Raw genomic sequence first — 57,510 nt, forward strand, 5'->3', positions numbered from 1 at the left:
TGCTGGCGAGACACGTCCGCCTCGGTGCAGTGAGTCGCCACCCGCACGATACGCGCGCCCGCCTGGTAGGCGTTGTCCAGGTCATGGGTGCTGCCAATACCGGGCAGCAGCAGGGTGGCGATTTGGGCATGGCTGATCACTTCGGCTACCGCCTCGATCCACTCCAGGTCGGTGTGGGCACCAAAGCCGTAGTTGAAGCTGGAGCCCTGCAGGCCGTCGCCGTGAGCCACTTCGATGGAGTCCACCTTGGCCGCGTCGAGTGCGCGGGCTATGTCCTGCACGTTCTTAATCGAGTACTGGTGGCGGATGGCGTGGCTACCGTCGCGCAGGGTCACGTCGGAGATGTAGAGTTTCTTGCCGGGATTGAAGGTCATGGCGGTGCTCCTTAGGCACTGAGCAGCGACTGGGCCATACGCTCGGCGGTGGCCAGCGCAGCGGAAGTCATGATGTCGAGGTTACCGGCGTAGGCCGGCAGGTAGTGGCCGGCACCTTCAATTTCGAGGAACACCGTGGTCTTCAGCCCGGAGAGGTTGCCCAGGCCGGGAATGTTCAGCGGTGCCGATTCGGGGATCACATCGAACTGCACCTGCTGCTTGAGACGGTAGCCCGGTACATAGGCCTGCACCGCATGCACCATCTCCTCCACCGAGGCGGCCACCTTATCCTGGTCGGCGAGGTCGGACAGCACGTAGACGGTGTCGCGCATGATCAGCGGCGGCTCGGCCGGGTTCATAATGATGATCGCCTTGCCCTTGCGCGCACCGCCGATCACTTCGATGGCCTTGGAAGTGGTCTCGGTGAACTCGTCGATGTTGGCGCGGGTGCCGGGACCGGCGGACTTGCTGCTGATCGAGGCGACGATCTCGGCGTAATGCACCTTGGCTACGCGGGAGACGGCGGCGACCATGGGAATGGTCGCCTGGCCGCCGCAGGTAACCATGTTGACGTTGGTCTCGTGCAGATTGGCTTCGAGGTTGACCACCGGCACACAGTAGGGGCCAATGGCCGCCGGGGTCAGGTCGATGATGCGCAGGTCAGGCTCGAGGCCACGCAGGAACACGTCGTTCTTGATGTGAGCCGAGGCGCTGGTGGCATCGAAGACGAAGTCGATATCCTGGAACACCGGCAAACGGGTCAGACCCTCAACGCCTTCATGGGTGGTGGCCACGCCCATGCGCGCTGCGCGGGCCAGGCCGTCCGAGTTGGGGTCGATACCGACCATGGCACCCATTTCCAGATGATTGCCATTGCGCAGGATCTTGATCATCAGGTCGGTGCCGATGTTGCCGGAACCGATGATGGCGACTTTGAGTTTCTTGCTCATGGAAAAATCCTCAGACAAAGCGCACGGAAGCGCTGCCGATGCCGCCGATATCGACGCGCATCACATCGCCGGACTTGACCGGCTCCAATGGCACCAGAGATCCGGAGAGGATCACTTCACCGGCTTTCAGGGGAATACCGAAACGGCCCAGGGTGTTGGCCAGCCAGGCCACGCAATTGACCGGCGAGCCCAGCGCCGCCGCACCGGCACCGGTGCTGATGACATGGCCGTTCTTCTCCACCACCATGCCGCAGGTGACCAGATCGACCTGGCGTGGCGAGACCGCCCGGTCGCCAAGAACGAACAGACCGCAGGAAGCGTTATCCGCCACGGTGTCCTCGATCTTAATTTTCCAGTCGCGGATGCGCGAATCGACGATCTCGAAACAGGGCATCACACACTCGGTGGCGGCCAGCACGTCGGCGTTGGTCACCCCAGGGCCCATCAGGTCTTTCTTGAGGATAAAGGCGATCTCGCCCTCGGCCTTGGGCTGCATCAGCAGCTTGCTGATTGGCATGGCTTCGCCGCTGTAGAACACCATGGCATCGGTCAGGTAACCGAAGTCGGGCTGGTGTACGTTAAGCATGTTCTGCACCGCCTTGCTGGTCACACCAATCTTCTTGCCGATGATCTTCTCGCCAGCGGCCAGGCGGTGTTCGAGCATGCGCAGGGAAATCTGGTAGGCATCCTCGATAGACAAATCATGGCGGCTGGTCAGCGGTGCCACGGCCTCGCGGTTGAGCATGGCCTGGTACAGTTCGTCGCCGAGCTGCTGAATCAATTCTTGGTTCATGTGTGCTGTTCCTGTTGGGTGGACGCGATGATTTCGCGACCGATTTCCGGGCTGTTCCGGGGGGTGTTCATTAGCACCTCACAACTTCACGCAGATGTTTTTCACTTCGGTGTAGAACTCCAGCGAATCCACCCCGCCTTCACGGTCGATGCCCGACTGCTTGCTACCGCCAAAAGCGGTACGCAGGTCGCGCAGGAACCAGCTGTTGACCCAGACGACACCAGCCTCGACCTGCCCGGCGACGCAGCGCGCGCGAGCTGTTGTCGGTTCAGATAGCAGACGCCAGACCGTAGGGCAGGCTGTTGGCCAACTCGATCGTTTCTTCCTCGGTATCGAACGGGCGGATGTGGCAACACGGACCGAAAATCTCCTCTGTGACCAACGCCGAATCGTCCGCCAGGTCAGTCCAGATGGTCGGTTGCACCCACGCCCCACAACCGCTGCTATCGAACCGTCGTTCTCCGTTTCAGATTTGGCGGTGGCTACACATTCAAAAAGCCTTACAGATACGCTACGCAAAAAAGCCAATATCGTGCCAAGTGGCTAGCCCCTCCCGCAGGGAAACATAAGCCAATGTTCTATAAGACCTTTTACTCAGAATTACACGAAAATGAATAAAGGAGCGCTCTTCAGTGCTCGCTATAAGGCGTTAAAGCAGGTGAGAAATGGGGGGTGAATTCATAATTTTATGAAACCCAGATCAGTGGCTCTACTCCAGCCTCATCAAATTCTGAAGCTGATATATGCTGCTATCGACCGACGTCTTGTAAGGGCAAGTGTCCTCCGGCAAAACTAGGGAGCCTCCCAGGCTTGTCTGGCAAGGAGGATATTCAGTTGTTCGAGCAGATTCTCGGCAGCTCGCACTGGATTGCGATGACGTTGCGCAGCCATTGAGTAGCTGGATCACGATGAAGTCGAGCGTGCCAAAACAGATCGATAGAAAGTCTTGGTAGCGGCACCGGGTGTTCCGAGTAACCTAAAGCAAGAGGAAAGAGATTAGGCTGGATCAGGACCTCGGGTACCGTGGCGATCAGATCGGAGCTTTTCAATAGGTATTCCAAGCTAGCGTACTGTGGAATACGCAGCTTAGCTTTTCTTTTTATCCCCTGCTTCTCAATGATTTCATCGACCTTGGAGTACTCCGCTCCGGCAGTCGTGACACTCAAAAAACGAAGACAGCCAAAACGATGAATACTAGAGCATTACACGCCGAGTTGACGCGACTGATACGGAATAAACTCTAAGGAGACACGTCCAAGATGGTCTTCCAATTACTATGATGGCCGATGCTGCCAAGAGGAACTCGCAGCATCGGCCATGTCTCAATCAGACAAGTGATTGTTTGGAACCTACTTTTACCTTAACTAGCCGCACTCAATTTAGAGCTCTTCTTTACCAACGCAGTTGCCGGCAACAGAAACCTCGCAAGAGCGGGCAAGAGAATCAACGCGCCAACCATATTCACCACGAACATGAATGCGAGCAGTATTCCCATATCGGCCTGGAACTTGATCGGCGAAAAGCCCCAAGTAGCGACTGCCAAGCCCAGAGTAACACCAGTGAGCACAACCACTTTTCCGGTGAATAGCAGTGCATGATAGTAAGCCTCCGACAGGCTCATGCCCTGCCTCAGACGAGCCATCGTCACTGTTAGCACGTACAGGGCATAGTCGATGCCAATGCCAACTCCAAGCGCAATTACTGGCAGCGTGGCGACCTTGACACCAATACCGAGCGCCACCATCAGTGCTTCACAAAGCATCGAAGTCAACAGTAGGGGCAAGATCGCACAGACGACGGCACGCCAAGATCCAAAGGTCACAAAAGCGAGCCCTACAACGGCAGCATAAACGAGCAACAACATTCGCCCATTGGCTTGTCGGACCACAATATTAGTGGCTGCCTCGATGCCCGAGTTTCCTGCCGCCTGGATGAACTTAACTGTTTCCGTATCGTTACGGAGCGCAAAATCCTCTATTTTTGCGACTACCCGTTGCAAGGTCTCGGCTTTGTGATCCTCGAGATAGATATAGACCGAAAGCATATCGCACGCTTGACTATACAGTTCACGCGGCGTACGCATTAAAACGGCGTTGATCATCCCTTGGGAACGCGGAACATCAAACCAGGCGAAACTTCCCTCGTTCATCCCGACAGTTGCACGGCGCGAAAATGCAGCAAGTGAGTTGGTGGCGGACACACCCTGCAACTGCTGCAATTCCCACTCCAGCACATCCACCTTCTGCAAAGTGGAGTATGCCGAACACTCTCCTGGTGCCGTTTTCACCATTGCGACGAAGATATCACTGCTTGCCGAATAATTAGCTTTCATAAACGCGCTATCACGGTTATATCGCGAATCCTGGCGCAACTCCGCGGCCCCCCCATCCAGGTCACCGATCTGCAGACTGAAACTGACATAAAACGCGGTCAGTCCCACTACAAAGCCAGCACAAATTGCACGCAGCGCCCATTTACGCCGGGTAAAGTGATCGAGAAAAGCCCAGAGAGGATGTTTCTTGTGTTCCGGATCGGAAAGATCCATCAACTCGGCCCTGAGGCTGCGCTTCGCCGCACTCAGACTGACACCGGTAAAAGAAAGAAGGATGGGTAACAGGAGCAGATTGGTGAAGATGAGCGCAGCCATCCCCAGACTTGCAGTGATCGCAAGATCCTGGATGACGGGAATATCGATCACCATCAACACCGCAAACCCGACGCTATCCGCCATCAAGGCTGTTAAACCCGCTAAGATCAATCGGCGAAAGGTATAGCGAGCCGCGATCCATTTATGTGTGCCACGGCCAATATCTTGCATAATGCCGTTCATCTTCTGCGCACCGTGGCTGATACCAATGGCGAAGACCAGAAATGGCACGAGGACAGAGTACGGATCGAGTTCGTAGCCCAGAGAGGTCAACGCACCCAGCAGCCAAACCACAGCAATCAGAGAACACGAGACGACTAGAGTTGTACTACGCCAGCATCGAGTATAAGCGAACAAGACAATCGTACAAATCACGACTGCCAACGCAAAAAAAGAGATAACCTGGTACAGGCCACTAATTAGATCACCGACAATCTTTGCAAAACCGGTAATGTATATGTGGGTCGTATCGCTCTCATACTTCGCTCTTAGCGCCTCCAGTTTCTCCGAAAACGCATGGTAGTCCAAGCGCCCTCCCGAAATCGTATCCCGCTCAAGAAGCGGCAAAAGTATGATACTCGAACGAAAGTCAGCTGCCACCAACGCGCCAATCTCGCCGGAGCGCTCAATATTGGTACGCAGCCTCTCCATTGATGCAGGCGAGCCATCATACCCCTCGTCAATTACTGCCCCCCCTTCAAACCCATCTTCCGTGACCCCCATCCAGCGGGTAGAAGGGGTCCAAATGGATTTCATGTACGGTCGTTCAACACCAGGGAGTAGGAACAGATCATCATTAAGTTTCCGAACCGTCTCAAGATAGTCGGCATCAAAAATTGTCCCATCGGTATTTTCAACCGCAATCCGAACGACATTGCCTAATCCAGCCAGATCGGACCTGTGTGCAAGATAGTTTGAAATGTATGGGTGGTTAGTTGGAATCATCCGCTCGAAACTCGCTCCGAGTTCAAGGCGAGTCGCCTGCCAACCAAGCAGAACTGTTAGCACACCGCAAAAAATCAGCAACACAAGACGATTATTAAATAAAAATTGCTCTAAAAAAGATCCCGATCTCGCATCAAAATCACTTATATTCTGGATTACCGGATGCTCGCTCATGTTATGCATAACCGTCATTGCGCCAACTCCTCGCTGGGTTCCATTTCGGTAATACGGGAAACTCCGCGCAAACCGCTATGTACGATTACACCATCAGTAGCCAAAGCTAGGCCTGTAACAGGTACCAAATTGTTCGTAGGCACCTGCAGGAAAGTCCGTCCGCCGTCCTTACTGCGGAAGACCTGACCTCTTTCGTTCGCCAATAGAAATGTGTCGCCGGCCACATAAACACTAGCACTTATTGTGGCCTCGGGCATTTCGATACAGGTCCAATTTCCCCCACCGTCATCGCTTCTGTAAAGCCGCCCTTTCAGACCGTATATGAGCATGACCGACGGCGATGCAGTTATACCGAATATCGTGGCGTTACTCGGCGACTTGATCCTTGAAAAGCTCTTTCCCCCATCACTAGACTGTAAAAGAAGCCCCTGCTCTCCCGCCAGGTACAACTTTCCTTGGACGGCCACCGCGCTATAAACGTGGAAACCATCCGAGTCTTGCATGCTCCCCATTAATGAGTTCCAGGTTTTGCCACCATCCGAAGTGGAGAAAGCCAACCCATATGCTCCGAAAATCATTCCATTCCGGATATCATAAAAAAGAACCGCCAAGAATGGCTTATCAGCGCCTTCAGCAACCAAGCGCTCAGCGTCGCTGATACGCCGTTGCGACTCGTCGGAGTTGTTTGCACTCCTGCGTGCGGCCTCCAACTCAATCTGCGCGGCCGCGATCCCGTCGAGCTGCTTCACCCACGTCTCACCACCATCGGAAGTATGGATAACTACACCACTATGACCGACAGCCCATCCATTCTTTGAATCGATGAATGTCACTTGTGTTAGTGTTGTCGAAACAGGAACATATCCCTGACGCCATGATTTACCTTGATCATCAGATAACAATACAACTCCACGCTCACCAACTGAAACAATTCTGGTTCCAGCATTTACGACAGCTAGCTGTACGACCGGATGCACCCCGATTACCTTTGGGGCAGGCTGTTCAAGAAGACTGTCCGCCCAGCCACTGCTGGCGTGCAATATAGAGGATGCAAAGGCTATGGCCAAAATAGCACCTCTTCCCCATACAATACGTGATAGAAATGACATCATCGAAAGTTTCCAGAGAAGTTCGCATAGTAAAATGATGGTGTGTGTAGACCTCAAACCAAAGCTCCCCGATAGAAAATCCACCTATCGGGAATACTTTGCTAATCTCATTATTTACCGGGCAGTATCGCTGGCCATGGCGTTGGGGCTGAAGTAGCCCGTCTTACGCGGAGGGATAATCTTAAGAGTATCTACGTACTGAAGTGCCGCGAGCGTATTTGCCTCTAGATTGTAAACAGCGGTGAAGTTTGTTGCGAGCATCTCTGCCTCAGGAACGATCATGTTCATGACCTGAGACGTTCTCCACAGCTTGCCCTCGGCATCATAGCCATCCACCAAGAGAATTGCCCAACTATCCTCATCGATGTAAAAGCGACGCTTCGGAACAGCATGTCGCTTACCCGATGCAAGAGTGGCCTCCACCTCCCAAACACGGTGCAGTTCCCAGCGCACGTGGTCAGGATTCGTGTGAAAGGGTACAAAAGCCTTTTCATCGCCAGCTGCAAAAAACCGATTATTATTGTAGGGTATATACATCTCGTGCTTGCCAACGAGCTTCCAGTCGTACCGATCTAGACGGCTACGCAGACCGTAGATTTCGTCGAAGTAGTTTGCCCCCGATGCCATGAAGTCAGGAGTGTCATAGCTGAGTGTTGGTGCTCGGCGGACACGACGCTGTCCAACAAGGTATTGCCACGCTTGTGGCTCCTTATCCATATCCAAAGTCTCATGCACGAGCACCCGCTCGCCCGCCTTGAAGCTAGGAGCAGTGATGTTAAATCGATAAAACTGATAAACATCATTGTACTGCTCAGCACTACCATCTTTCACGTAATAGTTAGACTGCTCATTAATCACCGCCTTTGAGGCCATGGATCGCTTCCCGTCCGGGGTCCCAACAAAAACACGAAAATCAACATCTACAGACGCAGGATGGGGCCTGACGAGATGATTCCACATCACTTCGTTGCCATTACGTGGAATCGGAAACGGCACTGCCCCCCATGCCCCGGTGAAGCTGAGGCCGTCGGGGGTCAGCTTGGCCTGAGTAGCCGCTTTGAACGTATTGTCATAGACCCACACGGGAGCCCCTGCAGTACGATGTGTCGGATAAACATCTACACGATAACTCGGATACTTTTTCAACAGCGCGACAACCCCATCGGACAACTTATCCGCATACTGACCCACGTTCTTCTCTGTGATGCTTACAATCGGCTTTTCTTCAGAGAAGGGATCAGGATACTTACCACTGCCAGATCCTGGAATTGGAGTAACGTACCCCCCCCGCCACTCAGGAATAGAGCCATCCGAATTCCCTGCTCTCTCAGCCCCAAGAGGAGTCAGGTTGCCTTTAAGTTGCTCTGCCTCTCGTGGAGAAACCGCCGCCAAAGCGACCACTGGAATCAGTATTGAAAATACTGCGACGATTACAATATTTTTAGTCATCATACTCACCACCTTATTATTAAAAAGTACGCTGAACCGAGAAGGCAATAAAATCGCGATCATTGTGATATTGATCATAGGATGCATAGGGCCCAACAGAATTCTTGGAAGTAGCAGCACCAGAACTTCCATAATAATGCGTATAGTTAAGCCCAACCCGCCAGCTATGATCGATTGTTGCATTCGCACCGATGCTAAAATCGCCCCCGTGCTCGGGACTGAGATTCACTACCGCAGACCGTCCGCTTATGCCATAACCGATGCCAATTGGTATCTCCAAGTCAACGGATGGAAGGACTTGAAAATACTGCATCTGCAGCACCGTACGCATCGCCAATGCATCACGTGTATGAGTCGTATTTTGCGACTCGAAGAATGTCTGCGACGGTTTGTGAGTAACGCTCAGGAGGCGGTTGAAGGCAAGTTCGGATGCAATGCTGGCCGCATCCCATAGGCGATTAGCTGGATGAACCGATATAGCCGAAAGATTGACATGCAGGGAGTTACCACGTGCATAAGGGGCATTTCCATCATTATCAGCATTGGGTACGGAGGTATTCAGGATTACATCACCTGGAATAACCAATGGCACATTTCGTCGGGTCGAGATTTCAGCTGCAACGTTAACGTCATTGAACACAGTCGACGCACTTGCACCGTAAACCCTAATATTCTTGGCGTACATGAGGTTGTAGGTGCCGCCCCCCAGAACGCCTTCACCGGCAGCGATAGACGGAATATTTAATACAGGGATTGGTGACTTGTCGTCGTATTGGGCCGCATAGATCCCGTAGTCCACATCACCATGCTGGATTTTCACTTGCATACCCCACTGACCGTTATCATCACCGTGGTAGGTTTTTCCCCGTGTTGCGAAAGGTGACCCATCCGGCGCCATAGCTGCAAATGGATGAATGAGTAAATCACCACCTGGTCCGACAAAATCCACAGGACTGAAATAACTGCCAACTCCAGGAAGCCGGCTTTCTTTCCATTGAAACTGCAGATAGGAACCAATACTTACGTTATCAGATAGGGATAAGGTACCGGATACTTGATTAACAGGAATGGCAATTTCCTTAAACTGCACATTTGGTAGGGAAAGTGCTTTCACAGCGTCCACAGGCGTTTGCGCGGCAGCAATACCATTTACCCCGAGAAAAAGCGACTCGCCATATATTAGCGTATGCCGACCTGCGCGTAGTGTGAGCGTTTGGTCGCCAATTTCGCGTTTTCCGTATACGAAAGCATCCGCAATTTCTGCATCTTCGCCCATAACCCTCTTGGACGCGCTCGGAAGCCTGTTATTAGCCCCCCCCGCCGCCGCAGCAACCGTGTTTGGCAAGTTTCCATCTTTGGGGAAGTCGTTACGACCATCCGCATAAACATCGTCATACCAGCCAGCACCCGATACACGGAAACCGACATCCTCATAGGCAACGTCCAACTCGGAAAGAATATCAAATCGATTATTGATCAGTCCTTTCTTGATCCCAAGATCACCGAAGTCCGTTCCAGGCTGAGCGCCACGCTGATTAGCGATTTTTGGATCTGCATCCCTTATCCGCCAGGCCGCCGTATATTTAATGGTGTTGTCCCAGCGAATCCTAAAGTCGCCATCGTTTTCCACTTCAAATGCGTGGGCGGTGCCAAATGGAATGGCAGCGCCAATTATAAGAGTGGCGATTGCGGCGGAGAGCCCCTCGATTTTTAGCGATGCTGCGCAAGGCCACTGACGGCATGCGTGACTGACCTGATAATTGCCATTAGACATATATATCTCTTTTATTCTATTTATGAGATGTGAAGCGTGAAGCACAAGAAAATCCCCGACCCACAGCCGGGGCTTTCATCCTCTATGTGACAGATTCAGTTACGAAAGAAATCAATCACCAGCCGATTAAAGGCATCGGCATGTTCCCATTGGGCCCAATGACCACAACGTGAAAACACATGCAACTGTGCATCAGGCATGAAGTTGATAAGTTTCAGACCATTGTCCAGCGGTACAAAACGATCGTCCCGCCCCCATGTGACCAAAGTTTTATTGGGGATCTTGTGCACCTGATCGACTACATCCCATGCAGTTACCGGAGTCACCTTAGAACTCGCAACAAAATTCTTAAGATGTTCAGGACGAGAACGTATGTTATTCCAGCGATCTTGCCGCAACTCCTCCGTAATAGCAGAGGGGTCGAATACGAATACATTCAACATCTCAGCAAAGTTGGCCGGCGTTGGATCACTGTATAGTCGAAACATATGCCTGAGGCCTTCCTGAGGATTCGGCTGAAGCAGGCTCTTACCCATCCCCGCAGGCCCCATCAGAACCAACCGATCAAGTCGGTCCGGGAATTCGAGCGCAAAATTCAGTGCCGTAGCTCCACCCATGGAATTACCCACTAAGTGAGCTTTCTCGATGGACAAGCCATCCATGAGCCCCTTGACCGCACGAGCATTCAACAAGCCCCGCTGAGTATCGGTAACGACTTCGTCCGTTTTATTGAAGCCGGGACAATCAAGCAAGATCACTCGAAAACCAGCATCAGCCAGAGGCTCGATATTCTTGTAGTAATTGCTCCATCCGCTCGCACCAGGGCCACCACCATGCAGCATGATCACGGCTTCGCCTTGCCCGGCCTCGTTGTAATGAAGACGAAAATTACTCAGCCCTGGTTCGTCAATGACTAGGTAGTTGCTAGTTCCAGCTTCAGTGTATTTTGGCATAGGTCCATCCATTCAATGAGCCTGCCGGCCCTAAATTTAACTGCCCCTCATATATCGAGGGTATTTAGTTTCCGCTCCTACGTGGGGAGCGGTAATTAGCATCCGTTGCAGCACCATGCACACAGGCCAATAAAGATAAGCGAGCAAATATTTTCACCTACTGAGGAGCCAAACCTTTAGAACTATGCGGCCTAAAGGTCAGAGTCCGTTTCGCTCAGAGCAGCAACCCGCTATCGAAAAACCTTACAGATGCGCGACGTACAAGCATCAATGCCAATATCGCGCCAAGTAATCAGGATCACGCCCAAGCATAAACATAAGCTATTGTTTTATATTGCTTTTTTAAAAAAAAAAGAGTAAAGAGGTAAGAGCGAGCGCTCCCAGGAGCTTGAGATCAGGTGCTAACGTAGACAAGGAATGCAGCAATATTCATAATTTTATGAATCCAAGATCAGTGCCATTGATTCCATATCATCTAATTCTGAAGCCAGGCCTACATGTCATCCACTGCAGCGCCTCAAGAGCGACCAACTGAGGTACCACCTTCAGAGCACTCACCCCGGCTGTGCTGATGCGGCCAAAGGCCTCACGGCACAAGCGCCTAGACAAACTGTCTGGAGGCGCGACTGACAATGCATAGACCACCTATCCGGCATACCAAGAAGCCATCGAAGGCTTTGAGCAACACACCATCAAGACGGTACGACGGGTTTATGGAGCGCTTTCGGATCAACAGCGCATTTTGTTCGCGCAGGTGCTCGATCTGCCCGTCCTTGGCGGTTATTTCCTTGTCCTTCGAAGACATCTGCTCATGCAGCGACAGCAGAAGCTGCTTCAGCAAAATAGGGTCGTCTGGAAAGGTTTCGGGCACGGAAATCATGCCGTGGATTATTCCGGCCCAGGTCACGAAACGCGGCGTCAAAACCTGGTGGGCGGTTGCGCCAGAGGTCATCCATCCAGCAGCCAGTTCAGTTTCTGAACCTTTAGTACGATGGACTTCCTCTTGATCGTCTGGTGATGTTTTGAACCGCTCATCAAGGCGCTTGAGCCACAAACAGAAGCCGTCGCGCTCCCACTACAAAAGTTTCACCCGGTTACGTGACTTGTTGAGACAGACGAACAGTACCGGGTCGAACACAGCTACTTTGATGTCCAGCTCGACCAGGGCGACCAGGCCGTCGATGCATTTCCGAAAATCCACCGGCTTTTGGGGTAGAGGTAGACTTTTTCGACTTTTGCGTCGGGGCGCATCATAACGGCTGGCTCCAGAAAGAAATTGGTGCACAGCATTGGCTGGCCTGGGGATTATTTGTAGATGAGGTTTAGGAGCGCTTACGTACGGCGGATGTCCCCCTGCCTCCAGATTTTTCAGTATCCAAATGACAAACGCCCCAAACTAAGTCGGGGCGTTTGTTGTTTGCTTTACCGGGATTCAATAGAGGGGTTCACACAACCGATTATGCCCGCCCAAGGATGTTCCTCATCGCCACGATCAGCTGCTCAAGACTTTTCTGAGATGCGTCTTTCGCGCGAAACGCGATAAACATGTCCGGCCGTACGAGCAATGCGCCACTTTCGTCTATCTCGGATATATTGGCGTACTCACCATAGGTATCCACGAACGCCTGGCCCGGGCCGATTACGCATACCTTTAGATCAATCCCAAGAGACTGCGAAACCCGTTCGGCCTCGTGCTTCCAGGCAATTCCGGAAAGCCCTGTCAACAGGGTGAAGCGGCCTTTCCCACACAAGTCCAGGGTAGAGATCCGCCGCTGATTCTCGGTAAGCCAAACATGCGGTAAATGCGCACCAGGGCGTGTACTCGACTGATAGAAAAACTCTTTATCACGAACAAACCCCGGATCAGGCGTGCCGTCGGGGAACACCGCGCGGGAAACATAGCGTTGATTCAGCTCGACACCGTGCCCGCCGCCAAGCCCGATGATGGTCGCATCCATGGCCTTACGAAGTGCAGCGCGCCGCTTCGCCCCCTCCTCACTTGCATCCTTGAGACGCACCAGAGCTTCCGCCATTTCCGCCTCTGTCGGAACCGGTGGAAGACAGAGCGCCTCGAAAACAGGAGGAAATGTGGAAAGACTCTTATAGGCTCGCTCGACGATCTGTTTCGCCACGGGCGACCGTTCCGCGTCGTAAGAGTCCAACAATGTCGGCGCAGCCTTGCCTTTGAGCACCAGAGCAATCTTCCAGGATAGATTGTAAGCATCCTGGACGGACGTATTGAGCCCAAGCCCCCCCATCGGCGTATGACGATGAACGGCATCGCCCATGCAGAAGACTCGCCCGGCGGTGTTGCGCACGGCATATTGCTGATTGATCGTCCAGGTTGAAATAGGGCCAACCTCAACCGGAATTTCATCCGTACCGATTATCTCATGGATAATTTTTTTGGCTTCTTCCTTGGTGATCTCGGGCGTGCCTTTTGACTTTTCATACCCCCAAACACACATCCACTTATTCCAGGGCCGAATCATTCGCAGTGCTGCGACGCCGACACCATTGATCCCGCTGCCAGCGCGGAACATCCAGTACATGTCGCCTTTACGATGTTCACACAGCGATGATAAATCAGCGCTGAACTCAATGTTTATCGACCCGGAATCACCGATGCCCATCTGCCCTTCAAACGGCAAACCGGCGTTTTGCGCAACTAACGAGCGAGCCCCATCCGCACCAATGATATATTTCGCACGCACCTCATACTCGACGCCACTTACGTGATCAAACAGTCGCGCGGTTACACCGTCTTGGTCTTCAAAATGACCCAGGTATTCCGTCAGGAAGCGGACGTCCGCACCGCGCAGAGCAGCCTCACTTACCAACAGCGGCTCAAAATACAACTGCGGCAAATCACAGTATCTTGTTGGGCTGGCCAGTTCGTGTTCTGCGTGCGCCTGAGGATGAGATGCCCACGCTGGAATTCGTCCAAACTCCTCGCCTGCTAAACTGGCGGCATAAACATGCTCACCCATATATTCCTTTGGCACCGAAAGCGACTTCGCCGACTCTTCCAAGCCAAGATCACGCAGAATTTCCATCGTGCGCTGATTAGTAATGTGCGACCTAGGACCTGTTGAAGTGGAGCGCCGTCTATTAATCATCAGACTGCGGACACCCAGACCCGCCAACAGAGCAGCCGACATAGCACCGGCCGGACCAGCACCCACGATAAGAACATCAGTTTCCGCAGAATTCGACATAACGATTTTCCTGTTGTTTTTATTTAATTTTGACAATCATAAGTTGCAAAAATAATTAAAGCACCGACGATAACCCGCTTAAGGAGATTGGGCCGACATGCAAATAATCAACTTTTACTTATGACCACGAATCAATATTCAGACCGAACCAGACTCAAGCCTGCGAGTTATCCACAAACAACTCATACCTTTCGCAGAAAACCTAGATCAGCCAACAAACTGCAGTTAAGCGATTTCTAGACTGAATGAAAGAACATACGTGTCAGAATGAGGCCCGTTGGCAGCACGCGCTGTTCGTCCAGTTGGATTTCTCCCTAGCCCCGGGGGGGATGCCTATGTCCCCAATCGCTTAACTGGCTATAACGCCTGACCTCCCAGGTGGCATCATCAATAACCAACCCGCCGAAGCCAAACTCCAGGAGGAAGCCAGAAGGTGTTTTTGCGTAAAACGAGAACATTCCATCATTGGGATGATGGCCAAACTCCATTTCAATTGGAACTCCCGCTGCGACACAACGATCATAGGCAAGCCCGACATCATTCATGTTGGCAAACTCAACCATGATGTGATGGATGATCTTGGAAACAGGGAACGGAACTTCTGCCGTTGCAACCGAATGATGGCGTCCCGTGGCAGAATGGAAGAACTTCACCTCCATTTCTTTGCCAAGCACCACTTCACCACTGATGTAGTCACTGAGTTTTACCCCAAGGATGCACTCGTAAAAATCAGTGGTGGCCCCACCGGACTTATCCACCGCGACAAAGTGACCAACGCCCAGCCGTCCCGTCACAAAAGGCCCGCACAAGACCTTCGAGCGAAATACATCCGACAGCGCTGCGCGCCGGGCACCAAAATAAAACTCATGGAACATGCCATTATCATCACTGCATGAGAATACGCATTCGACCCTGCGCACACTTGCCAACTCGGCCGAGGCGTCACGCACTTCTACACCGTGCTCTCGTAAACCTGCAACATAACCCAACAGGGCCTCTTCCGTGTCGAACTCCCAGCCAGCGGCGATCATGTCATCGGCATTATTCGACTGCAGCAGAATACGCTGTTCAAAGCTATCCATTCGCAGGCCAAGACTGACACCCGCTTCACGAGCGCCAACCTGCAGACCAACAACATCTACAGCGAACCGCTCCCACGCATCGAGATCACTCACCCCTAAAACGATATATCCGAGATTTGAAATCATTGTTATCACATCTCCGCTCTCATATAGCTTTAATAGGCAGCAATGTCGAAGAAACCTCACAGCTGCCTTGCAGGGCTCTTAGCCAATACCGTGCCAAGTTGACTAAGCGGCCTCTCACAGGGAAAGACAACATACTGTTTTATAAGGATTTTCATTCTAAAAAGCGCCCGAAAGCCTAGTTCCGGACGGCAGTACCCTCCCTCGGAGGCCGCCAGGAGGTGCCGAAATGCACTTGCCAGAGAGGGCAAGCTTCACCATATTATGAAACCCCATCGCAACCATTTAATAAATTTATTAAATATACGAGAGCCCTATCTATTCCTACCTAACCTGAGCTATCACCATGAAATCTAAAATAAAATTCGTGAAGACCGCACCATCATTACCGACTGTCGCTCCCTGAAATCCATCTTTTGGGTCCAGTCTCACCCCTTCCCCCTGCGAAGGAGGCATCTGGCTAGGCGACAGCCGATCCATGCACCCAGCAAGCAGTGAGACTGAAGGGCATATGGGCTCGTCAGCAGATGCCAGAATGCACCTACTCAGGCGGGCAGGATTCACCATATTCTGAACCCCATCAGCACAAATTAATAAAATTATTAAAACCTACGAGAACCTTATCCATTCCTACCTGACCTGAGCCATCACCATGAAATCTAATAAAAATAGTAACAGTGAAGACCGCTCCATCGTTGCCGACCTTGCACTTCCCGAAGTACATGCTTTAGTTTCCAAACTGCACTTTTCTCCCAACGAAGGGCGTATCTGGCTGGACGAAAGCCGATGCGTGCTCCTACAAATGGAAACACTGAAAGACATATACAAGGACTTACAGGCCTATTCTGGCCCAGACTACTCGCGGGAATTTCTGACTCGTATCGGATTCACCACCGGTCAACGCGATGCAGAAATGATTGTAAAAAAGGAAGGTTTATCCTCTATTGAAAAGCAGATTTACGCAGGTGGTGTCTTGCACGCTTTGCAAGGATTTGTAACATCGATGCAAATTGGATCGTCGGCACTAAATGCGTTCGATATGAAGAACACGGACTATCGTGCAGAAGCCTACTGGCAGAACTCCATCGAAGCTGAAATTCATTTAGCTATGAACGGTGTCAGCTCAAATGCGGTGTGTTGGTTTTCCGTTGCGTATTGTTCAGGGTATCTAAGCACATGCGCTGGAAAACCTATCGTCGTGGAAGAGCTCGAATGCCAAGCGATGGGACACCCTCATTGCCGCATCCAAGCGAAGCCCGCCGAAATGTGGGCACCCAATCAGTCGGAGCAATCTCAGATCGCCACGCACCCTATTCCCGATGATGATCAGGGAGGCGAGCTCGTCATTGGTTCATCGGCAGTGTTCAAGGTGCTCCGTCATAAAACAGCTTGTGTGGCGGAGACCGATGCGACAGTTCTTTTACTTGGAGAAAGCGGGAGCGGCAAGAGTCTTATTGCCCGTGAGATCCACCGTTTGAGCAGCCGCGCTGGCCAGGCCTTCGTTGAAGTGAACTGTGCCGCTATACCAGATCAATTAATCGAGTCGGAGCTGTTTGGCGTCGAGCGCGGAGCCTTTACAGGTGCTACCACTACGCGAGAGGGACGTTTCGAGGCAGCTCATCAAGGGACTCTCTTCCTTGACGAAATTGCCACTCTAAGCATGACCGCTCAAAGTAAACTTCTCCGTGTACTTCAGAATGGTGAACTAGAACGTCTCGGCAGCAATCGGACAATCCACACCAGTGTCCGACTGATTGCCGCAACGAATGTTGATCTGAGAAAAGCCGTCCAAGATGGCCACTTTCGACAGGATCTTTACTATCGACTGAACGTCTTTCCCATCCAAATTCCCCCTCTGCGGGAACGCCGCGATGACATTCAACTCATTACCAGAGCACTCATTTCCCGATTTTCTAAGCGCCACGCACGTAAGTTAAAAGGCATATCATATGCCGCCATGCAGGTACTTATTCACCATGACTGGCCGGGCAACATTCGAGAGCTGGAGAATGTGATCGAGAGAGCCATAATCATGGCTCAAGACGTCGACTTTTTGGACACTCACCATTTAACGACGATTGAAGGCACCCTCACCACACAAGACTTCCTAAGCCTCAACCAGAAAGGTGATCTAACCTTGAGTAGTGAGCTGATGCGGAACGCGGCTGAGAATGCTAACCCTAAAGCTCTCTCATTAGATGAAATTGCCGAGCAGATGGTACATCAAGGGCCTGTTAACTTGGACCAAGTGCAAGACGCCATCACCCGAGCAGCCGTCAAGCATAGCGGTGGCAATATTTCCCGGGCGGCTGCCCTTCTTGGGATAACTCGAGCTCGACTTGATTACCGCGTCAAAAAGGTCACATAGCTATTCATACGAGTCAGAGTTGAGGACGGTACGAAACAAATCAAGCATTCGTAACCGTCCTGCTCAATGCCTTACTTGGCACCCATTTGTTCGACCGCAAAAAACGTTTACTGCGCCAAGTGACGCTTTACGTCCCTGCCCCTCTCACGTGCGAAAGTGCCCTACCGCGTCGTTGAGATGCTCGCCGACCTCCTGTAGCTCTTGACTGGCGTGCTGCAGCTCAGTAAGGGCGCGTGCGCCATCCTCAACTACGTCGCGCACCCGCTCCATACTCCGACCAACTTGCTCGGCCACGGCGCTCTGCTGTTCGGCGGCAGTGGCGATCTGCTGGTTCATCGCCTCAATGCTGGAAAGTAAGCTCTCCATCAACCCTCCCTCTGGAGGGGTTTTGCGTTTTACAGTGCGTCGTTGGCTGGCAGTTCCACGGCAGCAGCGCCTCGTAGTCCTCAACGCTGTTGGCCAGCTGCAGGCGCTCGACGACATAGCGCAGCCAGGCGTAGGGCAACTGGCCATTGGTCTTGGGGGGGGTCGACCAGGCTGTAGAGCTGGGCGCTAGCAGTCGCTCCTTTCGGCGTGTCGCTGAACAGCCAGTTCTTACGACCGGTAACAAAGGGCCCGGATGGGCCGCTCGGCTGCATTGTTATCGATCGGCAGATGGCCGGCCTCGATGTAGCGTTCAAGTCCGCTCCAGTTGCTCGCAAGGTAGTTCACTGCTTTGCCCAGGGCTTTCTGCGCCGTGACCTGCGGCTGGGTTTTCTTCAGCTAGGTCTTGAGCTGATCGAGGAGCGGTGGGCTGTGCTGCTGGCGGCCCCGGTAGCGCTGTTCATCGCTGACATCCTTGAGTTCGCGCTCGACGCCGTAGAGCTTGTTGATCATCATCCCCAACGCGATATCAGCACGCCCGGTTTGCCCTTGAGTTGCACCTTTTGCGTTTCGACGAACTTGCGCCGCGCATGCGCCTTATGCGGAGTACTGGATAAGTCTCATTATTCAGAGAGTGGTTTTGGCCGGTTCTGAAGGGCCACCGTACCTGTCTGCGGCTTATCCGCCTCGTTCTCGACCCGGTGGTCGAGTGGGCGAACTCCACATAATCTCGATTGACGGCTCAGGAGTGGCCGGCTTGTCGGAGAGCGGCAGTGCAACTGCCATTGCGAACCCAGGAGCGGGCTTGTCGGAACGCCTCACCGCCCGGATGACGAACGAAGCCCGTGCCAGGCAGCACGCAGGCAGCATCACCGGCAAGCGCGCTACCGCGGATCATCGATCCGAGTGTCGTTCCGCGACGGCCGGCATGAGCAACCTCAGGACGAACCGCTCCACCTCCTGCCCGACCAGCCCGTGCTCCCCAGGCCGCCCCAGCATAAGGGCCTCGCTGAGGGCGCCGAAGATGAACGTGCCCACCGCCCTGCCCTGCACGCCGCTGTCACCGCGGCCTGCGGACTGCTCGACGACCATGGATACATGCCGACCGATACGCTGCTGCATGCCTTGCAGGCGCAGCAGCACCCGCTCGCTCACGCCGCGCAGCTCGCGCGCCTGCAGCAGGATTAACGCGCTCCTGCGCAGGCGCGGCTCGAACAGGGTGCGCTGGACGCCCTGCCCGAGCGCGCCGGCCATCTCCGCGATGCTCGGCAGGCGCTCCACCTCGGTCTTGTCGACCGGGAGCACGTCCCAGGGGAACCAGGCGCGGTCGACGACGGCCTCCAGCAGTTCGGACTTGCCCTTGAAGTGCCAGTAGATCGAGCCCCGGCTGAGGCCGGCGGCGTCGGCGATCGCCTCTAGTTTCGCGGCGGCGAAGCCCTGATCGCTGAACACGCACTCGGCGGCATCCAGCAGGCGTTGCCGTGTCCGCTCCATCTGGATCTTGGTCCGTCTCATCGCAAGGCACTCCGTGGCGGCATCATTCGCTTCCCCCCCCAAGGGCCTTGTACAGCGCGATCAGGTTTTGGCTGCGCGCCAGGCGCGTGTCGACCAGTTCCTGCTGCGAGGCGTACAGGTTGCGCTGGGCGTCCAGGCTGTTCAGGTAGGTGTCCACGCCGGTCTCGTAGCGTAGCCGGGCCAGGTCGTGGCTACGGGCATTGGCCTTGACCAGCAGTTCCTGGGCGGTGACCTGGCTGTCCAGCTTGCCGCGCGCGACCAGGCCGTCAGCCACTTCGCGGAATGCCTGCTGGATGGCCTTCTGGTAATTGGCCACCTCGATCAAGGTCTGCACCTTGGCCACGTCGAGGTTGGCCTGGTTGCGCCCCCAGTTGAAGATCGGCACGTTGATCGAGGGCACGAAGCTCCAGGCGCCCTGCCCACCGGCGAACAGGTCGCCCAGCTGTCCGCTGGCCGAACCGGCCGAGGCGGTCATGCTGATGTTCGGGAAGAACGCCGCCCGGGCGGCGCCGACGTTGGCGTTGGCGGCCTTGAGCGCATGCTCGGCGGCGAGGATGTCCGGACGCCGGGTCAGCACCTGAGACGGCAGGCCGGCCGGCAGCGCGGTGTCGAGCTCCGGCGTGTCCGAAGCTGCCAGGGCCAGCTGCACGGGCGCCAGCGGCTTGCCCACCAGCAACACCAGTGCGTTGCGGTCCTGCTCCACCAGGCGGTGGTAGCGGGCTTGGCTGGCCTGGGCCGAACGTACGGTGCTCTCCGCCTGGCTCAGGTCCAGTTCGGTCGCCACGTCCTCCTGGTAGCTGCTGCGGATGGTCAGGTAGCTCTGGTGTTGGCTTTCAAGGGTCTGGTCGCTCAATGCCAGCGACTGCAGGTCCGCCTGCAACTGGTAGTAGGCGTTGGCGACTTCGGATACCAGGGCGACCTGCGCACTGCGCTGCGCCTCGACGGTCTGCAGGTAGGCCTCTAGCGCCTGCTCGTTCAGGCTGCGCACGCGACCAAAGAAATCCACCTCGTACGAGGCGAAACCGACACCGGCATCATACCGGTGACTGGTCTGCGTGCGACCGTCAAGGGACAGGTCCGCCGGCGTGCGCTGGTGGGTGCCGGACAAATTGGCGTCGATCGACGGCAGCAGGTCGGCACGCCGAATGCGGTACTGCGCCTGCGCCTTCTCGATGTTGAGCAGCGACACCCGTAGGTCGCGGTTATTGGCCAGCGCCTCGCCGATCAGCCCCTTGAGCTGGTCGTCCTTGAAGAAGCTCATCCAGGGCAGCACCGCCTGCGCGTCGGCGGGAGCGCCGCTCCAGCTGTCGGCCACCGGCGCCGGCGGGCGCTGGTAGTCCGGAATCAACGAGCAGCCACCCAGCAGCCCGACGGCCAGGGCCAGGGCGGTTTTCAGTTTGCCGTGGTTCATGCTTGCTCTCCTTGGGCCTGACCATCGGCTTGGCGCGCTTTGCGGATGAACAGGTTGGTGATCACCACGAAGAACAACGGCACGAAGAACACCGCCAGGAAGGTCGCGGTCAGCATGCCGCCCACCACGCCGGTGCCGATGGAATGCTGGCTACCCGAGCCCGGGCCAGTGGAGATCGCCAGGGGCAGTACACCAAGCACGAAGGCCAGGGAGGTCATGATGATCGGGCGCAGACGCTGACGCGCCGCTTCCGCCGCTGCCTGCAGCAGGGGCATGCCTTGCTCGTGCAACGCCTTGGCGAACTCGACGATCAGGATGGCGTTCTTCGCCGACAAGCCAACGGTGGTCAAAAGGCCAACCTGGAAGAACACGTCGTTGGCCAGGCCCCGGCCCAAGGTCGCCAGCACCGCGCCGATAACGCCCAGCGGCACGACCATGATCACCGCCAACGGTACCGACCAGCTCTCATAGAGGGCTGCCAGGCACAGGAACACAATCAGTACCGACACCGCGTACAGGGCCGGCGCCTGGGAGCCGGACAGGCGTTCCTCGTAAGACATGCCGGTGTACTGCAGGCCAATTCCCTCGGGCAGTTTGGCGACGATTCGCGCCACTGCCTGCATGGCGTCACCTGAGCTGTAGCCTGGCGCGGGCTCGCCCTGGATCTGCACTGCGGAGACGCCGTTGAAACGCTCGAGCTTCGGCGAGCCGTAGGTCCAGTAGCCGTTGGCGAAGGATGAGAACTTGACCATCTCCCCCTCGGCGTTGCGCACATACCACTTATCGAAATCTTCCGGCGCGATGCGCGAGCTGATTTCACCCTGCACGTAGACCTTCTTCACCCTGCCCCGATCGACGAAGTCGTTGACGTAGGCCGAGCCCCAGGCCGTGCTCATGGTGTTGTTGATATCGGCGATGCTCACCTGCAGTGCGCGGGCTTTTTCCTTGTCGATAACGATTTGATACTGCGGCTCGTCGCTCAAGCCGTTAGGACGCACATTGGTCAGCACAGGATCTGCGGCTGCCATCTGCAGGAACTGGTTGCGTGCCTCGATCAGCTTCTCGTGCCCCAGGCCCGCTCGGTCTTGCAGGTAGAAGTCGAAGCCCATTGCATTCCCCATTTCCAAGATCGCCGGCGGCACGATGGCGATGACGGTACCATCCTTGATCTGTGCGCCACGTGCTTGCAGGCGCTGGGCCAAAGCGAATATCTCGGTGCCGCGCGGGTCGCTACGCTCTTCCCAGCGCTTGAGATTGACGAACAGCATCCCCGAGCTCTGGCCACGGCCGGCGAAGTTAAAGCCATTCACGGTGTAGGCGCTGTCGACCACCCCATGCTCGTCCTCGAGCAGGTAGTCGCGGATCTCATTGAGTACCACCTGAGTGCGCTCGGCACTGGTGTTGGTGGGCATCTGCACCTGGACGAACAGGGTGCCCTGGTCCTCCGGTGGCAGGAACGAGGTCGGGATCTTCGGGAACAGCCAGCACAGGGCGACCACAATCAACCCGTAGATGGCCAAGAACAGCGCCTTGCGCTTGGCAATGCCGAGCACCCCGACCTTGTAGCGGTCCGCGTTGCGGTCGAAGGTACGGTTGAACCAGCCAAAGAAGCCTTTCTTCTTGTGGTGGTCGTGCCCGATCGGCTTGAGCAGGGTCGCGCACAGCGCCGGGGTGAAGATCATTGCGACCAGCACCGACAGCGCCATCGCCGAGACGATGGTGATGGAGAACTGTCGGTAGATGATGCCGGTCGCGCCGCCGAAGAAGGCCATCGGCACGAACACCGCCGAGAGCACCATGGCGATGCCCACCAGCGCACCTTGGATCTGGCCCATGGACTTGCGCGTGGCTTCGCGGGGGGACAGTTTGTCCTCGACCATCACCCGCTCGACGTTTTCCACCACGACGATGGCATCGTCCACCAGCAGGCCGATCGCCAGGACCATGCCGAACATGGTCAGGATGTTGATGGTGAAGCCGAACGCCGCCAGTACACCGAAGGTGCCCAGAAGTACCACCGGCACAGCCAGGGTCGGGATCAGGGTGGCGCGCAGGTTCTGCATGAACAGGTACATCACCAGGAACACCAGGACGATGCCTTCGAACAGCGTCTTGACCACTTCGTGGATCGAGGCGCCCACCGCTGGCGAGGTGTCGTACGGGTAGGCGACCTTGACCCCCGGTGGCAGGAACGGCTTGAGCTCGTCCACGGTGTCGCGCACCCGCTGCACGGTGTCGAGCAGGTTGGCGCCGGTGGCCAGGCGCAGGGCGATGGCCGCGGCGGGCTTGCCGTTGTGGGTGCCGCTGATGGAGAAGTCCTCGGCGCCCAGGCCGACGGTGGCGACATCCTTAAGGCGAACCTGGGAACCGTCCGGGTTGACTTTGAGCAGGATCTCGAGGAATTCGTCGGCTGTCTTCATCCGCGACATGCCCAGCACGGTGGCGTTGAGCTGCACGTCCTGGTGCGTCGGCAGGCCGCCCAGCGAGCCGGACGAAACCTGGACGTTCTCCGACCTGACCGCGTCGATCACGTCCTGGGGTGTCAGCTGGTAGCCGAGCAGTTTCTGCGGATCGGTCCAGATGCGCATGGCGTATTGCGCCCCCAGCATCTGGTAGTCGCCCACGCCCTTGACCCGGGTGATCGGATCCTTGAGGTTGGAGACGATGTAGTTGCCGAGATCGAAGTTGTCCATCTTGCCGTCTTCGGAGTACAGGCCGACCACCAGCATGAAGTTAATCTGGTACTTGGCCACGCGCAGGCCCTGACGCTGCACCTCCTCGGGCAGCAGCGGGGTCGCCAGCTGCAGCTTGTTCTGCACTTGCACCTGGGCGATGTCCGGGTCGGTGCCCTGGTCGAAGGTGACGATGATGCTCATGCTGCCATCGCTGTTGCTTTCAGCGGAGATGTAGCGCAGCCCGTCGAGGTTGTTCAGTTGCTGCTCGATCACCTGCACCACGGTGTCCTGGACGGTCTGCGCCGAGGCACCGGGGTAGACCACGGTGATGCTCACTGCGGGGGCGGCAATGTTGGGGTACTGGTTGACCGGGAGCTTCAGGATGCTGAAGACGCCGGCCAGCATGATCACGATGGCGATCACCCAGGCAAAGATGGGCCTGTTAATGAAAAACGATGACATGGGGATTTACCGAGTAGTGGGGGCGATGCCGGGGCTGCGCTATTACTGGGAACTGACGATGGACTGCACGGGGGCGACGTTGCCGGCGGCCACGGGCTTGACGACGATCCCGGGGCGCACGCTCTGCACGCCTTCGGTGACGACCCGCTCGCCGGCCTTCAGGCCCGACTCGACCAGCCATTGGTTGCCCACGGTGCGGGTGGCCTTGATATGGCGCAGCTCGATCTTGTCGCCCTCGCCCACCACCCAGCTGGTCGCCTCGCCCTTGGGGTCGCGGGTCACGCCCTGCTGCGGCACCAGGACCGCCTGCTGGCGCACGCCTTCGGCCAGCGTGCCGTGGACGAACATACCCGGCATCAGCAGGCCGTCGGGGTTGGGGAACTGTGCCCGCAGGGTCACCGCGCCGGTACCCGGGTCGACGGTCACCTCGGAGAATTTCAGGGTGCCCGGCTGTGCATAGGGCGTGCCGTCTTCCAGGGTCAGGTCGACCTTGACCTGGTCGGGGCCGACCGTGGCCAGGTGCCCGGCATTCAGCTCGCGGCGCAACCGCAGCACCTCGGTGGAGGCCTGGGTGACATCCACGTAGATCGGGTCGAGCTGGTTGATCGAGGCCAGTTCCAGGCTCTGCTGGGCGCTGACCAGGGCGCCTTCGGTGACATTCGAACGGCTGATGCGCCCGTCGATCGGTGCCAGCACGCGGGTGTACTCCAGATTGATGCGCGCCGTCTTCAGTTCGGCCTCGGCCTGCTTCCAGCTGGCCTGGGCATCGTCGAACTGCTGGCGGCTGATGGCCTTGGTGTCCAGCAGGCGCTGGTAGCGCTGGGCCAGGTTGCGCGCGGTGTCGCGGCCGGCCTCGGCCTTGTCGACCGCCGCCTGGTAGAGCGCCGGCTCGATCTGGTAGAGCTGCTGCCCCTTGCGCACCACGGTGCCTTCGGTGAACAGGCGCTTCTGGATGATCCCGCTGACCTGAGGACGCACCTCGGCCACGCGGTAGGCCGTGGTACGGCCCGGCAGGTCGCTGGTCAGCAGTACGTCCCGGGCCTTGAGCTCGACCACGCCCACTTCAGGTGGCGCGGCCGCCACGGTCTGTTCAGTCTTTTCGCACGCCGACAGCAGAAGCATTGCCGACAACAAGGCGCCGAAGCTCTGCATGGTTATGATTTTCATCTTCTCTCCCCCTGGACACGGCGCCAGACAACTGCTTGCGGCGGTGTGTGACTACCCCTGACAGCCCTCTGGCGAATCGACATGTACCGCAATACGGTTAATAGAACCACAATATGATACATTTGTGATTGCAAAAAATAAACAGCCTCTGCCCAGCCAGCGACGAACCTGTACACTCCGCTGTCAGCCCAAAGGCCGCGGCACGGCCGTTTCCGAGGAATGTGATGAGTGTTGATAAAGACAACCTGATGGAAGAGCCACGCAGTGGCGGGATCCAGGTCATTGCGCGGGCCAGCGCGGTCATGCGCAGCCTGGCGGTGCAGCCCCAGGGCCTGAGCCTGGCCGCCATCGCCCAGGCCGTGGGGCTGCCGCGCTCGACCGTGCAGCGCATCATCGGCGCGCTGGAAACAGAGGACCTGGTCGAGGCCCTGCCGGGCAGCGGCTATCGCCTGGGGCCGGGCCTGCACCAGCTGATCCACCAGGCCCACGGCGACATCATCTCCTTCGTACGCGACTCGCTGGAGCAGCTAGGCGAATCGTTGGGCGAAACCGTGGCGCTGTCGTGCATCCGCGGGCAGCAGAGCAACGTCATCATTCGTGCGATCAGCGAGCATGAACTGCGGGTGGTGATTCCCCTGGGCCGCTCACTGCCCATGCACGCCACTTCGGACGGCAAGGTGCTGCTGTCCACCCTCAGTGACGAGGAAATCGGCCGCTGGATCGCCGCGGCCCCTGAGAAACTCACCGGCAGGACCCTGGACCTGCCGGGGTTGCTCGCGCAGATGCCAGGCATCCGCCGCGACGGCATCGCGGTGGATGTCGAGGAGCACGCCCCGGGAGTGAGCGCGATCAGCGCTCTGCTGCCGACCTTCATGGGGCCCCATGCGGTGACGGTAGTGGCGCCGACGGCGCGGTTCGAGGCCCGGCAGGCGGAGTTTCGCCAGGCGCTGGAGACATTCAGGGAAGACTTCAAGCGGGCTCGGGGATGAGCTAACCCGCTCTACATGGAACAAGACATGACTTGACCTCGTTTGCGGGCACTAGAGTGTCCTCCTGCTTAGAGGAGTAGTGCCCAGGAAATCTGAGCCGATCAGATGCTCGGTCCTCGCTGTTTCATGACGTCCCACGAAGAGGTCATTGCGTCGAACCGGATGATGAAAGCGACAGGTAAGGGTTGTTCGGCGGCGTGTCGTTGAACAGGGTCCGCGGGTCTTGAAGCAGGTAGCCGTGAACTCTCCGCGACTTCCTTGGCCCGGTCACTTCGCACGTCCAGATGTTCAGACCACTGACCTGCTTGCGATGCAGTTGCAGCTTCTCGAACCGTTTCTGCACCCACTGCCAATCGGCCAACTGCTCTTGCCTGGCCAGGGAAGCAGTCTTGGGATGTTCCTGGGCGTAGCGCTGGAACACACCGGGACTGACCAGGTAGGCCGTATCGGCGACCGTATGCACCAGTGCCTTGGCGTCATTGATGATGAGCTTGCGCGCCTCGATGCGCCGGCGCAGCCAGACGATGAAGTGCTCGCCTGATGGGGGTTCCTCCGGGCCTGGAGTAGGAAGTCCCGGCACCATCGAGCCGGATAGCGCAACCGGCTCGGAGGGGCCTTCCGGAGCCGGAGGGGGCGATTCGGTGGCAGATGAGGGGATGGCCGGTGTCCTGTCGGACGTGCCGAGCAGATCCAGGAGTGCGTCGATGCCATCGTCGGCTGGTGACGCCATTTGGGGCGGAGACTCCGGTGAAGAGGGTTCGGCCGGCGGCAGGGACACAGGCGCGGCGGAAGCATCTCCCTCTTCCTGGATGACCGTTACCGTGCCGGCGAACGGTGCGGGCCGCTCGCCTCCCTCCCAGATCAATGCAGGCGCAAGGCGCAACAGGGTGAAGCCGTGCGACCAGCCGGTCCCGCTGGCGATGGTCGCGCGCCAGATCGCTTTGCCGTCGGGCGTGGGTTGCAACATGCCGTGGTCCTGCAGCACGTTGAAGACGGCGGTGTTGTTGGCGGGGATGCCGTCGATACCCTGGGACAGCAGGTGCGCGCGCAACTTGTCCGAAACGGTCTTGCTCACCAGCCACAACGCGTCCTGGGTGAGCCAGCCGTCCGAGGCCTGGGGCTGATTGAGCTTCAGCTCTTCCTTCAGCAGGTAGCGCAAGCCTTCGAGCAGCTTGCGTTGTAGCGCATGCTTCGGCGCGACCATCGCCTTGACCGGGTCGCCGCCCAGGGCCTGGGCGACCGAGGCACGGTCGGCCTGGATGACCAGTTCGCCGAGCACGCCGGCATGCTCGTACTGCCCGGCCAGCACGAAAAGCAACGCCGACCACAGCAGCGGGTAGCCGCTGAGCCAGTCGAGAATCTCACGGTCGAGCAGGCGGGCGTAGAGCAGTCCGGCGGCGGCGCTGTGCAGGCGGTACTCGCGGTCCGGGCGATAGCGGAAGCGGTAGCGCTGCTGCAAAGGACCGTGCCAAGGGTGCCAGATGCTGCCATCCGCCAGTTCGACGTGCAGGTCGACCGCGATCTTGCCGATGTCGTGCAGGAGCGCGGCGTAGGCCGTGGCGGCGGTCCAGGCTTCGGATTGCGCGGCCTGGTCTTCAGGCGTGGTGCCGCTGGGGAGCAGGTAGGACTGCCTCAGCTTGAGCGCGTAGGCGACGATCTCCAGGCCGTGGTCCAGCATGCCGCCCGGATAGGCGTGGTGGTGGTTCTCGGAGGCCGGGAACTGCTGGGCCAGCTCGGCGTAGCGCTCCAGTGGGGCGAGGTAGAGCGTGGCGAACTGCCGGCGCGAGAGCGATGTGCGCTGCCAGATGTGTTCCAGCAGTTTCTGCCGGCGCGGCGTGGCCAGCAGCGATGCGGCCGACTCCGGCCGCATCGACCCTTTCGGAGTTTCGATGGCGGAGGTGGGCGGTGTGCCGGCGATGGGTAGTACCCGTTTGCGCTGGAACAGCGAGAGCATGGTGAACCCCGGATGACGGGCTGCTCGGGGCGCCTTTTGGCCTTTTCAGGATAGGGCCTTTCCCCTTGGCGCCCTTCCTTTGCCCCTTCCCAGCCCTTTGGCCTTTGTCGGAAGCCTTTGGGTATAGGGCCGCTGCTTCGCGGGTGCCCCGATGAATGCGGCATGGGGCAATCCCGGCAAGTGGGTCGCTGCGGGACGTTCGTCAGCTCTGACCCAAGCCGGTGTCGAGGGCGGCGGATTGCGCGGCGAAGTCGCCGGGACGGCGCTTGCGGAAGGTTTCGAGATTGGCGAGCTTCCAGCGCAGGGCCGGCAGTTGAGCGGCGTGTGGGCATTGCACCAGCGACCAGTCCGGCTCTGCGCGCGCCAGCCCGCTCAGAAACTGCTTGTGCGCCGCGCTCAGTCGCTGTGGCAGCTCGCGCCGTAGCCTGGCGCGAGCGTCGAGCAGTGTCTCCAGGGAGCAGTCCACTTCGGTCATGCCGACAAAGGCCCGCTCGTACTCACCGGCGATGTCCTTGTCGTTGCCGAACAGCACTTCGTGGGGCGGCCGGTTGTGGCCCGCCAGATAGATCACGAAACACTCGACCATGCCGTCGCTGATGTCCCCCGATTCGTAGAGCTGCCACACGTCGAACAGGTCGCGGGGGTGCTGCCGATCCAGCGCGGCCACCAGCTTGCTGGCGTACAGCTCGTCCGGTGCCAGAACCGGCAGCTCGAACTCGACGCCGAACAGATCGCTGGTCTTGGCGCTCAGCGGCCGCCGCTCGACTGGCAGCACGCTGCCGCGGAACACGACGTTGACCTCAATCTTCACCTGGCTGGCGTCGTTCTCGACGATCAGCTTGGTGTCTCCCAGATCCTTGGCGCGAACCAGGCGTGTCTGCACGCCCAGTGGTGCAACGCGCGCGGCGATGGCGGCCAGCTCCTGGTTGATGGCTTGCAGCGCTTTGTCGCGCGGCGTCTGCCACGGGAGGTACACCACGTCGATGTCCACCGACAGGCGCGGCATGTCCCGCACGAAGAGGTTGATGGCCGTGCCGCCCTTCATGGCGAAGATGTCGTTGGCGAACACGTCGGGCGCGACGGCCAGCAGCAGGCGAACGGTGTCCGCGTAGGTCTTATCCATGAGGTCTCAGGCTCAGCAAAGTGCCGTCATCGAGCCGGCTCATCCAGCGCGTGTTGCTGCCGGTGCGAACCGGGTACTGCTCCAGCAGGGCATCGACATCCACGATGCTGGTCTCGCGCGCCCAGGTGAGGAACAGGCGCACGGCCTTCACGCTGGCGCAGCAGGACAGCAGTTGCCCGAGCACGTCCTTGCGGGGGGAACGCAGTCCATCGAAGAGGTTGCGGGCCTCTTCGAGGCTCTGCTTGACGCCGGCTTCGTACAGCAGCTCCAGAACGGCACGCTCGGGGGCTGCCACCCGCAGATCCTCGGGCAGGCCAGGCGGTGTGGCCAGGGTCTTGCTGGCCAGCGCCGTGTCCGGCCAGTCGAACAGGCGGGCGTGGACATAGCGGGCCGGAAAGCGCGAAGTGAACCAGGCCGGCAACGCGAAGCGACCGTCGCCCCACAGCACCAGCGCCTCCCGGCTGCCCAGGTTGTGCCGCACACCCTGCAGGGCCAGGGCGCTCTTGCCGCCGACGTGCAGGCCGGGCACGCGCTGTTGCAGGAACTTCAGCGCACCGTAGACCCCGAACTCATCGTTCGGGAAGGCATAGACGCCATGGGCCAGGCGCACGAGCCACCCGCCGTCGGCATAGTGAGCGGCGAGCTGGGGCGACACCCCGAACTGGCTCAGGGTGGCAAGGTCGAACGGCGCCCCACGGGGGAGTCCCGCCTGCAGTCGCTTGATTACCTGGTGCCGAGAATTTCCATTCATATTATAAAAATAACACAGAATCCAATCAACGCCTAGAGTCATTGCAAGAACGCGCATGGAAAGTAGCATAAGGCTTGATTTATCGTGCAGAATCTAATCGACCGACGACCCGAGCCAACCCGGCTCTGCCGGCCGCAACCCGCCCTCCTGATCGCGGTCTATGCTGGAGGGCAGGTCACGACCGGCCGCTCCGCGAGGTGAGGCACCACTGAAGCCGAGGCATATGAGCATGACCACCAACACGCACAACGGGCGCTGGAGCCACCGGCTGGGCCGGGGGGCTGGCCGTGCCTGGCGTGGATACCTGCGCCGCGAGCAGCGTGTCGCCGGCTGGCTGGTGACGCGCGGGGTGACCGCGGGCGCGGCGACGGCGGTGCTCTGGATCGTCAAGCTCGCCGTGCTCGGTGCGCTGCTCTACTCCGCGCTCTGGCTGGCCCTGCTGCTTGCCTTTGCGGTGACTGCTGCATGGCTCGTGCAGCACGACGACCCTGATCAAGAGGAACCGCAACCCGAGTGGAGGGAAGGCCCCAACGGCTTCGGGCTTTATGACAAGAGCGACTGGCGCATCGACCCGCATGTGACCGACGACGACTGAACGGCGGTCACTTCTTCGATACGGCGCTCATTGCCATACCAGCGCCACGCCCCCCAGCGCCCTTGGCGTCCGAGGTGGCGGTGGACAACCCCTGCACGATATTTCCCGTGCGAACGCCTGCCCAAGCCAATGCCATGACCCAAAACGTCGGCAGCACGATGAACATCATCGCCATGACGAAGTTAAGGAGCATGTCGCCAAAGGCGTTGTTCAAACCGATCAACGGATCGAAGTTCGTGTGCGGCCTGTCCGCGCCAAACCCCCAGCCGTAGAGCGCGTCCAGAATCGTGCTGTCGATCCAGCGCGCGAGCTGGAACCAGAAGTCCACGAAGAACAGCGCGAACTGGACGCAGCTCACCGTCATCACCGTCTTCAGGTCGTAGGTTCCGATCAGCAGCACTAGCGGGATGCAGATGACGAGCGCCATCTTGAGCATCGTCAGCACCATCGGCAGCGCCTGGCGCACCACGTCCATCGCCGGAAAGAAGCCCAGCGAGCCGACGGTCAGCCCCAGGTCGCTCGCGCCGCGCGTGACGATGTTCGGCAGCGTCTTGTCGATCTGGCCGCCGTAGTCGGTGTAGACGGCGCCCTGGTTCATCTTCTGCTGCCGCGGTGAGACGACGGCGCGGATCACCGAGTCATTGGCCTCGCTCTGCGACAGGAAGCCCACCCAGCGCCCGATGCGGGTCAGCAGGTCCGGGTCGACCTGTGCCAGCAGCCGGCTGCGCAGTCCCTGGCCGCCATCGGCCCACCACTGTCGGCAGGACGGATAGCCGCCGCCGCTGTACACCTGTGCCAGCCCTGCATCGCGGGTCGCGTCGTAGGGCCAGGCCGTGCGTGGGGTCTTGGAGCGATAGGTGTCATAGAAGCCGGGCGTGTCGAGGAAGTAACTCGACCCGATCCAGGTCACGTCGTTCATCTGCTCGTCGGAGAGCGTCGGTCGGTTCATGAACAGCTTGGCGCGCGATGGCCCGTAGCAGTCGTGCGTGAAATCGGCGACCTCCTGTGCCAGCACCGAATCGTCGATGCGCGTGGCATCCACATCCATGCGAATCTGACGCAGGTCCGTGCCGCAGGGAATCGCCGCCACCGCGGCGCCGGTGACCGCCTTCGAGATGGCGTGCATGAAGAACCACCACACCGGCACCAGCGCGCTCTGGTTGTCGAGCGTGGTGTAGACGTTGGCCCAGCCCGTGTCGTTGGGCAGCGGGACGCTGACCTGACATTGCGCGGAGCGCGTGGTGTCGAACTTGATCGTGGCGAGATCCACCGGGATGAACGGGATGCCGGCGAACATGATGACCACGATCGCTACCCACACCCGGTTCTCGATGCGCATCGACGACAGCACGCCCTTGTTGCCCTCGTCCGCACCTTCGCTGCGGGCCTTGAGCCATTCCTGGATCACGATGGCCACGAACGGCAGCGCGAACACGCCGCTGGCCACGAGGATGCTCCAGATGCCGTTGTTGACCACCCAAGCCACCAGGGTCAGGTAATACTCCAGGTAGTCCGTCGTGAAGAGCGTCATGCCTGCCTCCCGGTCTCAGCCGTCCCGCAACAGTTGGCTGGCTTCCAGCGCGACCACGGCGATCACGGCCGCGGTCTCCGTGCGCAGCAAGCGCTGATGCGTCTCGCGGGACGGCTCCCGCCGCAGCAGGCGCCGGCGCATCCACCACCAGCCATAGGCCGTCGCTCCGTAGAGGCACAGCCGCCACACGAAGAAGTGGCCGGCGTGCGCTTGCAGCCAGTGCTGCCAGCCGTCGACGTCGCCGACCACGTGGATGCCGGCGATGTTCACCGCCACCGCGGCGGCCACCACCAGCAAGGTCCACAGCAGTGCCACGCCGACGCGGCGGTTGAACAGCCATGGCAGCCGCAGCCAGGTCAGCCGGCTCACGGCGTACCGCTCCGCGGCTTCTGGACTTCCCGCAGCCGGTCGCGCGTGGTGTCGCCCTCGAAGATGCCGCGCGAGCCAGCGGCGCGGGTGCTGTGGCGCTGGACGATCGCCATCGCCGAGTTGCCGGCCAGCGTGCGCCGCAGCTCAAGCTCAGTCTTGAGGTTGTTGATCTCCTGCTCCAGCGCGCTGTTCTCCTGGTCGACCGCCTGCACGGCCAGTTCGTTGGCGGCGACGTTCGGCTCCTTCTTGCCGGTCAGCAACGTGCGTTGCAGCAGCAAGGCCTTCTCCAGCACGCTGGACAGCGCCGCCTCCGACGCCAGGCGCTTGCCCAGTACGTCCTGGTCGGGTTCATCACGCAGGGCCTCGATCACGCCGCGGGTGATCGGCAGCGAGCTGCTGCCGGCCGCGTCGAGATTGGCCGGCGTCGTCGGCCGGGCGCCCGTCACCAGCTCCTGCAGCACCTGCAGCTTGGTCTCGTACTCTTCCTGGATCACTGGTGTGAGCCCGACGCCAGGCGTGGTCTGGGTCTTCGTGCAGTTTTCGCAGGTGCGTTGCTCGCGTTCGCCCAGCACGCGGTTCGCAAAGACCGCGGCCGCGCCAGGCGACGACCAGGTCTGGCAGGTCAGGCGGTTGCCGCAGGCGCTGCGCGCGATCGACGAGGTATCGGTGGCGCTGCGCCCGTTGAGCAGGTTGTAGCCCGCGCGCGTCACATCGCCGACCACCTTGATCGAACTCTGACCGGAGCCGCCCGCGTTGCCGCCGCCGACCCATGGCACGCCGTTGTTCCCTTTGTTGGACTCGGCCTGCTCGATGGCGGAGACGGCATCGGTGCTGCTGACCGCATCCCGCAGCGCCATCCCTTCGGCAAGCTGGTCCCAGCCGGCTTGGCCGCCGGCCATGTCCGCCATCCGATTGGCGATGGCCCGGCAGGTCATCTTCGAGCGGTCGAAGTCCAGGCGCGCCTGGAGGATGCCGTTGGTCAGCAGGTTGTAGAGCCCGGGGTCGGCGCGCTGGATGATCAGCGCCGGCAGCGAGGCCACGGCGCTGGTGGCGTTCTGGATCACATTGCTCATGATCGTCTGGAAGCCGTTGGTGATGCCGTTGAGCTGGTTCTGCAGTGTCGTGGTGATGCTCATGTCGCCGCAGATCAGGTTGCTGTTCCAGCCGATCCCCACGCCGATGCTCTGCATGTTGCCGGCACCACCCATCGACACGGCCCGGCCGCCGCCGATGCTGTAGAGCACGTCGTCGCCGATCACGCTGCCGCTGACGTTCACGCCATTGGGATCGATGCGGGTCTGCGCCCAGGCGACGCCGACGACCAGCGTGATGGCCGCCACGAGCAGCGTGGCCCGCAGGTGCGACTTCGAGCGGCGCAGGAAGTCAGGGAGGGATGCGTTCATCGTGGGTTCCTCACATGAAATCGACGCTGCCGAGGAAGACCTGGCCACGGCGCCGGCAGCAGGAGTAAGGCCGCCACAAGGCCCAGGCGTAGTCGCCTTGCTGGGCCTGCACGCGGGTGCGGCTGTGCGGGAAGACCACGCAAGTGTTCGAGAGCGTGGGCGTCAGCTCCTGCCACTTGCCCGTCGATGCGTCGGTCTCCATCAACGCGCCGGCCGGCCAATACCCGTCGCGGGCGTTGGCCAGCAGGGGCTGGTACACGTGAATCTGGTTGCGGCGCGTCACGATGTCGCCCGCGCGCTGCGCGACCACGGCGCCGCTCTGGTGGTCGTCGGTCTGCTGCAGGAAGCCACCGCGGGGATATACGTTGCCCCAGAGGTTCAGGCCGGTGCGCGTACCGATTTCGCGCCGACCGGGGATGAGCGCTTCGGGGTAGAGCGCTTCCGGGATGTTGTAGCGCCAGGCCAGCGTGTCGAGCGTGCTCAGCAGATACGGCTTGAAGGCAGTGCCCGCGCCTTCGCAGGTGTAGCCGGAGGCGCTGGCGAACTGGCTGAACACCATCCCGGCCGGATGGCCGATGACATCGGCGTTCTTGAACTTGGCGAGGTTGTTCTCGTTGTCATGATTGGTCGTGCCGTCACCGCCAGCCTTGGCACTCGGATTGGGCATGCTCATCGCCCTGACTTCCAGCCACGGGTTTTCGCCGGTGTTCGAGTAGCTCGACACCACCGCATCGGGGACGTAGTGGCGCACCTTGACGGAGGTGCGAACCGAGCAGCCGAATGGCGTGCAGTACAGCCAGTAGCAGATTCCGACTACGCGGTATTCGAGGCAGTCGGGGGACAGCGCCGACGAGACGATTGTGGCGCTGTCCAGGGCGAACGTCGACGTGGCCGCGCTCAGCAGCAGCGAGGCGACGGTGGCGCGCAGGCGCCGGGAAGCCAGCAGGAGGCTCATGGCTGCGTGCTCCGGTAGGCGTTGATGCGCGCGACGGCGCGGGGCACGTCGGGCTCGCCGTAGACCACGTAGCGTCGATCGACCACCACGGCGGGAATCTTGGCGATGCCCAGCCCCCAGGCATCCGCGACACCTTGGTAGGCATGGCCGATGCGGCGTTGCAGGGCCTCGTCGCCGTCATGAAGCCGTTGCCGCACCAGGGTCGCGGCCTGTTGGGGGTCGGCCGGCAGGTGCGCCGCGAGTTCGCCCTCGATGCGCGTGGCTTGGTCCAGCTCGATGACCCGCACGCCGGCCGGGGCCTGCACCGGATGACGGCTGTCGGTGACGACGAGCACATCGGCGGCCGCCACGATGGGACCGAGCAGCGCGGCGCACAGTCCAGCGGCCAGCCGGGCGGCCAGGGGGCGCCGCGAGGCGGCAGGAAGGTTGAGGGAATGAGCCGGCATGTCGCGCCTCCGCGGAGTCGATGCAGACTCGTAGTCGAGCGCAACGCAGATCAGAGAACGACAAAGAAACCGAAACCGGTCAGTCCCGATTTCCTGTGCACCGGCGAAAGGAAACGGGAGCCAAGGGCTCCCGTGGTGATGAAATGAATGTGCGTGGGGTTCTGCTACAACAAGCCGGCTTCGGCGAACGAGTACGGGCTGCCCTTGCCGACGATGAAGTGATCCAGCACCCGGACATCGACGGTGGCCAGCGCGCTCTTCAGCCGCTCGGTGATCGCACGATCAGCGGCCGAGGGTTCGGTGTTCCCCGAGGGGTGCTGATGCGCCAGGATCAGCGCCGAAGCGTTGAGCGCCAGCGCACGCTGGACCCCCACCCTCGGATACACCGAAGTCTGGTCTACCGTGCCCTTGAACAGCGGCTCAAAGGCGAGCACCTGGTGCTTGTTGTCGAGAAACACGACGGCGAAGATTTCGTTCGGCTCCGCGACCAGTTTCAGGCGCAGGTAGTCGCGCACGGCGGCGGGACTGCCCAGCGCCGGACCGGCCTTGAACACGCGGTTCTCCAGCAGGGTGATGGCCTGCTGGATGATCCAGTCTTCGTGCTGGGCGGCGATCAGGGTGAGCGACTCCGGGCGGGAGTCGGCGATGACAAGAGACATGGCGAACCTCCAATGGATGAGATCGGAGGGCGCCTGCCCCTGGAGGGCAAACCCTCCTGGGGACGATGGGGATGGAACAGGTGACGAGCGGGCATCCACCACCGCGGATGCGGTAGCTGTTCGCGTCTAGGGATGCGATGCGAACGGGTTTCGATCAACGCGGACAAGCCGCGCCGCAGCCTTGAAGATCGATGGCTACCTGGGCATGTCACCGGCAACGCCGGCGGGCATGTCTGGGGAATGGGCGGGTTCCGCTACGGTCGTGCTGCCGGCGGTGAGCAGGTCGATGGCCGACAGCAAGGCATCGCCTTCGACGGGGCCGTGCAGCAGGAGGGTCTTGCCGGACTCGCGGTCGCGCAGTTGCAGGGCCGGCGTGGCCGCGATGCCCTGCTGTGCGGCTTCCACCGCCTGGGCATGGATGACGGCATCCGGGCGCTCGCTGTCGAGACAACCCTGCATGGCTGCCGTGAGGTCGGGATAGCGCAGGCCCTCCGGCAGGCCCTGGCCGTCGCCACGGGTGTTCGAGTAGAGCCACGCCACGGCCTGCCAAAACGTGGCATGTCCACCAGTCTCGCCCGCGCACTCGACCAGGCGTGCCCCGGCAGTCGCGGCCGGCTCGTGCATGGACAGCGGCAGGTGGTGCCACTGCCAGTTCACCTCGGGATGGGCGTCGATCCAGCGCTTGAGCGCGGGGAAGTAGGCCCGGCAGTACGGACACTCCAGGTCGGCGTACCCGACCACCGTGAAGCGCGCATCGGCACGGCCATACAGCCAGGGCGGGCCAGCCGGTTTCGACGCTTCGGACCGGGCGGCGGCCAAAGACATGGGCTCGGTTGCCGGATGCGGCGCGCGCGGCAGCATCCACGAGGCAACCGCAATCGTCACTACGATCAGCAAACCGATCCAGGGATGACGGCGGGCGAATGAAGGCATGCGCATCGTGTTGCTCCCGTCAGGCCAACGTGTCCAGCGCCAGAGGTTCGATGCCCCGCGCACGGTCGATCTTCTCGGCCACGCGGAAGGCGGCATCCAGTTCGCTGATGCCGTGCTGCTGCATCAACTGGAAGCGTTCGGCCTTCTCCTCGGGCTCGGTCATCGCCATCGCCAGGTAGAGGCTGGGTGGCACGGCGCGGAACAGCACCTCCATCGACTTGGACAGGATGACGCCCTCGCTGAACTTGCCGGCCTCCTTGCGGGCCGAGAGCATCAGCGCCTTCTGCGAAGCGTTGAGTTCGCGGTAGCGCGCGATCTTCTCGACTTCATCGGGCGGCATCGACAGGCAGATCCACCACTCGATCATGTTGAGCATGGGCTCGGCCGCTTTCGGCAAGTCGTCCAGGTTCTGCGTGGCGAGCCAGAACCAGGCGCCGAGCTTGCGCCACATCTTGGTGATCTTGACCACGTAGGGCGCGAGCAGCGGGTTCTTCGTGATGATGTGGCCTTCGTCCGTCACGTTGATGATCGGGCGGCCCAGGAACTGGTCGCGTTCGGCGATGTTGTTGACGGTGTTGATGAGTGAGATGTAGGCAATCGAGAGTTGGGCGTTGTAGCCCTCGCGCGCGAAGGTGGCCAGGTCCACGATGGTGATGTCCGCCTCGGGCCACGGCGTGCCGGACCGGTCGAACATCTCGCCGTCCACGCCCTGGCAGAACATATCCATGGCGTCGGCCATCTCCAGCAGTCGTGCGCGGCGCATCTCCGGCAGCGTGGCGTCGCGGGCGCGCTCGCGCAGCGCGTCGCGCACATCGCGCGTGAGCACCGTGCATCTGTCCGCCACGCAATGCTGGGCCGCGTCGAGAATGCACTGGCGGATCAGGCTGCGGTCGGCGCGCGTCATGCGCGCTTCTTCCTTGTCCTCGCCGCCGGTGATCATCAGTCGTGCAGTGATCTCCAGCTCGCCCAGCACGTCGCGCTGCTCATCGCCTTCCACGGCCATGCCGGCATCGGGCTGGCCTTCGTCGAGCGCATCGGCGTCCAGCGTCTGTACCTGGCTCGGCGTATCGACCAGGCGCCAGGCGTCGGCGAACGGAGCCAGACTGACGCCCGCGCCCGGCGCGAGCTTCACGCGATGCACGGTGAGGCCCAGCCGTGCCGCGAAGTCGCCGAACAGGCCGAAGCTGTTGCCCGCCTCGACGATGAACAGGCGCGGCCGATAGATCGCCGTCACCTGGTTCAGGATGTTGTTGAGCGTCGCGCTCTTGCCCGAACCCGTGGGGCCGAACAGGAACAGATGCGCGTTCATCTGCCGGTCGAGGCGGTTCAACGGATCGAAGGTGATCGGACCGCCGCCGCGGTTGAAGAACGTGATGCCCGGATGCCCCGTGCCCTGGCTGCGGCCCCAGACAGGCGCCAGGTTCGCCGCATGTTGCGCGAACATGAGCTGGGTGTACCACTGGCGCTTGTCGGCAGCCGGATCGAACACGCATGGCAGCCAGCGCAGATAGCTGTTCAGCGGCGCCACCTCGTCCTCTTCGCGTACCGGTTGCAGGCCGGCGTTGAGCATCACGTTGACGAGCTGCAGGCCGCGCGCATCGAGCTGGGCCAGGTCGCGGCCGCGAAGGTAGAACGCCAGCGCGCCACGGTAGAGCTTGTGCGCGCTGCCGATCAGGCCGCGCGCCTGCTGCACATCCTGCCGGGTCTGCTCCGAGGCCAGGGTCTCGCCGACGGCCTTCCTGGCGAGGTGGTTGAGGTGCGCCTCCAGCACGTCCTGGGGTGTGGCGACGAGCGTCAGGCACATCACCGTGTCCTCGGGCATCTGGTCGAACAGCGCGTTCATGGCGTCGCCGCCTTTGCGCGTCTCGCCCGTCAGATGGCCCGTCCCGGGTGGCGTGCGCAGGCGATCCATCACGATCACCCGATGCGGCATGCCGTCGAAGAACCACAGGCCGTTGGGCACGTCCGAACGGGGCTGGCCGAAGAACAGGCGCTGCGCGAAGTCGGTACCGCTGGCGAGTTCGATCTCGCCCTCCTCCCGCTCTTCCGGGTAGCGGGTCAGCGCGTAGAAGCGTTCGCGGTCTTCGGCAGCGGCGCCGAGCATGATCGGATTCGGGTTGAACCAGCGCAGCAGCCAGGCGTGGATGTCCGCCGCGCCGAGCCGTCGGGCCTTCACGTCGGCATTCGCCAGCCCGCCGACGAGGCGGTCGCAGATAGTGGTTAGCGCCTGCTCGGGCGACTGGCCGCGCCGCGGGGCCGGGGCCGCGGACGTGCGGCGGTAGACCACCATGCGCACGCGCCGCACCTGGCCGCGCCACGGCAGGCGCGTCACCGTGGTGTCCTCGAACAGGCCACCCGGCTTGGCGATGGCCCGCAGGTGATGGGCGAAGAAGCGCAGGTAGAAGTCGCTGAACGCGCTGCCCTGCGCACGTGGCTGCAGATAGTTCGCCAGGGAGCGCAGATAGTTGTCCCAGTCGGCCTCGTCCTGGGCGTAGAGCTGCACCACCCAGGGGTTGTCGTCCAACTCGTTGAAGGAGTCCTGCAGGGCGTTCTCCAGCGCATCGCGCGCCTGCCATAGCCAGGCCATCTCGCGGCCCTCGGTGCCGACCGGCGCCAGCTCGAAGAAGGCCGCCACCGACTGGCCATCTTCCAGCAACATGCACTTGCTGCCGGGCAGGTACTCGACCCAGGGCAGCAAGTCCGCGAACGACGGCGCGACTCCATAGAGCGCATCGTGGTCGGCCTGGGTGGCCGGCCTGCGCCGGCCCCGGTCGAGCGCGCTGCCCGGCTCGGCGATACCCTGTGCTGCCAGCGCCGTTACGTGCCGTGCCCAGGCATCATCGGTCGCATCTACGGCGTCAGCAGGCGATGCGTCGCCCTTGCGTGACCACGGCAGCGACCAGGCCATCAGTAGTCCTCCACGCGCTCGCCCGGCATCGCGTACTGCACGCGCTGGTAGAGCGGGAACACCGTGCTGTAGCCGGGCACCGGCACCGGGTCGGTGCCCGCCAGGTGCGGGAACACGTACATCACCAGGTCGGGGTTCGGCAGGCGGTGGAACTGGCGGTGAATCTCGTTCTGCGCGGTACGGGTGTAGCGCGCCTGCATGTCCGGCGCTGCCTGCACATCCGCCTCGGTCAGTGGCCGGCGCAGGCCCTGGCGCGCATCGAGCAGTTGCCGGGCGGCTTGGCCGCCGCCCGCGCTGCCGCCGGTCTCCTGATGCCAGATGTCGAGCATGGTGCTGTCGCCGTGCGGCAGCAGCTTCTCCTTGCTGGTGGCGCAGCCGCCGAGCAGGGTGGCCGCCAGCAGCACGGCGGCCGCGTCAATCCAGATCCGAGGCATGGGCTTCTCCGGTGCGGTGGTGGACCCGACGCCCCTTGGCGTCGTAGTCGATGTCGAGCGGTTGCTCCAGATGCACGGCCACCCTGGCGCCGGGCTGCACGTAGACCGCCGCGAAGGCCTGGCCGTAGAGCTTGTTGACCCAATCGGCCATGTCGCGCACACCGCCCGCGAGGATGCGGCCCATCGCTTCATTGCCGCTGATGCCGACGGTGCCCAGCGAGCCGTTGCTATTGGCGACCACGGCCACGCTGCCGTTGTCGGACTTGATGAGCGAGGCCGCGCCGGCGCCGGCCGCGGTGATGAGCGCCTGGCTGCCCAGGTACTGCTGGGCGTTGCTGCGCCGCTCGCCGCTGACGCAGGGAATGCCGTAGGGGTCGCTGATCCAGCCCAGGCCGCCTTGGATGCTTGCGCCGTTGTGACCCGAGTTGCCGCCGCTGTTACCGCCCTTGCTGCTGTCCTCCGGCACCGTGCGGATGGTGCCGTCCTGGAACACGAACGTGACCGAGCGGATTTGCCCGCGCACGCACGAGAGCGTCCAGTCGCCCGAGGCCGTGCCGCTGACCACGGCGCCGGCCACGTCGGGGATGTCGATGCCGTTGGCCGTGAGGTTGTCCGGGCCGATCAGCACCTTGAACGGGTACGGGTCGTTGACGGTTCCATCGATCGGCACGCGCCCGATCAGCGCCGTCATGGCAATCGATCCCATGAGCGTCGAGTTCGACGGCACCGAGTAGACAGCCTTCGTGGATGCGCCCACGGCGCGGCTGCCGACGTCGGCGACGGATTCCACTGCGGCCGACAGGCTTTTCTGGGCCGGCCCGAAGCTCAGGGGAAAGCTCGGCTCCTTGCTGCCGTTCTTGGCGTCGACCTTGGCATCGTCGGGCTCGACCCACTGCGTGCCACCGACGCCGCGGTTCAAGCGCTTGCCGTCACCCTCTTCCAGCCCCAGTCCGACGGGCAGGTCGGAAGGGCCACCCTTGCTGGCAAGGCCGTCCAGTTGCCGCTGCAGATCCTGCAGCAGCCCCTGGGTCTGCTGCCTGTCGCTGGCCACCTGGTTGCGCTCCTGCTCCAGGCGGTTGCGTTCGCCTTCCAGCGCGCTCTGGATGCGTTGGTCGATCGCGCTTTCCCTTGCACGCAGGCGCTCGTTCTCGGCCTTGTGCTGCTTGTTGTCGCCGAGCGCGCTCTGCAGCTCGGTGCGCAACTGCTTCACCTGGGCCACCAGCGTGGCGACGGTATCGCGTGGCGTGTCGCCTGCGATCCCCAGGGCTTTCATCTCCTCGGGTGTGAGCGTACTGGCCGCGCCCTTGGGGGCGGGTTGGCCGCCGGGGGCGCCGGAGAACAGTTTGATGCCGACGAACACCAGCAGCAGCGCCATCGGGATCAGCAGCCACTTGAGCAGCGGATTACTCTTCATCGCGCGCTCCTCCGGTCGAGCCGGCCGCGGCGGCCGGCGGCAGGTTCACGGTGGCGTCGATCTGGCTCAGCGCCGGCAGCAGTGACTCGGCCAGGCCGTGGCCGCGCGTGACCAGGTAGAGCACCGTGGTGTCGGACGGGTTGCCGGCCGGGCCCAGGTTCGGATGCTGGAAGGTCGCCGCCACGAAGTTCCCCTGCAGGGCGCGCGGGTCGAGGTCGAGCCAGCGCGCGGCGGTGTTGGTGAGTCGCACGGCCGTCACCCACAGGTCTTCCAGGCGCCACGCGGCCAGTGCCCGCGCGTGCACCGGCAGCGTCGGCAGCAAGGTGTCCAGCGCGAGGTCGCGGCGCAGGTTTACGCGCCCGATGCCGGCGACCGGCTCGACGGTGCGCAGCGGTGCGTACAGGTTCTGCGCGGCATGGCGCGTCAGCACGACCGGTACCGACGTTTCGCGCCGGGGAGCAGGCTTGTCTACGGGCGCGTCGGCCTGCTCGTCCGCGCCGCTTGCTGCACCGCCGCCGTAGCGCTTCGCCGGGGCTTCCGCTTCCACGATGCGCACCGGCTCCAGCGGCGCCTGGCCGTCCTTCGCCGGCTCGGCGGCGATGTCGAGCAGGATCAGCGCGCCGGATTCCATGTCCTGCAGTTGCAGCCGCGTGGGCGGAATCGGCTCGCTCGCCCGCAGGTAGATCGCGCCGCCCGCACTCTGCACACGCAGGTGGTCGCCGACGCTGGCCGGCACGCCGACGCGCACATTGCGGTCGATGAAGACCACGCGCTCCTGGCCGACCACCAGCGGCACCGGCAGGGGCAGGCGCTCCCAGCGCAGGATTTCCACGGCCTGGCTGGCCGGCACGAAACCGAGGATCAGCAGGACGCCGGCCAGGGCCGACAAGGCAACGGGCTTCATGGGGAGTCTCCCTGCAGGTGGCCGGAGGCGTTGGCGGGCGCGCCGGCCTGGGTCGGCGTCGGCGGCGGTTCGATGCGCTGGGGTGCGCTGGCGTAGCAGTCCAGCGCCAGGCCGAAGGGGTTGCGCTCGGGGTCGATGTCCAGCCGGACGACCTTGATGGGGTAGCGCACCAGAGCGCGCTTGACCTGCTCGGAGCCGTAGTATTCGTCCGCGCTCACGTCGAGCGTGACGATCCAATCGCGGTCGGAAACCACCTTGACGCGCGTGGCCGGATCATCGCCGTAGCCGCGGCCGGGAATCTCATAGATGCCGCGCACGCGCTGACGCAGCTCGCCACTGGCGCGCCGGTACTCGTAGTCCTGTTGCAGAAAGGCCCGGCAGCTCGGCGTCAGGTAGGCCGACAGCGCGCGCAGGTTGCGCGGGTAGTCTTCTTCGCCGTTCGTGGGCCAGCGCTGTACCTGCTGCCAGATGTAGAACGAGAAGGCATACACGCTCTCGGGCGGCACGTCCCACCACTTGCGCGTGCTGCCCGAGCGCAGGTCCGGCGGCACATGGATGGTCAGACTCTTCGGCGCACTCCACCAACCGAAGCCGAGCAGCAGCGCCACCACGAACAACGCGCCGGCCCCCAGACGCAGCGTCTTCACGTGCGCCTGCAGGTGCGCAACCTCGTTCTTGAAACGGCTCATGGCGCACCTCGATCGGTGTTGCGCCGGGTAGTCCAGTAGCCCGAGCGGGTGATGAGGCGCTGCCCGCTCAGGTACGCCGCCAGCGCCGGGTGCCGTAGGGCCAACCGCCACTGGAGCTGCCGGTACAGCCAGGTGTCGGGCCGGCCGCGCTTCTGCGCGCGCAGGAAGCCGCCGCCGACAAAGACGCCCAACGCGATGCCGGCGACGATCAGCGTGGGCACCATGGCGATGCTGTGCGTGAGCCAGGCCAGCGGCAGGCCGAGCACGAACCCGGCTGCGGCCGACAGGCCGGCGCAGATCCACAACTCATCGGCGGTCAGCCCGCGCACGACCACCGGCTGGCGGTTCAGCCGGTGCGGCAGGAAGGTCACCAGTGTGTCGCGCGGGGTCTCCGAAGGGACGTCCATCGCTTGCCGCCCTCACAGCACGCCGGTTGCCTTGGTGAGCAGCCAGATGCCGACCACCAGCAGGATCGCGCCCACGGCGACCGTCAGGCCGAACTGGCCCCAGGTGGCGCGGCCGGTGTGGATCTCCGAGTAGCGCGTGTAGGCGTGATAGCAGACACCGACGAACATCGAGGCGACCACGAGCAGCGCGATCAGCAGCACGATGTCGTAGCCGTAGTTCTGTAAGGTCTGCAGGATGCCGCTGCCCTGGCCGCGCGATGGGTCTTCCATGGTCGGCAGGCCCTGCGCGAAGGCCGACAGCGGCAGGCCCGCGAGCGCCAGCGGCAGCAGCGGTGCGGCGATGCGGGACGGAATGCGATGGGGTGTCGATGGCGTGTTCATGGCGTATGGCCTTTCGTGACGGTCAGGAGAGGAGGAAGAAGGTCAGCACCAGGTACATCGCCACGAAGCGCACGACGACAGCGAGGAACTGACGTTCACTGATGCGGTGCTCGGCCCAGCCGACGTAGGCAGTGCGCATGGCCCACACGCCCCACAGCAGCAACACGGCGAACACGAAAGCCAGCACCACGGCAGAGACGGCCGAAGGCGCAAAGCCGCCGTTGGCCTGGAAGGCGGCGACCTGATCGGCAGAGGGCGTCATGGCGATGGCTCCTCGTCGTCGGCGCGGTCGCGGCGGACGTAATCGCCGGCCAGCGGGACGGGATCGCGCGGCTGGGCGCGCTGGGGCACGAGGTAGTCCTGCAGGCCGGCGCGAACGCGCTTCAGGTCGGCACGCAGCCGGGCGTAGTCGAAGTGGTAGCGGGCACGTTCCTGCGGAGCGGTACTGGCGGCGTGCTCGGCGAGGCGGTCGATCAGGTCGAGTTGGCGGGTGAGCGCCGCGAGCTGCTCACGCTCCGAGGCGAGGCTGTCGGCAGCGACGGCAGGCTGCAGCGCCGAGAACGACACAGCCAACACCACGGCAAGCGCAGGCCATGCGGATGTGCGGCGGTTGGTCTGTCCCATCGTGCCATTCCCCGTTGAAGCGGATGGCCAGATGCTGTGGCGCGCTCTCGCTTTGCGCCGCAGGGAATGGGAACTACGGCACGACCGGATTTGTTGGTCGCGCTGGCCGGCATTCGCGCAATGCCTGGTGGATTTCTTGTTGGCTAGCGCCTACCACCTTTTGGTAGAATTGAGCAAACTTGGCAATCCAAAGTCACGAAAGACCAAACCAGATGGTTTTCAGATGAGTGAAGTCGATAGCGAGATCCTCACGCTTGAGGAGGTCGCGGCCTACCTCAAAGCCGGAAAACGGACGGTCTATCGCCTTGCCCAGAAAGGTGAGATCCCGGCGTTCAAGCTTGGAGGTACTTGGCGCTTTCGCCGCTCAGAGCTGGATCGCTGGATCGCCGACAGCATCAGTAAGAAGCCGGCGGGGGCGGAATGAGCCAGGGCCTGGCGAGCCCCCGTAACGCGCTCGGGGAGAAACAAGGGGAGGATTGCCGTTGACAACACCGCAGCTTCTGACGCCGCACCAGAGCCAGTACTTTGCTTGGCTGCTGACCAGGCGTGCAGCAGGCGACTCCGTGGAGTCGCTGGCTTCGACCTTGGTCGATTCGCAAGTCGATCTGAATCCCCATCAAGTCGAGGCCGGCTTGGTCCTTTCCCAACGCTGGGCCGAACGGCGGCGGAAGGTCCTCATCATCGTTCCGGCGAACCGGCGCAAGCAGTGGCACCAGGAGCTGCAGGACAAGTTCGGCCTACAAGGGCTGATCCTCGAAGCCCAAAGCTACAACGCAATCCGAAAACAGGAGCGGCAGAACCCGTTCCTGTTCGCGTCCGGTCCGATCATCTGTTCCTATCAGTTCGCGAAGGCTAAGGCTGACGATGTCAAGGGCATCGACTGGGACTTGGTCGTCCTCGACGAAGCCCATCGCCTCCGTAACGTCTACAAGACCAGCAACGTCATCGCCAAGACCCTCAAGGAGGCGCTGTCGCGCGTTCACTCCAAGGTGCTCCTGACCGCGACGCCGTTGCAGAACTCATTGCTCGAACTCTATGGGCTGGTCAGCTTCATCGATGACCGCGTGTTCGGAGAAGCGACCATCTTCATGGTGGAGACCAAGGCACGCGCCGACATCAACACCCAGGAAGTTCAGGCCAAGGCCGCTGCCGCCATGCGCTGGTGCAAGCACGCTTCCGATCATGCGGCGAACGTAGGCACCAAGCTCTGGAAGTACCTGCTGGTGTCCCATGACGAAGTCAGCGAGTCGAAACGGATCACGGATTACCTGCGCTTTGAGGTCAAGGCGTAATTGAGTTGCCCTCGATCGACTTCGGTGAGCAAGAGCGATACCGGCAAGGCACCCAGGCGGCGCGAAATCGCCGCTTCACGGGCATGATGAACCGGCAGGGAAGAGGAACAAGAAATGCAGAAGCCCGCCGCACAGCAGAAGACCGTCTTAGAGACGATTCTGGACTGGTCAAAGGATCGTCCTCTCTGGCAGCGTGTCGCCCTGCGCCGCATCATCGCAAACGGCCGTCTGACGGAGGCCGATATCGGCGAACTCATGGACCTTTGCAAACAGGGCAAAGGTGCCCCCGCAGGCGCGCTGAAAGCGGTACCGCTGGAGAAGGCCCACCTTCCGGCCAACCCCGGTCAGACCGCCGCGGTATCGCTTCTGTCGATCGCCGACGTGACCGGCGTGAACAACCTTGCCGCCGGCCAGACCCTCGGCTTCGAGCCGAATGGAATCACGATCATCTACGGCGACAACGGTGCGGGCAAGTCCGGCTACGCACGAATCCTGAAGCGCGCATGTCGTGCAAGGCATGCCGGAAAGATCGAACCCAATGTGTATGCCGATCAGCCCCCGAAGCGCGTCGGCGCGAGCATCGCGTACGGGGTCGGCGGTGTGCCGCAGCCGGTCGAACAGTGGCAGAACGGCGCAAATCCGCATGCAACGCTGTCAGCGGTGAGCGTGTTCGATAGCGACTGCGCCTCCGTGCATATCCGCGAGAAGAACGAAGTTGCATTCCGCCCCTTTGGCCTGGACGTACCGGATGAGCTTGCTGCAGCCTGCCAGGCGGTGAAGGATGCCCTCGCAGCTGAGCAGAAGCAGCTTGAGAAGGCCCGCAATCCGATCTTTGCGGCGCCGAACTGGAAGGCCACCACGGCCGTGGGGAAGGCGCTTGCTGCGCTGAACGCCAACACAGACGCAAAGAAGATCGAAGCCCTGGCGGCGCTCTCGGCAGACGAAAGCGCCCGTCTCGAGCGCCTGCGGGAAGACCTGTCGAAGAATCCGACCAAGGCAGCGGCGGAACAGACCGTCAAAGCAGACAACGTCATGCGGCTGATTGCCGCAGTGAACAGCTTTGCAGCCAAAACCACCGATGAGGAGCTGCTGGCAGCCGCTGCCCTCGCGAGGGACGCACGGTCGAAACGGGACGCTGCACGTCTTGCCGCGGAGAAGGCCTTCACGGGCGAACCCCTTGCCGGCGTCGGCGGCGAGACGTGGCGGGCGCTTTGGGATTCCGCCCGACGCTACTCGACGGAGATCGCCTACCCCGGACAGCCGTTCCCGCCGTCGGCGGAAGACGCGCATTGCATGCTTTGCCAGCAGCCATTGGAAGCTGAGGCACGTGCACGGATGGCACGCTTCGAGGATTTCATCCAGAAGGACACGGAACAGCTGGCACGCGAGGCAGAGAAGGCAGCTCAGACCGCACGGCAGACCATAGCTGCCGGGGCAATCGGCACACGGGCGGTGAAGGCTAGTCTTGACGAGCTGGGCCTCCAGAATGAGGTGCCGCAGCAGCAGACGCGCCGCTTCATCGCCGCAGCCCGGCTGCGGCGCCACGTTCTGCTCAAAGCCCTGGGCGGAAACGGCGAGGTACAGCTTCCGCCCGTTCCACTGTCGCCGCTGCCTGATCTCGGCCAGCTTCAGACCACGATCCGCAACTACGCCGCCGAGCTGCGCAAGTCCGCTGACGCGGATGAACGCAAGAAGCTCGAAGCCGATTTCGCCGAGCTGAGCGACCGGGCGCTGCTCGCCGGCATGCTGCCGGTCGTCACTGACGAAATACAGCGGCTGAAGACAATCCAGTTTCTGACCGAGTGTGCGGGCGACACGGCGACGAACACCATCACCAAGATGGGCAACGACATTGCCGACACCGTGATTACGCCTCGGCTGCGCGACAGATTTCAGGAAGAGATTGTCAGGCTTGCGGCCTCGAAGGTTCGCGTCGAAATCGTGCGCTCCGGCGGCAAGTACGGCTCACCGCAGTATCAGGTGCGCCTCTTCGCCAAGCCGGATGCCAAGGTCCACGAAATCCTGAGCGAAGGGGAAAAGACCTGCGTGGCGCTGGCCGCCTTCATGACCGAGCTTGCCACCGCAATGCACCGCTCTGCTCTGGTCTTCGATGACCCGGTGTCCTCGTTGGACCATCGCTGGCGAGGGCAGGTGGCCAAGCGTCTCGTGGAAGAAGCGGAGAACCGCCAGGTCATCGTCTTCACGCATGATCTGGTGTTCGTGAACGATCTGAACGACCACGCGACGAAGACCGGGCGGGCAGTGCGGCTCACGACGCTCAGTCGTGGCGCCGCGGGAGCCGGTATGGTGGCCGACGGCCTGCCCTGGAAGGCCCAGAGCGTCGAAGATCGCATCGACAAGCTGGAGAAGGCGGCACGTGCGGCAAAGCTGCTGCATGACAACAACCAGGAAGACGAGTACGCGGTCGAGGTGGCAAAGCTCTACAACTCGCTGCGCGCCACATGGGAGCGCGGCCTGGAGGACATCGCTTTCGTCCGCGTTATTCAACGCCACAGGGACTACATCAACGCCAAGGACCTGAAGAAGGTCAGTGCGCTCACCGAGGCTGACTGCGATGCTTTCGCCGCCGGATTCAAGAAGTGCTGCGACGTTGTTGACGCACACGATCCATCCAGCGGTAGGAATGCTGCGCCGCCACCACCCACTGATCTCTTTCAGGACATCCAGGCTTTGAAGGACTGGACCGCGTCTCTGCGAGACAGGCAGAAGAGGATTGCTTGAAACGTATTCGTTCACGCCAATGCTGGCGTACTTGACGAAGCAGAGAACCGAAACTATGGCATCGTTCATCTGACCTGGCGCAGGGCTGCAGCTACAGATACTTCTTGAACGTCGCCGCCGCAATGCACACCGCCACGCCGAGCAATGCGGCGCTGGGCAGCAGGATCAGCAGCGGGTTCACGCTGACCGGCAGTGCCAGGTAAGTCACCCACGGCAGTACGGCCAGCGGGATCAGGCTGGCCCTGGCTCGGTGATAGATGAACCCCGACTCGCGTCCCGCGCCGAAGCGGCGGATGTCCCGGCGCACCAGGCCGTCCACCAGCCCGACGAAGGCGGCCATCAGGAACAGCGGCAGGGTCAGGCACAGCACCAGCAGCCGCACGAGGAAGACCAGCGTCGTGTAGGCCGCCGCGATCAGGTAGCTCTCCACGTTCACGTAGACCAAGCCGATGTAGTAGCGGAAATCCTTGGTCGAGCGATGGCTGCCGGCGCTGGCCTGCGCCGAGGCGTCGCGTATCCAATCCAGCAGACCGCTTTTCACGAACAGCCAGTCGTAGCCCTGCTCGACCAGCCGGTGCGCGGTGCGCCCCGGCTCCTGCACCAGCGCGCTGCGCGTGAAATGCGTGGAGAGCTGATCCAGCTCGTAGTGCAGCATGCCCTGCGCGTGGCGCCAGCCCTGCTCGGGCCAGAAGAAGTGCATGCCGACGCATTCGATCAGGATGCACAGCAGCAGCGCGCCGCACAGCACGCCGAAGAAGCGGAACGGCAGCGTGACAAGGCCGGCGATCAGGCCTTGCTGTCGTTGCTGCTGGCGCTGGGCCGCGACGGCCGGATCGCTCATGCTTCGGCCTCTTCGGCCGCGGCCATCTGCTTGAAGTCGTCCAGCAGGTCGTCGGGCAGCGCCTTGTCCTGCAGGCCGGGGATGCCTTGGTTCTCCCACCAGTCTCCTGCCTCGACGTAGTGCTGCCGCATGTAGCCGGCCAGCTCCTGCAGATCCTTCGGCATGGCTTCGTCGGGGTCCGGTGCCGGTAGCGGCATGCGGACCTTCCAGAGGTTGCCGCCCTCGATCAGCGCGAAGCACTGCCCCTTGGGCAGCGCCACCACATGCGCCGGCTCGATCAGCGGCACGCTGTTGCTGCTGATGCGGTCATGGGTGTTGGACGTGAACGCGGTATTGCCGTACGGGTCGGAGCTGTCGGTGGCGCCGCTCATCAGTGCCGTGGCGTACACCTCGACCTTGGGCAATTGTCGCGTCAACAGTTCGGCGGTGGCGGTCTCGCGCACGCGCAGCATGAACAGGTTGTTGAAGTTGCCGACCACCTGGCCGGCCTTGGCACGATTGCCGATGCGCGCCTCGATGTCGCTCAAGGTCTGCGTGTAGGCCGTCACCTGCACGCCGGCACCGCCGCCCTTGTTGACCATCGGAATGAACTCGTCGCCCATGAGTTCATTGAATTCGTCGGCGTGGACGTTGATCGGAATCTTGGCGCCCACCGCGGCGCCGGGCAGCCCGTCGTCGATGCCAAACTTGTAGATGTGGCCGGCAACCGAGACCAGGTCGCTGAACATCGAGTTGCCCACCGCCGCCGCGACTTCGGCGTCGGACAGTGCATCCAGCCCCACATAGACCACCGCGCGTTTGCGGATGACCTGCATCCAGTCGAAGATCGGCCGCGGGTCGGACAGGTCGGAATAGTTCGGTGCGAGCAGTTGCGCGATCTTGCCGGTGGTGAGCTTCTCCAAGAGCGGCAGCAGCGAAGCGACGATCTTGTCGAAGTACGTCCGGTCGTAGCGCACGGCGCTGCGCAGGCCGTCGAGCACCGGGTCATAGACGCGCACCTGGGACAGGTACTGTTCGAGCGCCACCACGCGCTTCTCGCGCCCGATCATGTTGCGCGGGATGTTCTTGTCGTTCAGCTTCGCTTCGAGCTGGACGATGACCTCCCAGGCCTTCGGCTCGTTCTTGGCGAAGTAGTGCTGGGCGTACTCGATGAACAGCGCGTCGATGTTGATGACGTGGCGCTGGATCAGCAGGTAGTCGGGGCGCTGCCCCAGCTCCACCAAAGCACGCGCGATGATGTTGACGAAGCGCCAGGCGAACTCGCGGAACGCGGCGCTGTTGCCTTCGCCCGAGAGCTGTCCGGCGATGCGCGTGGCCACCTCGGAGATCCGCCCGAACCGGCCCACGGCGTTGTAGCGCGCCGAGATGTCCGGCCAGCCCAGATGGAACACGTAGAACTCGCCTTCGCGCCCGGCGCGCTTGGCCTCGACGTACATGCGCTTCAACAGGTCCGCATCGCCCTTGGGGTCGAAGACGATCACCACCTCGTGCTCGCCGCGGACCTTGCGGCGGATGTCCTGGGTGATGAACAGCTCGGCCAGCCGCGTCTTGCCCACGCGCGTGGTGCCCAGCACCAGGGTGTGGCCGACGCGCTCGCCCAGCGGCAGGGTGACGTCGACCTCGTGCGGCTCGATGCCGTGCAGGCGCGGCATTCCGCCGACCGGCGGCAGCGGCCGCGCCGGGTTGAGCGGGCTGTCCCAGGCCAGCACGCGCGCCAGCTTCGAGACGGGAAACGGCGCGAACTCAAGCCGCTCCTCCAGCCGCCGGGCGGCCCGGTAGATCGCCGTCGGCTCGACGTAGCGGCGGAACTCCGGCCGGTAGGTCTGCATCAGCCGGTGCGTGTGTCGCTGCTCCCAGCGAAAGCCACGGCCGACGAACAGCCGTTGCTGGCTCACCGGCACGTCGCGGCTGGTCATCACGTAGCGCGGCAGGCGGCGGATGTTGCGGCGATAGCGCAGGATCGCCCAGGCATCGTGCAGACGAATCGCGCCGAAGGTCAGGAAGGCCAGCGCCGAGCCCAGGCCGAGCAGCGGGTTCAGCGCGAGCGACCACGGTGCCACCAGGCACAGAATCGCGGCGCTGGTGCAGACCGCCACGGTATGAAGCTCCACCGCTGGCCGCAGCAGAACCTCGACCGCATGCGGTTGGGCCATCTGCGCACCTACTGCTCGACGCCGGTGGACGTGACGAGCACCGGGTAGTGGCGCAGGCCCAGGCGCTGGGCCAGGTCGTCGCCGGAGGCCGGCGAGAGGGTCAGGCCGGGAGCCAGCCTACGCAGCGCCGTCAGCGCGGCCATCGACTCCACGTTGACCACCAGGCCCACGGCCTGCAGCTCGCGCAGCACCGCCTGCCGCTGCCGCAGCCAGGCGCGCGAACGCTCGTCGTCGCCGATCAGGAACAGCGCCGTCAGGCCCGGCGCCCGGATGACGCGGCGCTGCACCTCGCCCGGCGACAGTTGCGTCGAGCGCACCGGCAGCATGGCGGCTTCGGCGTCGGCCGCGTTGCCCACGCGAGGGGCCGGCATCGGGGCCGGCGGCGCGGCCTGATCCGGCTGGGGATTCAGCGACTGGTAGTACGGCAGCGCGGAGTCACCGCCGCGGTCTTCGACGACGATCAGCGGCGCGGAGGCGGTCTGGGCGAAGACGGTGGTCGTGGACAGCAGCCCGATGGCGGCGATGAGGACGATGTGGTTCATGGCGTGGTGGCCTGGAGGGTTGGAACGGAAACGCCGGAGTCGAGCACGCGGGTCAGGTGCCGATGCACACTGCGCCGGTAGCGCGCCGCGGGTGCCCCGTCGGCGGGCCGGTGGTAGCGGCCGATGGCAAGCAGCCAGTCCTCGCCCGGCGTGTGCTGTTCGCGCAGGATTTCCGCAGCGATGGCGAGGTTGCGGTACGGGTCCAGCAGCTCGCAGGGCTGCGTGTAGCGATGCGTGTGGTAGCCGAGATTGACCTGGCCGAGGCCGGCGTCGATGCGATTGGCCTGCGTGTGGGCGAGCGCACGGTGCAGCCCCGCGCAGGCCTCGGCGCGGGTGGCATAGCGCTGTGGCGAGCCGGCGACGTTGAGCGTCCACGGCCACGGGATCAGGCGCCCGCGCAGCATGGCGCCGCTCTCCTGCAAGGCCACCGCGTACAGCACCGCCGCCGGCACGTCTGCACGATGCGCCGCCATTTGATAGGCCGGCGGCGGCACTTCCCGCGCCAGGGCGGCCAACGCCCAGCCGCCGGTGGCGAGCAGCAGCGCGGCGCTGGTGCAGCGGATGGCGACGCGGGATGGCCGACGCTTCCGGCCCGGAGTACCTATTACCGCTGCCATTGGCCGTTCACCTCGCGCACCACGGCCGGCAGATCGCCGGGCAGGCCCAGCGACAGCCAGCGCCCCGCATCGTGGTTGAGCGTGATGGTGCGGGCGCGCACCCTGGCCGGGTCGATGCCCGCCTGGGTGGCCCACTGCCGGATGCGCGCGTCGTCCTGACGGCTGCCGACCATGTAGAGATCGAAGGCTGTGCCGGCCGCTTGCAACTGCTGCACGCGCTGCGCGCACGGTGCGCAGTCGGCCTTGACGAAGATCGCCAGGCGCCCGGAGCCGGTGTTGCCGGCACCCTGCGCCTTGGCGCCGGGCAGGCTCACGCGCGGCTGGCCAGGAAACAGGCGCTGCCAGGCCGCGTCGTAGGCCCGCTGGTAGGCCAGCGTCTTGCCGACGCGCCGGGCCTCGGCCTGCACCTGCAACTCCGCGTAGCGCCTGCGCTCCTCCTCGCTGCGGGCCTCGATGCCCAGCGCGGTGAGCGGATCGAGCTGGGGCGAATAGACTCCGAGCGGCCCCTGCATCAGTTGCCGGTAACGCGCCCACTCCTCGGGGTGAAGCCCCCACTCCCGCGCCTGCCTCTCGTCGAGCGCGGCATCCGCGCCCGGCTGCACCTGGGTGGGCACCATGCGGGAGTTCGTCACCGGGGCCGGCTGGGCGGATGCGCCGAAAGCGGCGAACAGGACGACGGCAGCGAGCAACGAACGCAGGATCATGGCGACCTCCTACGGCACCGCGATGCGCTGCGTCTGGCCGTTCACCTGAAACACGCCCGCCTGCGCCTCGATGGACTGCAATTGCCAGTCGCCCTCGGCATCGCCCTCGCGCAGCAGCCGGGCGCCCGCGAGCGAGGCCGCGGCGGTGGAGGTGATCGACAGAAAGCGCTCGCCTCCCCGCAGCTCCACGCCGAGCACCCGGAACGGCGGCTCCGGTACCTTGGGTTTCGTCGCAACCGGAGCGCGCGGACGAGCGGCGGATGCCACCTGCCGGGCCTTCTCCAGGCGGGTTTCGATTGCGTTCACGCGCGCCTGCAGCGTCTGCAGGTCGATGGCCAAGGCCCTCGCCTCCTCGGCCTCTTCGAGGCGCGTCATCCGTTCGTCCAGCGCCTGCCGCGCGGTGGCGAATTCGGCCTGGCCGATCGGCGCCGGCCGGCGCTTGTCCGCATCGGCCTGTTGTTCGAGATCGGCCACGCGCAGGCCCAGCGCCTTGACCTGCGCATCCTGTGCGCTGCCCTGGGTCTGTTCGGCGAGCCGCGACAGGCCGACGTTGTTGATGACTGCCACGGCACTGATGAGCAGCAGCCAGAAGGCCGCGGCGATCTTGAGCCAGCGCGTGCGGGAATGGCGCTCGGATGGCGCTTGGGGAAAGGTCATGGCTGCATCTCCTCGGGCCGGTCGGCGTCCGGCACGGGCGTGGCGGTGCCGGGCGGGTCAGCGGAAAGGAAGGTAGGAGCACCGTGCCGGCTGAAGCAGACCTGGCGGGTCAAGTCATCGACCGACAGCTCCCAGGCGGGGCCGGCAAGGGTCAGCAAGGCATCGCGCAGCATCAGCGGGCCCAGGCGCAGATGTGCGGCAGGCAGCGGCAGCGCGTAGAGCGTAGCGGCCTCGGCCGCATTGCAGAGCCGATAGCCGGAACGCCGCAACACGTGGCGCATGGCATCGCCCACGCTGGCATCGAGCATGGGCGGAATCGAGACCTCCACCGCCTGCTGCAAGAGATCACGCTGCGCGGGCTCCGGCACCAGCTCGACCAGGGTGTAGCGGCCGTAGCGGGCCACCGGAACGAAACCCGGCTCCGGCGCGACGGCGGTCGGCGATGCGGACGGCACCGCTGGCGCAGACGGCGCGGCGGTCGTGGCGCAGCCGGCGGCCAACAGGCTGCCGGCCAGCAAGCCAGCGGCGAGGGCCAGGCGGTGAACAGCGCGGATGGATGGTTGCATGGAGGGCGCTTCCCTGGAACACGGAGCGCTCACCATCGCCGCCGCTTGGCCTGCGGGCAGCAAACAAAACGCACTGACGCCCGCCCGAATACATGGCGGGCGGCGCCATGGACTGTCATACGCCCAAGAAAAACGGCCCCGAAGGGCCGTGGAAAGAAGCCGGCGACCCCGAGGGGCCGCCGGCATGAGCACATGGATCAGACCGTGACAAGCTGCCGTGCCAGTGCCACCTCCACCGAGTCGCCGTCCTGGTTCAGGACATCGAGTCCGGACTCGGGCACGTCGCCCGACGTGCTCTGCGACACCATGATCTTCCGGGCCATCAACCCCAGGCAGGTCATCTGCGAGGAGTTGGCGTAGCCGAGGTAGATCACGCGCACCGGCTGCTTCTGGCCGATGCGCCATGAGCGCCGGGCGGCCTGCTGCAACGAATACACGTTGTAGCCGGACTGGAGGAACACGATGGTCGGGAACTCCAGCAAGTCCAGGCCGGTTTTCACCAGCTCGGGATTGGTGATGAGCACTTCGATGCCGCGGTCCAACTGCTCGGTGATCCAGTCTTCGCGGCGGGAGGCATCCACGCTCGCGCGCAGTACCGCCACCTTGAAACCTTCCTGCTCCAGCAGCACCTTCAAACGCGACGTGGTGTCGCGCGTGCCGGTGTAGACCGAATAGACCAGGGTCTTGCGCCCTTCTGCCTTCTCCTGCTTGCAGATCTCGATCAGCTCGCGTTCCTTGGGCATCACCTCCAGCTCGTTGAACTGAGCCGGAACGAACGCCAAGGTGTTGCGCGTGCGCGGACGCACCACGGTTTCCGACCGGAAGCAGCAGTCCGGCCAGGCCAGCAGCACGTTGAGGACTACACCGAGCAGCGTCGTGTCGCGCTTCGCCAGGGCCTGCTTCAGCTCCTGGGTCAGCCGACCCGCCAGATCGCGGTAGGCCGCGGCCTGCGCCGTGTCCATCGCGACTTCGCGGAACTCCTCGTCATAGGGCGGCAGCACGTTGCCACCGATGTCCTTCAACTTGAGGAAGACCGTGAACGGCAGGACGCAACGCAGCACGCCCTTCGGACCGAAACCCGGCGCCTTGACCGTGCGCACCGATACCTTGGTGCCCTTGGCCGTCTTGTGCGCCGTGCCAGTGCTCTCGGAATAGATGTCCTTCAAGACACCGTGATCGCGCATGAACGCCATCGCGGCCGACGTCATGCTGCCGCTCTTCGTCGGCCGGTAGCCGTCTTCGATCATCCGCCCCGGCAGGGCTCGGAACAGCAGGTGGAACAGGTCGTCGCCGTAGCCGCCCATCAGTGTGCCGGTGAGCAGCAGCGTCTTGCGCGCCTTGGCCGCCAACACCCCCATGGCCTGGCCCTGTGCGGAGCCGCCGTTCTTGTACTCGTGTGCCTCGTCGGCGATGAGCAGGTCGAACGTGCCTTGGGGAAGCTGCCTCTTGATGAACTCGGACGGCTGGTAGCCGCCCTCGCCGAAGCCGAACTCCATGTTGGCCATCGCACGTTCCATCCGATGGGCTTGCCGGTCCGAGAAGACCAGCTCGCCGTTGCCATCCATCAGGTTGATGAACTCGTGGATGTTGTCCCCGAGCATCGACGCGAGGAAGGCGTCACCGAACTTTTGCATCAGCTTCTGCGCGGTGACTTCCCCTATGGTTGGAATACGCTTCAGTGCCTTGAGCACGGTCGAGGACTGGTCGCTGGCGGACAGGCCTCTCGGACGGATCAACGACCACAGCGGTGCACGGCAGTGGCTGCACTTGCGGCGGGACTCCTCGGCTTCCAGCTCGACCGGGTTGATCGGCTCGCCGTCGAGGTCGGTGATGACATGCCCGCAATCCGGGCAGGCCCCCACGTCGCCGTGAGGCATGCGCCGCCGAACGAAGACAGGCTTCCAGTGGAACCCCATCCGCATACGCACGCGGCCCAGGACGAAGAACTCCTGGCCCTGGGCCGGCACGCCCAACTGCTCGCGCAGTTTCAGCAGCTTGACCAGCGTGTCCGGGCCATTGAGCACCCAGACCTTGGCGCCGGCCACCGTCTCCTGGATTTCGCGCCGCCACTTGTAGACCAGGTGGGGTGGCGAGAGCACCAGGGTGCGGCGGTAGCCTTCGGCGTTGAGCACGGCGGCGGTGGCAATACCCACCGTCGTCTTGCCGCAGCCCATCTCGCCATTGACGATCGCGGCGCGTTCGCCGCGATCGACCAACAGCTCGGTGACGGCATGGACCACATCGGCTTGCGCCGGGAACAGCTTGCGCTTGAGCGCGGCGAGGATCAGTTGCCGATTCACCCGCACCTGGCCGGTGTAGACCGGAGGATTGGCGCGGTTGAGCGAATCGAGCAACTCGTCGCCGAACTCCGATAC

General features: G+C 62.0%; 51 protein-coding genes and 2 pseudogenes (2 of these 53 cut by a window edge). 6 read left to right on the forward strand and 47 right to left on the reverse strand.

Annotated elements, in window-relative coordinates:
- From dmpG to AC3WKX_RS04650, 14 genes and pseudogenes are all read right to left on the reverse strand, one after another.
- Positions 1-374: the 5' portion of a 4-hydroxy-2-oxovalerate aldolase gene (gene dmpG / locus AC3WKX_RS04585; RefSeq protein WP_102604206.1), read on the reverse strand. It extends 664 nt beyond the left edge of the window; the window shows 374 of its 1,038 coding nt (coding positions 1-374); it begins with the start codon at positions 372-374; its stop codon lies beyond the left edge, outside the window.
- Positions 375-385: 11 nt separating this feature from the next.
- Entirely contained in the window at positions 386-1,324 is a 939-nt protein-coding gene (locus tag AC3WKX_RS04590; protein WP_047526714.1) for an acetaldehyde dehydrogenase (acetylating), read from the reverse strand.
- 10 nt (positions 1,325-1,334) lie between these two features.
- Positions 1,335-2,117 carry a 2-oxopent-4-enoate hydratase gene (dmpE, locus tag AC3WKX_RS04595; protein WP_047526713.1) on the reverse strand — a complete coding sequence of 261 codons (783 nt, stop codon included), beginning with the start codon at positions 2,115-2,117 and terminating at the stop codon, positions 1,335-1,337.
- 78 nt (positions 2,118-2,195) lie between these two features.
- Positions 2,196-2,550 (reverse strand): annotated as a pseudogene (locus AC3WKX_RS04600) (aldehyde dehydrogenase family protein); the annotation flags it as partial.
- A gap of 397 nt (positions 2,551-2,947) precedes the next feature.
- Entirely contained in the window at positions 2,948-3,283 is a 336-nt protein-coding gene (locus AC3WKX_RS04605) for a LysR substrate-binding domain-containing protein (protein ID WP_158244061.1), read from the reverse strand.
- A gap of 194 nt (positions 3,284-3,477) precedes the next feature.
- Positions 3,478-5,901, reverse strand: coding sequence for an efflux RND transporter permease subunit (locus tag AC3WKX_RS04610; RefSeq protein ID WP_102604204.1), 2,424 nt, complete (start codon positions 5,899-5,901; stop codon positions 3,478-3,480).
- On the reverse strand, positions 5,898-6,995 hold the full coding sequence (locus tag AC3WKX_RS04615; protein WP_102604203.1) for a WD40/YVTN/BNR-like repeat-containing protein: 1,098 nt from the start codon (positions 6,993-6,995) through the stop codon (positions 5,898-5,900). The genes AC3WKX_RS04610 and AC3WKX_RS04615 overlap by 4 nt, the downstream gene beginning before the upstream one ends.
- Positions 6,996-7,106: 111 nt before the next feature.
- Positions 7,107-8,444: a DUF1329 domain-containing protein gene (locus tag AC3WKX_RS04620; protein ID WP_306418360.1), complete on the reverse strand. Its 1,338-nt coding sequence runs from the start codon at positions 8,442-8,444 to the stop codon at positions 7,107-7,109.
- A gap of 16 nt (positions 8,445-8,460) precedes the next feature.
- The gene (locus AC3WKX_RS04625) at positions 8,461-10,215 is read right to left on the reverse strand and encodes a DUF1302 domain-containing protein (RefSeq protein ID WP_102604202.1); all 1,755 of its coding nucleotides are present in this window, start codon (positions 10,213-10,215) and stop codon (positions 8,461-8,463) included.
- A 95-nt stretch (positions 10,216-10,310) separates the two neighbouring features.
- A complete protein-coding gene (bphD, locus tag AC3WKX_RS04630) occupies positions 10,311-11,168 on the reverse strand; it encodes a 2-hydroxy-6-oxo-6-phenylhexa-2,4-dienoate hydrolase (RefSeq protein WP_102604201.1) in 858 nt (285 codons plus the stop codon).
- A gap of 601 nt (positions 11,169-11,769) precedes the next feature.
- On the reverse strand, positions 11,770-12,222 hold the full coding sequence (locus AC3WKX_RS04635) for a hypothetical protein (protein ID WP_146013700.1): 453 nt from the start codon (positions 12,220-12,222) through the stop codon (positions 11,770-11,772).
- Between the two features lie 21 nt (positions 12,223-12,243).
- Positions 12,244-12,453 (reverse strand): IS66 family insertion sequence element accessory protein TnpB, encoded by a 210-nt coding sequence (tnpB, locus tag AC3WKX_RS04640; protein ID WP_306418361.1) that lies wholly within the window; start codon positions 12,451-12,453, stop codon positions 12,244-12,246.
- Between the two features lie 172 nt (positions 12,454-12,625).
- Positions 12,626-14,386, reverse strand: a complete 1,761-nt coding sequence (locus tag AC3WKX_RS04645; RefSeq protein ID WP_102604199.1) for an FAD-dependent oxidoreductase — start codon at positions 14,384-14,386, stop codon at positions 12,626-12,628.
- Positions 14,387-14,700: 314 nt separating this feature from the next.
- Positions 14,701-15,594, reverse strand: coding sequence for a VOC family protein (locus AC3WKX_RS04650; RefSeq protein WP_201774169.1), 894 nt, complete (start codon positions 15,592-15,594; stop codon positions 14,701-14,703).
- Positions 15,595-16,243: 649 nt separating this feature from the next.
- Between AC3WKX_RS04650 and AC3WKX_RS04655 the strand changes: the two genes are divergently transcribed.
- On the forward strand, positions 16,244-17,959 hold the full coding sequence (locus tag AC3WKX_RS04655) for a sigma-54-dependent Fis family transcriptional regulator (protein ID WP_102604198.1): 1,716 nt from the start codon (positions 16,244-16,246) through the stop codon (positions 17,957-17,959).
- 144 nt (positions 17,960-18,103) lie between these two features.
- On the opposite strand, the gene AC3WKX_RS04660 is transcribed toward AC3WKX_RS04655, so the two are convergent.
- From AC3WKX_RS04660 to AC3WKX_RS04685, 6 genes and pseudogenes are all read right to left on the reverse strand, one after another.
- Positions 18,104-18,325, reverse strand: coding sequence for a methyl-accepting chemotaxis protein (locus AC3WKX_RS04660; protein ID WP_102604197.1), 222 nt, complete (start codon positions 18,323-18,325; stop codon positions 18,104-18,106).
- Positions 18,300-18,918 (reverse strand): annotated as a pseudogene (locus AC3WKX_RS04665) (IS66 family transposase); the annotation flags it as partial. The gene AC3WKX_RS04660 and the pseudogene AC3WKX_RS04665, both read right to left, overlap by 26 nt.
- Before the next feature lie 298 nt (positions 18,919-19,216).
- Complete coding sequence (locus AC3WKX_RS04670) at positions 19,217-19,837, reverse strand: TetR family transcriptional regulator (RefSeq protein WP_052193457.1); 621 nt, start codon at positions 19,835-19,837, stop codon at positions 19,217-19,219.
- A 22-nt stretch (positions 19,838-19,859) separates the two neighbouring features.
- On the reverse strand, positions 19,860-21,248 hold the full coding sequence (locus AC3WKX_RS04675; RefSeq protein WP_102604196.1) for an efflux transporter outer membrane subunit: 1,389 nt from the start codon (positions 21,246-21,248) through the stop codon (positions 19,860-19,862).
- Complete coding sequence (locus AC3WKX_RS04680; protein WP_047526703.1) at positions 21,245-24,385, reverse strand: efflux RND transporter permease subunit; 3,141 nt, start codon at positions 24,383-24,385, stop codon at positions 21,245-21,247. The genes AC3WKX_RS04675 and AC3WKX_RS04680 overlap by 4 nt, the downstream gene beginning before the upstream one ends.
- A gap of 42 nt (positions 24,386-24,427) precedes the next feature.
- Positions 24,428-25,552 (reverse strand): efflux RND transporter periplasmic adaptor subunit, encoded by a 1,125-nt coding sequence (locus AC3WKX_RS04685; protein WP_102604195.1) that lies wholly within the window; start codon positions 25,550-25,552, stop codon positions 24,428-24,430.
- Positions 25,553-25,776: 224 nt separating this feature from the next.
- Between AC3WKX_RS04685 and AC3WKX_RS04690 the strand changes: the two genes are divergently transcribed.
- Positions 25,777-26,541: an IclR family transcriptional regulator gene (locus AC3WKX_RS04690; protein WP_102604194.1), complete on the forward strand. Its 765-nt coding sequence runs from the start codon at positions 25,777-25,779 to the stop codon at positions 26,539-26,541.
- Positions 26,542-26,686: 145 nt separating this feature from the next.
- Here the strand turns inward: AC3WKX_RS04690 and mobH are convergent, their stop codons facing one another.
- From mobH to AC3WKX_RS04705, 3 genes are all read right to left on the reverse strand, one after another.
- On the reverse strand, positions 26,687-28,495 hold the full coding sequence (mobH, locus tag AC3WKX_RS04695; RefSeq protein ID WP_102604193.1) for a MobH family relaxase: 1,809 nt from the start codon (positions 28,493-28,495) through the stop codon (positions 26,687-26,689).
- A 202-nt stretch (positions 28,496-28,697) separates the two neighbouring features.
- Positions 28,698-29,618: a nucleotidyl transferase AbiEii/AbiGii toxin family protein gene (locus tag AC3WKX_RS04700; RefSeq protein WP_102604192.1), complete on the reverse strand. Its 921-nt coding sequence runs from the start codon at positions 29,616-29,618 to the stop codon at positions 28,698-28,700.
- Positions 29,611-30,369 (reverse strand): type IV toxin-antitoxin system AbiEi family antitoxin domain-containing protein, encoded by a 759-nt coding sequence (locus AC3WKX_RS04705; protein ID WP_173883005.1) that lies wholly within the window; start codon positions 30,367-30,369, stop codon positions 29,611-29,613. The genes AC3WKX_RS04700 and AC3WKX_RS04705 overlap by 8 nt, the downstream gene beginning before the upstream one ends.
- Before the next feature lie 223 nt (positions 30,370-30,592).
- On the opposite strand from AC3WKX_RS04705, the gene AC3WKX_RS04710 reads away from it, so the two are divergent.
- Positions 30,593-30,964: a DUF3742 family protein gene (locus AC3WKX_RS04710; RefSeq protein ID WP_047526695.1), complete on the forward strand. Its 372-nt coding sequence runs from the start codon at positions 30,593-30,595 to the stop codon at positions 30,962-30,964.
- A 7-nt stretch (positions 30,965-30,971) separates the two neighbouring features.
- On the opposite strand, the gene AC3WKX_RS04715 is transcribed toward AC3WKX_RS04710, so the two are convergent.
- The 16 genes from AC3WKX_RS04715 to AC3WKX_RS04790 all read right to left on the reverse strand — a co-directional run bounded on the left by AC3WKX_RS04715 (position 30,972) and on the right by AC3WKX_RS04790 (position 45,021).
- Positions 30,972-32,495 (reverse strand): conjugal transfer protein TraG N-terminal domain-containing protein, encoded by a 1,524-nt coding sequence (locus AC3WKX_RS04715; protein ID WP_102604190.1) that lies wholly within the window; start codon positions 32,493-32,495, stop codon positions 30,972-30,974.
- 15 nt (positions 32,496-32,510) lie between these two features.
- Positions 32,511-32,864, reverse strand: coding sequence for a hypothetical protein (locus AC3WKX_RS04720; RefSeq protein ID WP_102604189.1), 354 nt, complete (start codon positions 32,862-32,864; stop codon positions 32,511-32,513).
- Entirely contained in the window at positions 32,861-34,267 is a 1,407-nt protein-coding gene (locus tag AC3WKX_RS04725) for an integrating conjugative element protein (RefSeq protein ID WP_102604188.1), read from the reverse strand. Before AC3WKX_RS04725 ends, AC3WKX_RS04720 begins: the two co-directional genes overlap by 4 nt.
- A 10-nt stretch (positions 34,268-34,277) precedes the next feature.
- Positions 34,278-35,222 (reverse strand): TIGR03756 family integrating conjugative element protein, encoded by a 945-nt coding sequence (locus AC3WKX_RS04730; protein WP_102604187.1) that lies wholly within the window; start codon positions 35,220-35,222, stop codon positions 34,278-34,280.
- Positions 35,219-35,668, reverse strand: coding sequence for a TIGR03757 family integrating conjugative element protein (locus AC3WKX_RS04735; RefSeq protein ID WP_102604186.1), 450 nt, complete (start codon positions 35,666-35,668; stop codon positions 35,219-35,221). The genes AC3WKX_RS04730 and AC3WKX_RS04735 overlap by 4 nt, the downstream gene beginning before the upstream one ends.
- Before the next feature lie 164 nt (positions 35,669-35,832).
- The gene (gene radC, locus AC3WKX_RS04740; protein WP_102604185.1) at positions 35,833-36,327 is read right to left on the reverse strand and encodes a RadC family protein; all 495 of its coding nucleotides are present in this window, start codon (positions 36,325-36,327) and stop codon (positions 35,833-35,835) included.
- Positions 36,328-36,522: 195 nt separating this feature from the next.
- The gene (locus AC3WKX_RS04745) at positions 36,523-37,266 is read right to left on the reverse strand and encodes a DsbA family protein (RefSeq protein WP_102604184.1); all 744 of its coding nucleotides are present in this window, start codon (positions 37,264-37,266) and stop codon (positions 36,523-36,525) included.
- 13 nt (positions 37,267-37,279) lie between these two features.
- Positions 37,280-40,168 carry a conjugative transfer ATPase gene (locus AC3WKX_RS04750; RefSeq protein ID WP_102604183.1) on the reverse strand — a complete coding sequence of 963 codons (2,889 nt, stop codon included), beginning with the start codon at positions 40,166-40,168 and terminating at the stop codon, positions 37,280-37,282.
- A complete protein-coding gene (locus AC3WKX_RS04755; RefSeq protein WP_102604182.1) occupies positions 40,168-40,602 on the reverse strand; it encodes a TIGR03751 family conjugal transfer lipoprotein in 435 nt (144 codons plus the stop codon). The genes AC3WKX_RS04750 and AC3WKX_RS04755 overlap by 1 nt, the downstream gene beginning before the upstream one ends.
- A complete protein-coding gene (locus AC3WKX_RS04760) occupies positions 40,583-42,016 on the reverse strand; it encodes a TIGR03752 family integrating conjugative element protein (protein ID WP_102604181.1) in 1,434 nt (477 codons plus the stop codon). The genes AC3WKX_RS04755 and AC3WKX_RS04760 overlap by 20 nt, the downstream gene beginning before the upstream one ends.
- Positions 42,006-42,920, reverse strand: coding sequence for a TIGR03749 family integrating conjugative element protein (locus AC3WKX_RS04765; protein ID WP_102604180.1), 915 nt, complete (start codon positions 42,918-42,920; stop codon positions 42,006-42,008). Before AC3WKX_RS04765 ends, AC3WKX_RS04760 begins: the two co-directional genes overlap by 11 nt.
- Positions 42,917-43,609 (reverse strand): PFL_4703 family integrating conjugative element protein, encoded by a 693-nt coding sequence (locus AC3WKX_RS04770; RefSeq protein WP_065085010.1) that lies wholly within the window; start codon positions 43,607-43,609, stop codon positions 42,917-42,919. The genes AC3WKX_RS04765 and AC3WKX_RS04770 overlap by 4 nt, the downstream gene beginning before the upstream one ends.
- Positions 43,606-44,016, reverse strand: a complete 411-nt coding sequence (locus AC3WKX_RS04775) for a TIGR03750 family conjugal transfer protein (RefSeq protein WP_047526675.1) — start codon at positions 44,014-44,016, stop codon at positions 43,606-43,608. The genes AC3WKX_RS04770 and AC3WKX_RS04775 overlap by 4 nt, the downstream gene beginning before the upstream one ends.
- A 12-nt stretch (positions 44,017-44,028) precedes the next feature.
- On the reverse strand, positions 44,029-44,397 hold the full coding sequence (locus AC3WKX_RS04780; RefSeq protein WP_047526673.1) for a TIGR03745 family integrating conjugative element membrane protein: 369 nt from the start codon (positions 44,395-44,397) through the stop codon (positions 44,029-44,031).
- A gap of 22 nt (positions 44,398-44,419) precedes the next feature.
- Positions 44,420-44,659 (reverse strand): TIGR03758 family integrating conjugative element protein, encoded by a 240-nt coding sequence (locus tag AC3WKX_RS04785; protein ID WP_031754987.1) that lies wholly within the window; start codon positions 44,657-44,659, stop codon positions 44,420-44,422.
- Entirely contained in the window at positions 44,656-45,021 is a 366-nt protein-coding gene (locus AC3WKX_RS04790) for an integrative conjugative element protein, RAQPRD family (RefSeq protein ID WP_102604179.1), read from the reverse strand. The genes AC3WKX_RS04785 and AC3WKX_RS04790 overlap by 4 nt, the downstream gene beginning before the upstream one ends.
- 31 nt (positions 45,022-45,052) lie before the next feature.
- On the opposite strand from AC3WKX_RS04790, the gene AC3WKX_RS04795 reads away from it, so the two are divergent.
- From AC3WKX_RS04795 to AC3WKX_RS04805, 3 genes are all read left to right on the forward strand, one after another.
- The gene (locus AC3WKX_RS04795; protein WP_442600695.1) at positions 45,053-45,445 is read left to right on the forward strand and encodes a helix-turn-helix domain-containing protein; all 393 of its coding nucleotides are present in this window, start codon (positions 45,053-45,055) and stop codon (positions 45,443-45,445) included.
- A gap of 208 nt (positions 45,446-45,653) precedes the next feature.
- Complete coding sequence (locus tag AC3WKX_RS04800; protein WP_457285771.1) at positions 45,654-46,313, forward strand: SNF2-related protein; 660 nt, start codon at positions 45,654-45,656, stop codon at positions 46,311-46,313.
- 114 nt (positions 46,314-46,427) lie between these two features.
- Entirely contained in the window at positions 46,428-49,055 is a 2,628-nt protein-coding gene (locus tag AC3WKX_RS04805) for an AAA family ATPase (RefSeq protein WP_102604178.1), read from the forward strand.
- A gap of 91 nt (positions 49,056-49,146) precedes the next feature.
- On the opposite strand, the gene AC3WKX_RS04810 is transcribed toward AC3WKX_RS04805, so the two are convergent.
- From AC3WKX_RS04810 to AC3WKX_RS04845, 8 genes are all read right to left on the reverse strand, one after another.
- The gene (locus AC3WKX_RS04810; protein WP_102604177.1) at positions 49,147-49,896 is read right to left on the reverse strand and encodes a TIGR03747 family integrating conjugative element membrane protein; all 750 of its coding nucleotides are present in this window, start codon (positions 49,894-49,896) and stop codon (positions 49,147-49,149) included.
- Positions 49,893-52,049: a type IV conjugative transfer system coupling protein TraD gene (traD, locus tag AC3WKX_RS04815; RefSeq protein ID WP_102604176.1), complete on the reverse strand. Its 2,157-nt coding sequence runs from the start codon at positions 52,047-52,049 to the stop codon at positions 49,893-49,895. Before traD ends, AC3WKX_RS04810 begins: the two co-directional genes overlap by 4 nt.
- Before the next feature lie 8 nt (positions 52,050-52,057).
- Positions 52,058-52,591 carry an integrating conjugative element protein gene (locus tag AC3WKX_RS04820; protein WP_102604175.1) on the reverse strand — a complete coding sequence of 178 codons (534 nt, stop codon included), beginning with the start codon at positions 52,589-52,591 and terminating at the stop codon, positions 52,058-52,060.
- Positions 52,588-53,208, reverse strand: coding sequence for a lysozyme family protein (locus tag AC3WKX_RS04825; protein WP_102604174.1), 621 nt, complete (start codon positions 53,206-53,208; stop codon positions 52,588-52,590). The genes AC3WKX_RS04820 and AC3WKX_RS04825 overlap by 4 nt, the downstream gene beginning before the upstream one ends.
- Entirely contained in the window at positions 53,196-53,912 is a 717-nt protein-coding gene (locus AC3WKX_RS04830; protein WP_102604173.1) for a TIGR03759 family integrating conjugative element protein, read from the reverse strand. Before AC3WKX_RS04830 ends, AC3WKX_RS04825 begins: the two co-directional genes overlap by 13 nt.
- Before the next feature lie 9 nt (positions 53,913-53,921).
- Positions 53,922-54,569, reverse strand: a complete 648-nt coding sequence (locus AC3WKX_RS04835) for a hypothetical protein (protein WP_047526658.1) — start codon at positions 54,567-54,569, stop codon at positions 53,922-53,924.
- Positions 54,566-55,135, reverse strand: a complete 570-nt coding sequence (gene pilL2 / locus AC3WKX_RS04840) for a PFGI-1 class ICE element type IV pilus protein PilL2 (protein WP_173883004.1) — start codon at positions 55,133-55,135, stop codon at positions 54,566-54,568. The genes AC3WKX_RS04835 and pilL2 overlap by 4 nt, the downstream gene beginning before the upstream one ends.
- A gap of 197 nt (positions 55,136-55,332) precedes the next feature.
- Positions 55,333-57,510 carry the 3' portion of a helicase-related protein gene (locus AC3WKX_RS04845; protein ID WP_102604171.1) on the reverse strand. 96 nt of this gene lie beyond the right edge of the window, so only the last 2,178 of its 2,274 coding nucleotides appear in the window; its start codon lies beyond the right edge, outside the window; its stop codon occupies positions 55,333-55,335.

Source organism: Pseudomonas sp. GP01-A4 (assembly GCF_058780865.1).

Coding starts and splice junctions, on each gene's coding strand:
- AC3WKX_RS04760 (WP_102604181.1), bottom strand. CDS start 42,016: ATGAAGAGTAATCCGCTGCTCAAGTGGCTGCTGATCCCGATGGCGCTG.
- AC3WKX_RS04680 (WP_047526703.1), bottom strand. CDS start 24,385: ATGTCATCGTTTTTCATTAACAGGCCCATCTTTGCCTGGGTGATCGCC.
- AC3WKX_RS04825 (WP_102604174.1), bottom strand. CDS start 53,208: ATGGCAGCGGTAATAGGTACTCCGGGCCGGAAGCGTCGGCCATCCCGC.
- AC3WKX_RS04765 (WP_102604180.1), bottom strand. CDS start 42,920: ATGAAGCCCGTTGCCTTGTCGGCCCTGGCCGGCGTCCTGCTGATCCTC.
- AC3WKX_RS04710 (WP_047526695.1), top strand. CDS start 30,593: ATGAGCATGACCACCAACACGCACAACGGGCGCTGGAGCCACCGGCTG.
- AC3WKX_RS04675 (WP_102604196.1), bottom strand. CDS start 21,248: ATGAACCACGGCAAACTGAAAACCGCCCTGGCCCTGGCCGTCGGGCTG.
- AC3WKX_RS04690 (WP_102604194.1), top strand. CDS start 25,777: ATGAGTGTTGATAAAGACAACCTGATGGAAGAGCCACGCAGTGGCGGG.
- AC3WKX_RS04820 (WP_102604175.1), bottom strand. CDS start 52,591: ATGAACCACATCGTCCTCATCGCCGCCATCGGGCTGCTGTCCACGACC.
- AC3WKX_RS04810 (WP_102604177.1), bottom strand. CDS start 49,896: ATGAGCGATCCGGCCGTCGCGGCCCAGCGCCAGCAGCAACGACAGCAA.
- AC3WKX_RS04745 (WP_102604184.1), bottom strand. CDS start 37,266: ATGCGCATGCCTTCATTCGCCCGCCGTCATCCCTGGATCGGTTTGCTG.
- AC3WKX_RS04685 (WP_102604195.1), bottom strand. CDS start 25,552: ATGAAAATCATAACCATGCAGAGCTTCGGCGCCTTGTTGTCGGCAATG.
- AC3WKX_RS04790 (WP_102604179.1), bottom strand. CDS start 45,021: ATGGGACAGACCAACCGCCGCACATCCGCATGGCCTGCGCTTGCCGTG.
- AC3WKX_RS04730 (WP_102604187.1), bottom strand. CDS start 35,222: ATGAGCCTCCTGCTGGCTTCCCGGCGCCTGCGCGCCACCGTCGCCTCG.
- AC3WKX_RS04715 (WP_102604190.1), bottom strand. CDS start 32,495: ATGACGCTCTTCACGACGGACTACCTGGAGTATTACCTGACCCTGGTG.
- AC3WKX_RS04610 (WP_102604204.1), bottom strand. CDS start 5,901: ATGACGGTTATGCATAACATGAGCGAGCATCCGGTAATCCAGAATATA.
- AC3WKX_RS04705 (WP_173883005.1), bottom strand. CDS start 30,369: ATGAATGGAAATTCTCGGCACCAGGTAATCAAGCGACTGCAGGCGGGA.
- AC3WKX_RS04775 (WP_047526675.1), bottom strand. CDS start 44,016: ATGGACGTCCCTTCGGAGACCCCGCGCGACACACTGGTGACCTTCCTG.
- AC3WKX_RS04655 (WP_102604198.1), top strand. CDS start 16,244: ATGAAATCTAATAAAAATAGTAACAGTGAAGACCGCTCCATCGTTGCC.
- mobH (WP_102604193.1), bottom strand. CDS start 28,495: ATGCTCTCGCTGTTCCAGCGCAAACGGGTACTACCCATCGCCGGCACA.
- radC (WP_102604185.1), bottom strand. CDS start 36,327: ATGTCTCTTGTCATCGCCGACTCCCGCCCGGAGTCGCTCACCCTGATC.
- AC3WKX_RS04805 (WP_102604178.1), top strand. CDS start 46,428: ATGCAGAAGCCCGCCGCACAGCAGAAGACCGTCTTAGAGACGATTCTG.
- AC3WKX_RS04755 (WP_102604182.1), bottom strand. CDS start 40,602: ATGCCTCGGATCTGGATTGACGCGGCCGCCGTGCTGCTGGCGGCCACC.
- AC3WKX_RS04785 (WP_031754987.1), bottom strand. CDS start 44,659: ATGACGCCCTCTGCCGATCAGGTCGCCGCCTTCCAGGCCAACGGCGGC.
- AC3WKX_RS04835 (WP_047526658.1), bottom strand. CDS start 54,569: ATGACCTTTCCCCAAGCGCCATCCGAGCGCCATTCCCGCACGCGCTGG.
- pilL2 (WP_173883004.1), bottom strand. CDS start 55,135: ATGCAACCATCCATCCGCGCTGTTCACCGCCTGGCCCTCGCCGCTGGC.
- AC3WKX_RS04780 (WP_047526673.1), bottom strand. CDS start 44,397: ATGAACACGCCATCGACACCCCATCGCATTCCGTCCCGCATCGCCGCA.
- AC3WKX_RS04620 (WP_306418360.1), bottom strand. CDS start 8,444: ATGATGACTAAAAATATTGTAATCGTCGCAGTATTTTCAATACTGATT.
- AC3WKX_RS04700 (WP_102604192.1), bottom strand. CDS start 29,618: ATGGATAAGACCTACGCGGACACCGTTCGCCTGCTGCTGGCCGTCGCG.
- AC3WKX_RS04670 (WP_052193457.1), bottom strand. CDS start 19,837: ATGAGACGGACCAAGATCCAGATGGAGCGGACACGGCAACGCCTGCTG.
- AC3WKX_RS04650 (WP_201774169.1), bottom strand. CDS start 15,594: ATGATTTCAAATCTCGGATATATCGTTTTAGGGGTGAGTGATCTCGAT.
- AC3WKX_RS04660 (WP_102604197.1), bottom strand. CDS start 18,325: ATGGAGAGCTTACTTTCCAGCATTGAGGCGATGAACCAGCAGATCGCC.
- AC3WKX_RS04590 (WP_047526714.1), bottom strand. CDS start 1,324: ATGAGCAAGAAACTCAAAGTCGCCATCATCGGTTCCGGCAACATCGGC.
- AC3WKX_RS04625 (WP_102604202.1), bottom strand. CDS start 10,215: ATGTCTAATGGCAATTATCAGGTCAGTCACGCATGCCGTCAGTGGCCT.
- traD (WP_102604176.1), bottom strand. CDS start 52,049: ATGGCCCAACCGCATGCGGTCGAGGTTCTGCTGCGGCCAGCGGTGGAG.
- bphD (WP_102604201.1), bottom strand. CDS start 11,168: ATGCCAAAATACACTGAAGCTGGAACTAGCAACTACCTAGTCATTGAC.
- AC3WKX_RS04645 (WP_102604199.1), bottom strand. CDS start 14,386: ATGTCGAATTCTGCGGAAACTGATGTTCTTATCGTGGGTGCTGGTCCG.
- AC3WKX_RS04795 (WP_442600695.1), top strand. CDS start 45,053: ATGCTGTGGCGCGCTCTCGCTTTGCGCCGCAGGGAATGGGAACTACGG.
- AC3WKX_RS04830 (WP_102604173.1), bottom strand. CDS start 53,912: ATGATCCTGCGTTCGTTGCTCGCTGCCGTCGTCCTGTTCGCCGCTTTC.
- AC3WKX_RS04770 (WP_065085010.1), bottom strand. CDS start 43,609: ATGAGCCGTTTCAAGAACGAGGTTGCGCACCTGCAGGCGCACGTGAAG.
- dmpE (WP_047526713.1), bottom strand. CDS start 2,117: ATGAACCAAGAATTGATTCAGCAGCTCGGCGACGAACTGTACCAGGCC.
- AC3WKX_RS04725 (WP_102604188.1), bottom strand. CDS start 34,267: ATGAACGCATCCCTCCCTGACTTCCTGCGCCGCTCGAAGTCGCACCTG.
- AC3WKX_RS04735 (WP_102604186.1), bottom strand. CDS start 35,668: ATGCCGGCTCATTCCCTCAACCTTCCTGCCGCCTCGCGGCGCCCCCTG.
- AC3WKX_RS04750 (WP_102604183.1), bottom strand. CDS start 40,168: ATGGCCTGGTCGCTGCCGTGGTCACGCAAGGGCGACGCATCGCCTGCT.
- AC3WKX_RS04615 (WP_102604203.1), bottom strand. CDS start 6,995: ATGATGTCATTTCTATCACGTATTGTATGGGGAAGAGGTGCTATTTTG.